The sequence below is a fragment of the Verrucosispora sp. WMMD573 genome, assembly GCF_027497175.1.
In the GTDB taxonomy this organism is placed as follows: Bacteria; Actinomycetota; Actinomycetes; order Mycobacteriales; family Micromonosporaceae; genus Micromonospora.
This window is the reverse complement of record NZ_CP114901.1, coordinates 3,851,769-3,909,439: the sequence shown is the minus strand read 5'-3', so window position 1 is coordinate 3,909,439 and position 57,671 is coordinate 3,851,769. Positions and strand designations below refer to the sequence as shown.

38 protein-coding genes, 2 tRNA genes and 1 pseudogene (1 of these 41 only partly in view) are annotated in these 57,671 nt (G+C 68.2%); 21 read left to right on the top strand and 20 right to left on the bottom strand.

The features are described 5' to 3' along the window. The 3 genes from O7601_RS17850 to O7601_RS17840 all read right to left on the bottom strand — a co-directional run. Positions 1-5,170 carry the 5' portion of an RHS repeat-associated core domain-containing protein gene (locus O7601_RS17850; protein ID WP_281566965.1) on the bottom strand. Its footprint begins 1,376 nt before the window's first position, so the window shows 5,170 of its 6,546 coding nt (coding positions 1-5,170); it begins with the start codon at positions 5,168-5,170; its stop codon lies beyond the left edge, outside the window. Between the two features lie 246 nt (positions 5,171-5,416). Further along, a complete protein-coding gene (locus tag O7601_RS17845; protein ID WP_281562242.1) occupies positions 5,417-9,016 on the bottom strand; it encodes a LamG-like jellyroll fold domain-containing protein in 3,600 nt (1,199 codons plus the stop codon). 727 nt (positions 9,017-9,743) lie between these two features. Then, positions 9,744-9,974, bottom strand: a complete 231-nt coding sequence (locus O7601_RS17840; protein ID WP_281562241.1) for a hypothetical protein — start codon at positions 9,972-9,974, stop codon at positions 9,744-9,746. Positions 9,975-10,391: 417 nt separating this feature from the next. On the opposite strand from O7601_RS17840, the gene O7601_RS17835 reads away from it, so the two are divergent. Beyond that, positions 10,392-12,317 carry a tetratricopeptide repeat protein gene (locus O7601_RS17835; protein WP_281562240.1) on the top strand — a complete coding sequence of 642 codons (1,926 nt, stop codon included), beginning with the start codon at positions 10,392-10,394 and terminating at the stop codon, positions 12,315-12,317. 484 nt (positions 12,318-12,801) lie between these two features. Here O7601_RS17835 and O7601_RS17830 read toward each other — a convergent pair whose 3' ends face one another. Next, positions 12,802-15,567 (bottom strand): hypothetical protein, encoded by a 2,766-nt coding sequence (locus O7601_RS17830; protein WP_281562239.1) that lies wholly within the window; start codon positions 15,565-15,567, stop codon positions 12,802-12,804. Between the two features lie 36 nt (positions 15,568-15,603). Here O7601_RS17830 and O7601_RS17825 point away from each other — a divergent pair, with 36 nt between their 5' ends. Beyond that, on the top strand, positions 15,604-18,102 hold the full coding sequence (locus tag O7601_RS17825; protein WP_281562238.1) for a tetratricopeptide repeat protein: 2,499 nt from the start codon (positions 15,604-15,606) through the stop codon (positions 18,100-18,102). A gap of 73 nt (positions 18,103-18,175) precedes the next feature. Here O7601_RS17825 and O7601_RS17820 read toward each other — a convergent pair whose 3' ends face one another. Continuing rightward, a complete protein-coding gene (locus O7601_RS17820; protein WP_281562237.1) occupies positions 18,176-19,864 on the bottom strand; it encodes a hypothetical protein in 1,689 nt (562 codons plus the stop codon). A 373-nt stretch (positions 19,865-20,237) separates the two neighbouring features. Here O7601_RS17820 and O7601_RS17815 point away from each other — a divergent pair, with 373 nt between their 5' ends. Both O7601_RS17815 and O7601_RS17810 read left to right on the top strand, forming a co-directional pair. Further along, positions 20,238-21,617: a tetratricopeptide repeat protein gene (locus O7601_RS17815; protein ID WP_281562236.1), complete on the top strand. Its 1,380-nt coding sequence runs from the start codon at positions 20,238-20,240 to the stop codon at positions 21,615-21,617. Between the two features lie 144 nt (positions 21,618-21,761). After that, a complete protein-coding gene (locus O7601_RS17810) occupies positions 21,762-22,532 on the top strand; it encodes a hypothetical protein (RefSeq protein WP_281562235.1) in 771 nt (256 codons plus the stop codon). 94 nt (positions 22,533-22,626) lie between these two features. Here the strand turns inward: O7601_RS17810 and O7601_RS17805 are convergent, their stop codons facing one another. Beyond that, positions 22,627-23,034, bottom strand: coding sequence for a hypothetical protein (locus O7601_RS17805; protein ID WP_281562234.1), 408 nt, complete (start codon positions 23,032-23,034; stop codon positions 22,627-22,629). Between the two features lie 101 nt (positions 23,035-23,135). On the opposite strand from O7601_RS17805, the gene O7601_RS17800 reads away from it, so the two are divergent. Then, positions 23,136-27,587 carry a hypothetical protein gene (locus tag O7601_RS17800; protein WP_281562233.1) on the top strand — a complete coding sequence of 1,484 codons (4,452 nt, stop codon included), beginning with the start codon at positions 23,136-23,138 and terminating at the stop codon, positions 27,585-27,587. Here O7601_RS17800 and O7601_RS17795 read toward each other — a convergent pair. From O7601_RS17795 to O7601_RS17765, 7 genes are all read right to left on the bottom strand, one after another. After that, entirely contained in the window at positions 27,568-28,842 is a 1,275-nt protein-coding gene (locus tag O7601_RS17795; RefSeq protein WP_281562232.1) for a CHAT domain-containing protein, read from the bottom strand. The two genes, O7601_RS17800 and O7601_RS17795, sit on opposite strands and share 20 nt — an antisense overlap. A gap of 331 nt (positions 28,843-29,173) precedes the next feature. Then, positions 29,174-29,335 (bottom strand): hypothetical protein, encoded by a 162-nt coding sequence (locus O7601_RS17790; protein ID WP_281562231.1) that lies wholly within the window; start codon positions 29,333-29,335, stop codon positions 29,174-29,176. Between the two features lie 597 nt (positions 29,336-29,932). Continuing rightward, a complete protein-coding gene (locus O7601_RS17785) occupies positions 29,933-30,883 on the bottom strand; it encodes a tyrosine-type recombinase/integrase (RefSeq protein ID WP_281562230.1) in 951 nt (316 codons plus the stop codon). Positions 30,884-31,136: 253 nt separating this feature from the next. Beyond that, positions 31,137-31,628 (bottom strand): XF1762 family protein, encoded by a 492-nt coding sequence (locus tag O7601_RS17780; protein ID WP_348650265.1) that lies wholly within the window; start codon positions 31,626-31,628, stop codon positions 31,137-31,139. A gap of 44 nt (positions 31,629-31,672) precedes the next feature. Beyond that, entirely contained in the window at positions 31,673-32,512 is an 840-nt protein-coding gene (locus tag O7601_RS17775; RefSeq protein ID WP_281562228.1) for a DNA methyltransferase, read from the bottom strand. Next, on the bottom strand, positions 32,505-33,221 hold the full coding sequence (locus tag O7601_RS17770; protein ID WP_281562227.1) for a hypothetical protein: 717 nt from the start codon (positions 33,219-33,221) through the stop codon (positions 32,505-32,507). Before O7601_RS17770 ends, O7601_RS17775 begins: the two co-directional genes overlap by 8 nt. Positions 33,222-33,499: 278 nt before the next feature. Beyond that, positions 33,500-33,679, bottom strand: coding sequence for a hypothetical protein (locus O7601_RS17765; protein ID WP_281562226.1), 180 nt, complete (start codon positions 33,677-33,679; stop codon positions 33,500-33,502). Positions 33,680-33,841: 162 nt separating this feature from the next. Between O7601_RS17765 and O7601_RS17760 the strand changes: the two genes are divergently transcribed. From O7601_RS17760 to O7601_RS17735, 6 genes and pseudogenes are all read left to right on the top strand, one after another. Continuing rightward, complete coding sequence (locus tag O7601_RS17760; RefSeq protein ID WP_281562225.1) at positions 33,842-34,690, top strand: hypothetical protein; 849 nt, start codon at positions 33,842-33,844, stop codon at positions 34,688-34,690. Positions 34,691-34,792: 102 nt separating this feature from the next. Next, a pseudogene (locus O7601_RS17755) lies at positions 34,793-34,921 on the top strand (GNAT family N-acetyltransferase); the annotation flags it as partial. A gap of 465 nt (positions 34,922-35,386) precedes the next feature. Beyond that, positions 35,387-35,653, top strand: a complete 267-nt coding sequence (locus O7601_RS17750; protein WP_281562224.1) for a hypothetical protein — start codon at positions 35,387-35,389, stop codon at positions 35,651-35,653. Between the two features lie 159 nt (positions 35,654-35,812). After that, a tRNA-Ala gene (locus tag O7601_RS17745) sits at positions 35,813-35,885 on the top strand. Between the two features lie 11 nt (positions 35,886-35,896). Beyond that, positions 35,897-35,971, top strand: a tRNA-Glu gene (locus O7601_RS17740). A gap of 21 nt (positions 35,972-35,992) precedes the next feature. Next, positions 35,993-37,360, top strand: a complete 1,368-nt coding sequence (locus O7601_RS17735; RefSeq protein ID WP_281562223.1) for an SDR family NAD(P)-dependent oxidoreductase — start codon at positions 35,993-35,995, stop codon at positions 37,358-37,360. A 147-nt stretch (positions 37,361-37,507) separates the two neighbouring features. Here O7601_RS17735 and O7601_RS17730 read toward each other — a convergent pair whose 3' ends face one another. After that, positions 37,508-38,518: a DUF5954 family protein gene (locus tag O7601_RS17730; protein WP_281562222.1), complete on the bottom strand. Its 1,011-nt coding sequence runs from the start codon at positions 38,516-38,518 to the stop codon at positions 37,508-37,510. A 486-nt stretch (positions 38,519-39,004) separates the two neighbouring features. Between O7601_RS17730 and O7601_RS17725 the strand changes: the two genes are divergently transcribed. The 4 genes from O7601_RS17725 to O7601_RS17710 are packed head-to-tail and all read left to right on the top strand — an operon-like array spanning position 39,005 to position 43,632. Then, positions 39,005-39,346 carry a pilin gene (locus O7601_RS17725; RefSeq protein WP_281562221.1) on the top strand — a complete coding sequence of 114 codons (342 nt, stop codon included), beginning with the start codon at positions 39,005-39,007 and terminating at the stop codon, positions 39,344-39,346. After that, positions 39,346-40,818, top strand: coding sequence for a hypothetical protein (locus O7601_RS17720; RefSeq protein ID WP_281562220.1), 1,473 nt, complete (start codon positions 39,346-39,348; stop codon positions 40,816-40,818). The genes O7601_RS17725 and O7601_RS17720 overlap by 1 nt, the downstream gene beginning before the upstream one ends. Before the next feature lie 31 nt (positions 40,819-40,849). Then, a complete protein-coding gene (locus tag O7601_RS17715) occupies positions 40,850-41,773 on the top strand; it encodes a PrgI family protein (RefSeq protein WP_281562219.1) in 924 nt (307 codons plus the stop codon). Beyond that, positions 41,770-43,632 carry a conjugal transfer protein TraC gene (locus tag O7601_RS17710; protein ID WP_281562218.1) on the top strand — a complete coding sequence of 621 codons (1,863 nt, stop codon included), beginning with the start codon at positions 41,770-41,772 and terminating at the stop codon, positions 43,630-43,632. The genes O7601_RS17715 and O7601_RS17710 overlap by 4 nt, the downstream gene beginning before the upstream one ends. A gap of 94 nt (positions 43,633-43,726) precedes the next feature. Here the strand turns inward: O7601_RS17710 and O7601_RS17705 are convergent, their stop codons facing one another. From O7601_RS17705 to O7601_RS17690, 4 genes are all read right to left on the bottom strand, one after another. Next, positions 43,727-44,464, bottom strand: a complete 738-nt coding sequence (locus tag O7601_RS17705) for a hypothetical protein (RefSeq protein WP_281562217.1) — start codon at positions 44,462-44,464, stop codon at positions 43,727-43,729. A 92-nt stretch (positions 44,465-44,556) separates the two neighbouring features. Next, on the bottom strand, positions 44,557-46,035 hold the full coding sequence (locus tag O7601_RS17700; protein WP_281562216.1) for a hypothetical protein: 1,479 nt from the start codon (positions 46,033-46,035) through the stop codon (positions 44,557-44,559). A gap of 269 nt (positions 46,036-46,304) precedes the next feature. After that, complete coding sequence (locus O7601_RS17695) at positions 46,305-46,616, bottom strand: helix-turn-helix transcriptional regulator (RefSeq protein WP_281562215.1); 312 nt, start codon at positions 46,614-46,616, stop codon at positions 46,305-46,307. 4 nt (positions 46,617-46,620) lie between these two features. Then, entirely contained in the window at positions 46,621-47,706 is a 1,086-nt protein-coding gene (locus O7601_RS17690; RefSeq protein WP_281562214.1) for a tyrosine-type recombinase/integrase, read from the bottom strand. Between the two features lie 194 nt (positions 47,707-47,900). Here O7601_RS17690 and O7601_RS17685 point away from each other — a divergent pair, with 194 nt between their 5' ends. From O7601_RS17685 to O7601_RS17670, 4 genes are all read left to right on the top strand, one after another. Further along, the gene (locus O7601_RS17685; protein ID WP_281562213.1) at positions 47,901-50,390 is read left to right on the top strand and encodes a DUF87 domain-containing protein; all 2,490 of its coding nucleotides are present in this window, start codon (positions 47,901-47,903) and stop codon (positions 50,388-50,390) included. Positions 50,391-50,522: 132 nt separating this feature from the next. Continuing rightward, the gene (locus O7601_RS17680) at positions 50,523-51,521 is read left to right on the top strand and encodes a replication-relaxation family protein (RefSeq protein WP_281562212.1); all 999 of its coding nucleotides are present in this window, start codon (positions 50,523-50,525) and stop codon (positions 51,519-51,521) included. Between the two features lie 646 nt (positions 51,522-52,167). Continuing rightward, positions 52,168-52,596 carry a hypothetical protein gene (locus tag O7601_RS17675; protein ID WP_281562211.1) on the top strand — a complete coding sequence of 143 codons (429 nt, stop codon included), beginning with the start codon at positions 52,168-52,170 and terminating at the stop codon, positions 52,594-52,596. Continuing rightward, entirely contained in the window at positions 52,586-54,403 is a 1,818-nt protein-coding gene (locus O7601_RS17670; protein ID WP_281562210.1) for a DUF6575 domain-containing protein, read from the top strand. The genes O7601_RS17675 and O7601_RS17670 overlap by 11 nt, the downstream gene beginning before the upstream one ends. Positions 54,404-54,641: 238 nt before the next feature. Here O7601_RS17670 and O7601_RS17665 read toward each other — a convergent pair whose 3' ends face one another. Together O7601_RS17665 and O7601_RS17660 are read right to left on the bottom strand one after the other, a co-directional pair. Beyond that, the gene (locus tag O7601_RS17665; RefSeq protein WP_281562209.1) at positions 54,642-54,809 is read right to left on the bottom strand and encodes a hypothetical protein; all 168 of its coding nucleotides are present in this window, start codon (positions 54,807-54,809) and stop codon (positions 54,642-54,644) included. A 131-nt stretch (positions 54,810-54,940) separates the two neighbouring features. Then, positions 54,941-55,801 carry a phosphotransferase gene (locus O7601_RS17660; RefSeq protein WP_281562208.1) on the bottom strand — a complete coding sequence of 287 codons (861 nt, stop codon included), beginning with the start codon at positions 55,799-55,801 and terminating at the stop codon, positions 54,941-54,943. A gap of 649 nt (positions 55,802-56,450) precedes the next feature. Here O7601_RS17660 and O7601_RS17655 point away from each other — a divergent pair. Together O7601_RS17655 and O7601_RS17650 are read left to right on the top strand one after the other, a co-directional pair. Continuing rightward, positions 56,451-57,119 (top strand): hypothetical protein, encoded by a 669-nt coding sequence (locus O7601_RS17655; RefSeq protein ID WP_281562207.1) that lies wholly within the window; start codon positions 56,451-56,453, stop codon positions 57,117-57,119. 126 nt (positions 57,120-57,245) lie between these two features. Then, positions 57,246-57,644 carry a hypothetical protein gene (locus tag O7601_RS17650; RefSeq protein WP_281562206.1) on the top strand — a complete coding sequence of 133 codons (399 nt, stop codon included), beginning with the start codon at positions 57,246-57,248 and terminating at the stop codon, positions 57,642-57,644. Positions 57,645-57,671 lie beyond the last annotated feature (27 nt).

The following is a 57,671-nucleotide window of genomic DNA, read 5'->3' as shown; positions in this document are numbered from 1 at the left end:
GGCGGATGATCCTGACGCCGTCGGGGTTGTAGACGTTGGTCTCGACCGTCTGACCGCCGGCGGAGACGGTGGCGAGTTTGCCCTCGGCGTCCCAGCCCAGGGTCTGGCTGCTGGTGCCGGTGCCGCAGTTGTTCGCGGCAGCACCGTCCGGCCGGCAGGTGGTGTTGCCGGCGGCGTCGTAGGCGTAGGTGCTGGTGACGCTGCTCTGACCGGGTGCCTGGGTGGTCATCGCGGTGACGGCGTGGGGGCGTACCACGTCCTGACCGCCGGTGGGCATTGTGTAGGTGCGGGTGGTGTCGCCGCTGGCGGTGTGGCTGGTCTCGGTCAGCCGGGAGCCGGTGGTGTTGAAGGTCCAGTCGTGCCAGTACGGTGCCGGGCCGCCCAGGTTCGCCACGGTCGGGTCGGTCTGGCAGTCGACCCCAACCTTCGGCGTCCAGGCGGTGGTGAGCCGGCCCAGCGGATCCTGCCGGAAGCACTGGGTGTCGGCCTGACCGATCTGGGGTTTCTCCTCGATGGAGGTGATGTTGCCGATGTCGTTGTAGCGGTAGGTGCGGTCGGAGACGGTGCCGACGGTGGTCTCCCGTTCGACGGTGGTGCGGCCGATGCGGCGGGTGGATTCGTCGCGGTGGACGGTGTCCTGAGTCCACACGCCACCGGGCATCTTGTAGATCGAGCCGCTGCGTTCGCCGTAGGCGGTGTAGCTGGCGGTGGCCATCGTGCCGTCGAAGCCGGTGAGGCTGGTGTCCAGCCGGACCGGCACCCCGGTGGTCGCGTCGTAGTCGGTGGTGATCTGCTCGGTGACCAGGCCACCGCCAGACGGATAGGAGATTGACGTGGGAGCGCCGGTCGCCGCCGAGTAGCCGTAGCCGTAGACGTAGGTGCCGCTCAGCCCGGTCTCGTTGGCCGGGATGACATAGTTGACGCCCTTGGGCTGGTAGCGGCCGTCGAAGCTACGCACCTGCCACCGGTAGGCGTTGCTGCTACCCGCCGGCTCGTACCGGACCGCCTGGGTGAGCTGGCCCTTGAATCCGCTCTGCCCGGAGTAGAGAGTGTCGTACTTCCATTCGGCGCGCAGCGCTCCGGTGGCGGAGTCGTCCCGCAGTTCCTTCTTCCGGCCCAACGCGTCATAGACGTGCCAGAGCACCTCACCGCGGGCGTCGGTGGTCTTGACCAGTTCGTTGCCGTCGTTGAAGGTGCTGGTCGACACGCCCTTGTCGGGGTCTGTCGTGCGCCACAGACGGCCCTTGGCATCGTACTCGTTGACCCACCGGTTCCCGGCCGGATCGACCGTCCTGACCAGCTGGCCCTTACGGTTGTAGACGTACTGGGTCTCCTGGTACGCGCCGCTGACGCCGGCCGTGGTGGTGTGCTGACGCAGCTTGACGACGCGGCCCTCGATGTCGGTCACGGTCGTGGTCGGGGTCCCGCCCTGCGGTGGCGTCACCTTGGTCAGGTCGCCCTCATGGGCGGTGACCGTTCGCCATTTCTCGACCAGGTTCGAAACGCCGTCACCGGCCAGGAAGATCGCGTTCGTGGGGCGCGACGCCCGGTCGAACACGGTCTTGGAGACGGCGGGGACAGACCATTCCGGCTCCCACCACAGCGTGCCCGACGGTGCCCCGGGTTCGGCGTGTGCCCCGTAGGAGGTCGCGGCGCGGCCGAGGCTGTCGTAAATCGTGTCGGTGACGACCCGGTTCCCGGTGCCGTCCACCGCCAGGCTCTGGGTCTGTCGGGAGCGCAGCAGCCCGTCGAGGATCTCGTACGAGGTGACGTAGTTGCCGTCTGCGTTCAACGCCTGTGTCCTGACGAACGGGTAGGCGTTGCGGCCGGCGGCGAACGTGTACGTGTACTGCGCGGACGGGGTGGTCGGATTGGCTGCCTTGGTCCAGCCCAGGGCCCACACCTTGCTGACGCGGCCGAGCGCGTCGTACTCGACGTCCGAGATCACCCTGTTGTTCGGGTCGGTGGCCCTGACCGTGGAGCCCCAGTAGGGATTCATCTCCACCGACGAGGTCCAGTAGAACGGCTCCGGACCCGTCGTGGTCACCTTGGAGACCGGGCCACCGACCGCAGGGGTGTACGCGGTCGTGGTGACGTTGCCCTTGATGTCGGTCGCGCTCACCGGCCGGCCCGCGGAGTCGTAGCCGCCCTGCGACACGACCTGCCACACGGTGCCGGTGCCGGTCGACCAGTCCTTGAGCTGCTCGGTCTTCGTCACCGATCCGTACTTCGGGGCGGTGTCGACGCTGCTGGCTTCGTCGTAGTAGGTCCGCGCGTCGGAGATCACGTCATCGACGGTGGACGGGGTCGTGCCGCAGGCCAGCGCGGTGGTGGTCGTCTGCTTGACCGTGGTGGTGAGGTTCTTGCCGGTGTTGCGGTTGTAGCGATAGGTGATGCACTTCTCGTCGCCGGTGACGGCGATGTCGCCGTCGTCCTGGGACCAGTTGACCGTGCCGTATGTGTGATCCAGGTTCTTGGTGCCCCGCGAGGTGCGCCAGCCCTGGCTCCCGTCGACGCCCAGGGCGGTGGCCGTGTAGGTGGTCTGTGTGTCGACGAACCGGGCCTCGACGGTGTCGCCGTTGATCGTCCGGCTCGCGGTCGGGTTGGACCGCCACGGCACGTTCACCGTCTTCGACACCGGCTTGGTCTCGACGCCGTTGTAGACGACCTGCTCGCGCACCTGGCCGGCGAACTGGTCCTCGTCGTAGACGGTTTCGCTGCCCAGTGAGGCCGGAACTGTCACGTTGCGGGTGCCGCCGCTCGGGCTGGCCTTGTCGCCGTGCATACCCCGCATGAAGGTTGTCACGGCGAGTGTCTGGGTCGCCGAGTCGTCACCGACGCGGGTCTTGACCTGCGCGTAGCCACGCCACTGCGACCATGTCTTACGTTCCGGTCTGGTCAGACCGTCGTCGTCGGCGTAGTGCCAGCCGGGCGATCCCACGTACTGATACCAGGTGTGCTTTGAGGGCGCCTGGTGCCCGTCGGCGAGTTGGATGTCGTCTTCGGCGACGTGCTCGACCCGGTGTTTGTGCCACCATTCGGTGATGAGCCGCTCACCGGTGGGGTCGGCCGGGTCCGGCACCCGCACCGGGTAGCACCGTTTGGTGTTCGTGTGCGGGTTCAACGTCTCGACGATCGCCTCGGTGCACTCCGGCTGCGCGTAGTCGACCTTGATCCGGGATCCAGTCTCGGTCACGATGCTGGAGATCCGTAGCCAGTTGTCGGTCGTGCCGTGCTCGGTCAGTACCCGGTTCGGCAACGACTCCGGCTCGAAGGTCACCGGCGGCAGGTTGACGGTGCCGCCTACGTGCCCCGCGTGGTCGATGCGGTTCAGCCACAGTCCGGTGTGTGTGGAGTCCGCCGTCGCGGCGAAGGTGTGCGACAGGGTCCATGACTCGACGTCCTGCCACGCCGGGGTGGTTTTCGTGGTGTCCCACACCCTCGTGGTGATTTTCTTCAGCCGCTTCGTCGTCCAGAACGTCGGTGAGTACTGCTGCGCGCACGACGTCGCCGACGCCTTGCACTCTTGATCCCAGGGGGTGTCTTTCCACGACGCCTTGACTGGGCTCGACTCGGTGCCGCAGTTGTCGAAACACCGCATGTCGGTGTCGAACACCACCCGCGCGTACGGACTGGTGATGCGTTCCGTTACCCCGTGGATGTCCGAGGTGCGGTCGTAGGTGCCGTAGTCGATGCGCTCCAGATACCCTGCCCGGTCGTAGGACACGTCGTCGGAGTCGGTGTCGTTGCGGGCGTACTTGTTGGTCTCCTTGCCGTACCACAACGACATCGTGTTGCCGCGCACATCGACGACGTAGTCCACATTCCACCGCCAGGCCTGCTGGCAGTCGGAGTTGGCGAAGGCCGTGGCGTGGCACGGCTCACCCGTGTGGTTGCCGAACACCGGCACGGCCAAAGCCGAGTTGGTCTTCGCCGTGTGGCCCGGCAGCGCGTGCAGACCGAAGAAATACTGGGTGCCGTCGGTGGTGGTCACCTTCCAGTGCTCGCCGTTGTTGTCGCCGTTGCCCGACGCGCCGGTCAACTTCTCGATCTTCGATCCGTCTTCCGAGCGGGTATGCCAACCCTTGCCGGTTTCGAACACGAGCTCGGTGCTGCGGCCGTTCAGGTTCATCGTCGCGTTGTCCGACCGCCAGCACAGGTCACCGGTGTCGGCGGTGTTGTTCGCGCCGCCTGTCTTCCGGTCCTCCGCGCAGGGCACGTACCGCCGCTCGATGAACCCGGGCGAATAGTCGAAACCCTCACCGATCCACGACGGCTGGTTGTTCGTCACCTCGGAGCGGCCGTCCACCGATGCCGACGAGTAGGCCAGGGCGACCGACGGCTCGGGGCCGGTTGCCGGCGGCGTACGCAGCGGATAGTTCCACGAGAAGTCACCGGACGAGCCGCCCGCCGACCAGGTCGACGACGGCGCGAGACCGGTGGCGGTGAAGTCGCCGTCCGCGCCCGACCCGGCCGCCGCCAGGACGACGAACGAGCCACTCGCCGGGGTCGTCTCCCCCGACAGCCGGGCCAGCTCCCTCGGCATCGTCGAGGTGGGGGCGGTCACCTCCGCGGTCGCCACTCCCGTACCGAGGTCGTTCCTCGTGGGCAGCGGCACGGATCGGCAACCTGGCGCGTCCGGTGTGGACAGGGCACAGGCCGGGACCTGCCACAGCCGCAGCCGCGACGCCCAGGACCCGCCCACCGCGTGCCGGAACGAGTTGTAGTCCACCGACACCTTTGCCTGGCCGGTCGCAGCTCCGGCCGGCGCCGTCACCTTGAGCACCAGGCCGTCACGCCAGCTGCCCGGCAGTGACTCCCGATCCACCACCTGCACGTCGACGCTGGTGACCCGCGCACCTGCCGGACCGCTGCCGCGAGCGACCCACACCGGAAGGGCACCCGCCCTGACGCCCCGACCTGACGTGCTCGGCGAATCGAGCGTGATCCGGGCGGTGCTGGCTGTCGGCCACACCGGCTTCGGAAGCGGCGTGTCCTGCATCAGCTTCTGCGTCCACGCCCGCCCCGACACCGAGGCACCGTGCGTGTCGAGTTTCTCTGCCGGTGGCCGCGTCGGCTCGACCTTCGGGGCGACCGCCTCGGCCGGCACACCGACCAGCAGCGACGCCGCCACGGGAACGACCGTCAGGCCGGCGATCCACCGGCGCAGACGGCCCGCTGCACGCAAGCTCCGTCGTGGCTGCCGCGAATCGTGGGCAGGTGGTGCAGAGAACATGCTTTCTCCCCGGTCAGGACAGCCGCATGGAGCAAGGGTGCAGATGGGTCAAATCGGCAGTTGCGAGGTCTGGACGTCGGACGTGCTCGGTCCGGCCCGCGGGTCAGCAGGTGAGCGGCCTACGTTGGTTCGGCGGCGCCCCCGAACACCGAAGCGTGCTGCTACCCGGCCTGGCCGGGGCTACGAGTCGTACAGCATGTACACCGCCGTGTCCGTCAGCGCGCCCTGGAACACGGCGACGTTGTCGATGCCGCCGATCCACGGGTCCTTCAACTGGCCCTGCCACTGGACCCGGCCCACCAACAGCGGTCCGGTCGACACCATGGGCGTGAAGGAGATGTTCTGCGTGACCCCTTCGAGCTCACCGTTGACGTAGAGGCGGATCTGCTTCCGCCCGGCGTCGTACACGCCGACAAGGTGCGTCCACACGCCCTCCTCGGCCGTTGACGTCGACGTGATGCTGGCCGTCGGTGTGGTGGTGGTGTCCTCGTCGCTGATGGCGAACTGCCACTTGCCGAGAGTGGAGTTGAACTTGAGCCAGCCGCCGCTGGCATGCTGCCCACGTTGGGACACCGCCGTCCGCATGCCGTCGAGCCGGTCGAGCATCACCCAGGCCGACATCGTGAACGACTGATCGGTACGCAGGACCGGCTTGTCCTGCCACTGGGTGAACTCCAGACCGTCGGCGTCCGGTGGCGTGGTCCCCGCCTTCACCGCGCTTCGCCCGTACTCCGCGGTGCTCTCGGTAAACCCCTCCTCCGGGAAGTACTCGTCGTCGAGCCACAGCCCCGAGCCGTCGGTGGAGTAGCCGGCGCCAACGGCGGAGCCGCGTGTCAGTGCCAGCCACCGATCCCAGGTCGTCACCGCACTGGGTGCCTCGCAGGTGTCCCGCAGATCGGCCAGGTAGCTGGGCACGGCGAACTCGAAGTTCCAGTCGCCCACCCGCACCGGTGTCAGCATCCCCGGCTCGTGGAACCCGCCGGAGGCCGGATCCTGTGCCAGCTGGCCGACGAAATCCTGCGGCACGAGCACCCGGTCGTACGCCTGGACGTCGGCGACGGTGCCGTGGAACCAGTTGCTCGCTACGCCGGAGCTCCACCCCCGACCCACCGCGAACGTGCCGGTGGCGTTCCACGGCGTGCCGCTGCGGTCGACCTCGGCGACCAGTTCGCCGTCGACGTAGAGCCGGACCTTGCCAGCGGCCTTGTCATACACGCCCGCGATGTGCGTCCACCGCCCGACATCAGCAGATGTCAAGGCCGTGGCGCTGTACGCCACACGGGTGGTACTTGACTGATCGTCGCTGTCCTTCATCAGGAACGACCACCGTGGCGTCAACGGCGACCCGACCAACCGGGTACCCAGATGAAAACCGGCGGCGCTCGCCCCCGCCTGGGACGCGATGACGACATCGCCGGTCGTCGGCAGCGAGGTGAGCCGGACCCATGTGGCGATGCTGAAGGAGTTGGCCGTGTTGACGACACTGCCCGACGTAGTCAACACCGACGAGCTGCCGTTGAGGCCAGCGGTCTTGCCACCGTTCAGGCGAACATCGTCGACCCAGCTGACGTTGGACGCGCTCAAGTCGGTCTGACCACCCAGCGTGGGCTGCTGATCGGCGAGCGCGACCGTCTGGTCGACGCCGGGGTACTGCTCCAGACCCCACTGGGCGACGGCCGGTGAGGGTCGGGGCGCGGTGAAGGTGGCGGAGCCGATGTTGCCGAGATTGCCGGTGGCGTCGATGCCGCGAACCCAGAGGGTGTTCTGCCCGAAGCTGGGCACGGTGACGGTGACCGTGGCTGTTTTCGGGTTGGCGCCACTGGCGGCGACCTCGGTCGTGGGCGGGTTGGACCAGCCGAAGCGGAACTTGGTCACGTCCGTGGTAGTGGTGCTGATCGAAAAGGTCATCGTCTTGCCCGGGCCACCGGCGGTGCCCGGGGTGATCGTGGGCACCGGCGGCACCGTAGTGTCGGGGGTGAACTGGCACCACGACGACCACGAGCCGGTGATCGAGTACGGGGCCTTGTCGGTGCCCCTGGCGCGGAACGCGTAGGTCGGTCCCTTGGCGACCGTCACCGCGGAACTCGTCGCCCGACTATTCGGGGTGATTCCCGTCCTCGCCGGCGGCGGACTCTTACGGGCCGGGAAGGTGGACGTCACGGTGCCTATGCCGCCCGCCGGCACCTCGATCCACTCGAAGGTGCCGGTCAGTGAGTCGCTGCTGTCTGCGTCGGGGAAGACCGCCGAGAACGTCGGGGCCAATGTGCCGATCGTCAGCACACCGGAGCCGCAGGTCACGCCAGCGGCCTGGAGGGTGTGCGGGGCACCGGGCTTGGTGTCGTAGTCGACGATCAGCTTCGCATCGTTGGGAAAGAACTTCTTCCAACGATCCTCCGTCGACTCCCCCGACCCATCCGCCGCGCGGGCGGTGAACGCCACGGTGATCGAACTCCAGTTCCCGGTCGCCGCGGCCTGCACCTGACTGGTGGTGTTCGAGCCCTTAAAGTTCATGATCATGTCGGGTTGGATCGACGAACAACCGCCGGCCTCGTTCGCGTTCCCCGTCGCCGAGTTCAGGAACGCTCTCATCTTCATCGACGACCACGTCGCCTTCGGCGTCGCGTTGATCGCCGAGGTCAGATACATCGCCGACACCGTCGGCCCGCACGACCACGAGTGGTCCAGCTTCATCTGCACGTACGCCGACTCGATGTGCTTGCCCTTGAGCGACACCCCGTTGGCCGTCGTCGAGAACGCGAAGTACGACCGGTACAGGGCGCCAGTGTCCGGGTTCAGCCCCACTCGCGCGCGACTCGTGTCCGAGTTCGACGACCCGTTGTTCGTCCCGTACGCCCACTTGCTCTTGAACACCGACCACGCCGGGTCCACGAACAGCGGGAACACCGCATCCGGATGGTCCAGCAACGTCTCATCCGGACGCAGCACCAGGTGGTCGCCAGACACCTCGACATCGACCTTGCCAGTCCGTGCCGCGTCCCCCGCCACCGTCGCCGTCGACGGCGAGCTCTCGGTCAACGACCCCCGCGCCGAGACGCCGTCCACCGCCCCCACCCGGGAATCCCACATCACCGCCGGCTCTGCCGAAGCGACCACAGCACCACCTGCCATCGCCCGCAGGCCGCCATCCGGGCCCGCCACGACCTCGACGTCCCCACCGATGCGGAAGCGCGGCTCACGGACGTCAGGATGCGTCGCCGCCGCCCGCGTCTTGACCACCAGCACGTGCGTGAAGCCCGTCCGCGTCGCCCGCACCACCAGATCCACATCGGCAAGCACGTCCGCGTAGGTCAACGCATCCCCCGACACCGTCGGCGCCGGCAACGTCCCCGGCCACGACAGGGTGACCGTCCGCCCGCCACGCGTCAGCGTCACCATCGCCCCGTCCCCACCACCCGAGAACGCCACGTCCGCGACCGACACCCCGGGGCGCCACAACCCGTCCCCACCCCGGGCCAGATTGAGATCGATATCCCGCCAACTGCCGGCCTTACGGGTGCGCTGCGGCACCACCGCCGACGCGAACTGCAGCCGCCCATCCGGCAACGCGGTCACCTCGGCGAACTCCGTCCGCGACCCGTCCACCACCACCGGCTGCCCGCAGGAGGCAGCCAGCACCCTTGCCTCAACCTCGGAGCCGGCCACGTCCACGCACTGCCGTCCCGCCGCAACGACCCGCTCCGGCGCCGGAACACCGATCACCCCGACAGCCACCACCGCCGCCACCGCCGCGGACAACCCACGCCGCCACCGAACGCCCAACACACACCCCCGCTGAGAGCAAGCAGTGGCAGCGACAGTAGGGCCTCGACCTCCCCCCGACCGCCCCGCTTCGCCACGAAAAAACCGTCACCCACCACGCAATATCGATCATGAACAATGCATTGATGGGCGTGACATCGCTTGATCACTTAGGGCGACGGGAAACCGTTCGATGGAAATCAATATGTGATCAGGGGCACACCTTGTGCGCCGCCCTGCTGACCACTAACCTGCCCTGCCGCCGAGGCACTGGCGCACTGCGGCGGAGATCGCGACCCGCCGCCACCAGCACGCTCGGTGCCGATCGTGGCCGCCTCCACCCCACCGCCCACCGACGTGAAAACGCAGCCGGATGATGCAGGGCCCTCCAGTGCCGGCGTAGATCGACGAGGGCACCTCAGGCGAGGTGTAGCTGGACGAAGGCGGCCCACACCAACCACGTCCACCAGTCGACGTCGGATAGGTCAACCGCGCCCGTTTTACCCAAAAATCGTCCACTGTCAAGCGGTCTAACAACACTCTCGGAGACGCCGGCTCGACACGCCTACCAGGCGATTCACAGGCGCGATAGCCAAGATCGGCTCGCAGAACCACCCGAGTCAAGGGTTCCAGCAACGGCTTACCCGCCGCCACATCGAGCTTGGATAACGAAGTGAGGGTCCCCGCAAGTCTGTGACTGGTCGCCGGCTCCGGTAGGTAGGCCCGGTACAAATGCTTGACGAGCGAGTTAAAGGCGTAGCCCCACAACCTGGCGGCGCTGCTCAGCTTTGCTGAGCGAGTTGCCGTCGGTGACGTGCAACGCCCAGGGGGTCGGGCACGGTCCTTCGTGGTTGGGGTCCGGGCAGAGCGTCTCGACCAGGCGATCGGTCAGGGCGTCGACCTCACTGGCCGAGGCGATCACCGGGATGGTGATCCGCCACAGTTGGGTCGGGTCGGCGTCGCTCTCGGAAGTGGTCATACGTGGTGTCTCCACTTGTCGATGTCGGGGACCGCGACCGCGAGCACACTCGCCAGGGGATACCGAACCCCCCGCGGGTCACGCGGGTCAGGCACCCGCGCCAGAGCCGTCAACAGGCCATACGCCTTACCGCCAGCGGGCCGGGAGTCGGCCGCCGGGGCAGGGGCGTGCTGACGGATCACGTCGATCAGCGATGATGACATGCGCGGGTGTGGTCCTTCTCGGTGTCATGTTGTCTCAGCAACTCCATGATCACCGACGGGCCACACCCGTCTCCCTTCACCCTCCATACAGGCCACACGACCGTACGGCCAGGTCAGACGCACCTCAACCGATTACGCAAAGCCGCTGGGTCAGCCCATCGAGCGTTTCGTAGATTAGTGGTCGTTATTGTCTCCGGCAGAGAGGTTCCGGCGCGTGAACGACGAGCGGATCGGTAGGCTCATCACTCGAATTCGCGCGTTTGAGCAAGGCGACGCGCGCCCCGTTCAGGATCCGGAGGCGGCCGTCGAGGCGCGTGACCTACTGAGTCAGGCCGCAGGTGCCGAGGGTGGTCTATCGTTTGAGGTAGCACGCTTGGTGGCGTGGCTGCATTGGTGTCGCCATCGCGCCCTGCCGGAAGGTCAGGACGAGGGTGACTTGCGTACGGCGATGGGGCTGTTCACTTTGATATTCCAAGAAGATCAAAGTGCAGTACCTAGAGCAGTACGCGAATATCTGACTACCGATGGCTATAAAATCGATGCGGGTCGGCTGGCTGCGTTCGCTACGGGTCTACTCAAGCGGGTTGCAAGCCGGGATGACCCTGCTGCGTTGACACACGCCATTGCCGCCCTCACGGCCGCCTTATCTGCCACATCTGACGAGCACTGCGATCGGACCGGCCTGTTGTCGGACCTCGGAGTCGCACTGAGCTTCCGGTTCGAGCGCACAAGCGCGATCACCGACCTGGACGAAGCAGTGGCTGTTACCCGGGACGCCGTTGCCGCCACCCCAGATGGGCACCCCGAGCGCGCCAAGTATCTATCCAACCTCGGCAACCATCTGCGCATGCAATTCGAGGAGGGCGGAGCGATTACCGACCTCGATGAAGCAATCAGCGTTGGTCAGCAGGCGGTAACTGCCACCCCCGACGGCCATCTTGACCGGGCCGCGTATCTTTCCAGCCTCAGTCTCGCACTGCGTGCACGGTTTGACAGAACAGGGAAAATCGGAGAGTTGAACGAGGCGGTCCGCTTGGGTCGGATGGCAGTGGCCGAACTCTCGGACGGTCACCCAGACCATGGCGGCTGCTTGTCGAACCTAAGCGTCGCGCTTCTTTCCCGATTCGATCGGCTCGGGGCCGCTGCTGATCTGGACGAGGCCGTCAGCCTTGCCCGGCAGGCCGTTGCCGCAACCCCTGAAGGTCACCGCAAGTACGCGATCCGCTGGTCTTATCTCGCCATAGCACTGCACGGTCGATTCGGTCGGACAAATGAGATTGAGGACCTGGAGGCGGCAATTGCCGCGGGTCGGCAGGCGGTAAAGGCCACCGCCATCAATCATCCTCACCGCGCCGGGCGATTAACCAACCTCGCCTACATGCTGGCGGCTTGGTTCGAGCGGACTGACGTCGGGAGCTTGGATGAGGCAGTTCACCTTGGTAGGGAGGCGGCGGCAATCACCCCTGCTCATCACTCCGATCGCGCCGCGGTGCTGGCGAACCTAGGCAACACGCTAAGCACCTTGGCCGACCGTACCGGGGCTGTTGAGGACCTGAATGAAGCGACGATGGTAAGTCGAGAAGCCCTTGCGTCTGTCCCCGACGGACACCCTGACCGCGCCTCAATGCTTTGCAACCTTAGCGCCGCGCTGGCTACTCGGTTCGAAACCCTGAGAGTTGCTGGGGATTTAGACGAGGCGATACATGGGTGGGTGGAAGCAAGCCAGTCATCAGTCGCCCCAGCGATGGTTCGCCTATCCGCAGCCAAATCGTGGGCACACGCAGTCGTACAGCGTAGCGGTCCTGCCGCCGCAGCCGAACCCTACACAGAGGCGGTGAAACTGCTTCCGTTGCTGACTTGGAGGGGAATCAGCCATCGCGACCAGCAGTACCTTCTGCAGACCCAGTCCGTTTCACTCGCTCGCGATGGTGCCGCGTGTGCAATCGCCGCCGGCAGCCCCGATCTTGCTGCCACGCTGCTATATGCAGGCTGCGGAGTCTACTGGTCCCAAGTGTTAAGCACGCGCATCGACCTGACTGACTTGCACCACGTCGCGCCTGATTTGGCCGAGCAGTTGTCTAACTGCCGCGCCGCCCTCGATCGGTCCACCCTAGACGCCATTCAAAAGTGGCGATTGTAAACCTCAGCCGCTGCGTTGATCTCCGGCGCAGCCAGCCCACCAGTCCGTATCGAGGGGTTGCCGCTCATGTTGCCGACCACCTGAACATCGGGCAGGTCGCTTTACGGCGTCGCCGCTGGCCGACCCGGCGTACGTGTTGAACAGCTTCCGCCGCCGAGCGGGCAGCGGCGGGGGAAATGCGAGTCCGGTTTGAGCGCAGCCATCGAGGTACTTCCCGTCGCTGCCTGGCAACGCCAACACCGCCGCTTCGAGGAAAGGCCCTCCAGGCGAACAGCCCTCTCGCTCGCCACCGACGCCGCAGCCTGCGTCCTCAGCGCCGGCCACCGTACCAACGCCCTTGAGCTACCCGAACGCGGTCGCGCGGGTCTCTGGCCCCCAAGCGCTCGATAGCCAGGTGAACCACGACGCGCCACAGAGTCAAACATCCCTCTGTTCCACCGGTCGCCTCAGGTCGACGCCGAAGTGGAAACGGTCAGTCCTGGCATCAGTGCAGTAGGTGACGGCGGGCACCGACCTCGACCAGGCGCCGGACCAACTCTGGGTGCTCGTGTTTCAGCAATGACAGGTCGGGCCGCTGATCAAGCAGGCTGGTCCACAGCACCGACCGGCCCAGTTCCAGCAGCTCAATCGCAGCCGGTATGTCCGCCGCCGTCAGCTGCCAGGCCGCAGCGTCGGCACCGATTGCGGTGGTGCGACTCAGGTGCCGTTCCCGGGAGCGGCGGTCCAGTCCGGTCCAGGCGGCCTCGGGCAGCAGTCGAGCTGCCGCCGAGTATCCGGCGCGGGCCTGCTCGCAGTTGCCGGCCACGGCTGCGATACGGCCCCGTTCGACCGCTGCGGTCAGTCGGTCCTCGGCCGGTGTTTCAGCCGCCGCTTCCGCTTGTGCCAGTAGGTTCAGTGCTTCACTGGTGGCCGCGGTGTCATCGGTCCGCTCGGCGTACAGGTGCAGCGCGCGGGCGAGGTTGACCAGGTAGGTGGCCCGATCCGGTACTGGACGGCTGCCCGCCGATTCCAGCGCCTCGCGTCCCACGCTGATCGCAGCGGTCAGGTCGGCAGCCGAGCCGGTGAGCATGTACCGGCGGCTCAGCGCATGCGCGAGATTGGACTGCAGCGCGGCCCGCAGGACCGGTGCACCGGTGACCGCCGCGACCGCTTCCTGGTATTGCTCGATGGCCTCATCCAGGTCGTCGGGGCGGTCGCGGACCATCAGCACGCTGGCGAGGTTGGCGCGACGGCCAGGCCGCTCCGGTGCCTCTTTGGGAGAACCCGCGACAGAGGCGCGGGCGGCGTCCACTGCCTCGTCCAGGTCTGCGCAGTCCTGAACGACGGTGAACCGGTGGTAAAGGGCCGCTGCCAGTCCCGACCGGGAGGTCGCCAGGACGGCGGGACCGGTGGAGACCGCGACCGCCTGCCGGGCGGCGGTGATCGCGTCGTCCAGGTCGGTCAGGGCACCGAACTGAGTGAACCGGGCTAGCCGGGCGGCACTGAGGTTGCCGTACCGGGCTGCCAGGGCGCGGTCGCCAGGACTTGTCGCGACGACCGCGCGCTGCGCAGCGTCCACTGCCGCTTCTACGTCGGCCGGTGCGCCTGTCGCCTCCTGCCGCAGTCCATGGGCGGCGGACAGGTTCGACTGAGTCACAGCGGCGTGCGCGGTCCCACCGGCCAGTCGTGCCGCTTCCGCGGCCGCGTTCACCGCTTCGTCGAGCAGGGCTGGTTCGCCGTCCCGGGCGAACAGCTGCTGCAGGGCGGCGTACAGGTTGCCCAGGCAGCTGATCCGGTCGTTGACACCGGTTTCAGCGGCAGCAGCGGCCCGGGCCAGAAGAACCGCTTCGTCCAGGTCGGCCGGTGCGCCGTCGGTTTCGTACCGGGCGAGTAGCGCCAGACCCAGAGTGGTCTCGGCCAAGGGCCGAGCCCGGTGCGCCGGCCCGGCCGCGTCCACCGCCGATCGGGCGGCGGCCAGCGCTGCCTCCAGGTCGTCGTCGTGACCGGTGATTTCGTGCCGGGTCAGGTGGGCGGCGCCAAGGTTGGCCAGGTAGGTGACCTGGCCCGGATCGTCGGGTCCGGCGACCGCCACTGCCTTCGCGGCCACGTCGACCGCCTCGTCGAGGACGTTGCTGGGTGCGCCAGCGGCGAAGCGGAGTTGCAGAGTGTCGGCGAGGTTGGACAGGTTGATGGCCTGTCCGGCGGCGGTGCTGTCGGCCGCCGCCTGCCGGCCGAGATCGACAGCGGTGTCAAGATCAGCGACAAAGCCAGTCATCAGGTACCGGTTCACCAGCGCAACGGCGAGATTGGTCAGTGCCTCGGGGCCGCCGCCCAGACGTACCGCCTGTTCGCCGGCGGTGATCGCCTCGGCCAGGATGTTTGGGTCACCGGACACGTCGTAGCCGCGGGTCAGCACGAGGCAGAGCACCGCCGTCGCATCGGCGAGACTCTGGTCGTCGTGGCCGGGGCCGGTGACCGCCGCGCGGGCTGCGGCCTGCGCCGCGGTCAAGTCTCCCGAGTCCGCACTGATGGTGTGCCGAGTGATCAGGGCTGCCGCGAGGTTGGACAGGTAGACGCCGCCCGGGGCAGCGGCGGTCGCCGCCCGCAGCGCGGCCACTGCGGTGTCCAGGTCGGCCGGGTCACCGGAGTGGCCGAAACGGGCCAGCAGGGCGCTGCCCTGGTTCGACAGCCACGCGCCCCGGTTGGGGTCGGTGGACTCCGCGCGGCGTACCGCTTCCGCAGCCGACACGACTGCTTCGTCGATGTCGGACCTGTCCCCGGTGAGCAGGAACCGTTGCCGCAGCGTGCTGGACAGGTTGGACAGCCGTCGGGGCCCTCCGCCACCTTCGGTGCAGGCGGTTCGTAGCAGTCCCACCGCTTCGTCGAGCGCCTGAGGATCGCCGGTCTGCTCCCACGACCGGTAGGCCCGAATGCCGGTGGCCTCGTCCAGTTGCGCATGCAGCGAGGGCGGCAGCAAGCCTGGATCCAGCGTGTACAGGTCGGCGAACAACGGCACGGCGATGGCGACCTCGGCCTCTTTTGCCTCGGCGTCGACGTGGTCGGCCCGTACCCAATGCAGGTAGGCCACCGCGAGCATTACCTCTGCGTCCAGATGCTCTGCTCGGTCGACGATGGCCAGCAGGGCGGCTGCCTCTGCAGCCGCTTGCGGGCCGAGGACGTGAGCGCTGTCGAGGGTATCGGCGTACCGTGCCACTCTCGCCTCGACCCGAGCCAGCAGTACCTCCCGAGCGTCCGGCTCATCGCGTGCCACGATCGGAACGCTACCGGCTGGTGGCAGCCCGTGGTAATGCTAGAAGCGGATGACCACCAGATCGATCGGGGTGCCACCATCGCTGAGGATCTGCCCGACGCCGAACGGCGGCTCGCCGCCTTCGCCGTCGGCGACTACACCGGGGTGACCGCAGCGGGCACTGCATCGCTTGCCGAGCGCCTCGTCCGTGACTCCGCCGGAGCCGCGGGGACGCAGCTAAGGCACCGGATGTTGATCGTGTCGGCCTGCCTGCATCACTGCCGGGCCTTAGCTGTGGCCACATCGGAGGGCCGACGTGCTGCGAAGCGGCATGCCGGCGCTGTGGCCCTGGCCGTCGCCTTGGAGGAACCGCAGGTGGTGCCAATTTTGCTGCGACCGGTGGCCGCTATCGCCGCAGTCGACGCGTGTGCCGAGTTCCAGCGACGGGGATTGCTTGACTTGGCGATTGCAGCCGGACGCGTCGCGCTGCGCTGGGGCGCAGAGGCGACCGTGCGGGCAGGGCGGATCAACGTGGGTGCCGCGCTGGGTGAGCGGTTCGAGGCGACCGGCGATGTGGCCGACCTAGACGAGGCAATTGAGCTGTACCGAACCGCGGCCGTCGAGCCCGGACCACTGCGGGCCGACCTGCTCAACAATCTCGGCACCGCCTTGCTCGCCCGGTTCGGGCATACCCGGATGCCCGCCGACATCGACGACGCGGTCCGCTCCCTGTCTCAGGCCGCGTCCGGGTCCGGCTCGGCCGGGCACGCCGCGAACCTCGCTCAGGCCCTAACCGTCCGCTACGAGGCCACCGGAGACCTCGCCGACCTCACCGAGGCGGTACGCCAGGCGCGCCTGGCCGTCGACCACAGTGACCTCGACGACCCGGATCTCGGGGCACGGTTGTCGGGTCTGGGCTCGGCGTTGCGGACCAGGTTCGAGGCAACCGGCGACAGCGGTGACCTAGACGAATCGCTGACGGCGCACCGGCGGGCTGTTGCCGTGGTACCAGCCAGGCATCCGCGGGTTTTCGGTATCAAGGTCAATTTGGGCAACACCCTGCGTGCCCGATACGACCTCGCCGGTGCCTGGGCCGACCTCGACGAGGCGATCACGGTGACCGGTGACGCCCTCGCTACCGCACCCGCCGGGCATCCCGGCGTCGCCCGTTATAGCAGCAACCTTGGGGCGATGCTGCGGCTGCGTTTCCAGTCGACCGGCGCACGACACGACCTTGACGCGGCCGTCAAGGTTCAGCAGCAGGCGGTCTCCAACGCCGCTGCCGATGACCATTACCAGGGCCGTTATCTGTCCAACCTGGCCGGGAGCCTGCTTACCCGTTTCGAACGGTTCGGCGCCGGCGACGACCTGAACCAGGCGGTGCTATACGGCCGCCAGGCGGCCACCTTCGCCGGCCAGTCCCCCACCGACTGGGCCCGGTGCCTGTCGACGCTGGCCGGCGTGCTGCAGGCACGTTTCGACAGGCACGGCGCCGTCGAGGACATCGACGAGGCCGTCACCGTCGGCCGGCAGGCCACCGAACTGGTGCCTATTGGTCACATCGATCGACCCCGCTACCTTACGAACCTGAGCCTCTTCCTTCAGGCCCGGTTCACCCGCACCGAACAAGATGCCGACCTCGACGAGGCGATCAGCACCATGCGGGAGGCGGTCGCAGCCACCCCGCCGAGCAGCCCCGCCCTACCCGCTCGACTGTCCAACATATGTGTTATCCGGCAGACCCGATACCTGCGTAACGGTGACCTCACCGAACTCGATGCGGCGATCGTCGATGGGCTCCGCGCGGTCGATCAGACCGACGGCAGCGCCCCGGAGCGGCACAGCCGGCTATCCAACGTGGGTCTCGCGCTGCTGCGCCGGTTCGAGCGCACCCGTCAGCCACAGGACCTGGACGACGCCGTCCGGCTGGGCACCGAGTCGGTCGCGGCGGCCGAGCCAGGGTCGCCGGGCTGGTCCCGGTCGCTGGTCAATCTCGGCAGCGCGTACGAGCAGCGGGCGACCGCCACCGACCTACGCGAAGCCCGGGACTGCTGGTGGTGTGCCGCCTCAGCACCCGCCGCGCCGGTAGCCGTCCGGACTGTCGCGGGCACGGCGTGGGGCCGGACCGCGGCCCGGCTCGGTGCCCGAGCCGATGGCGCCGACGGCTATGCCACCGCGGTGCGCCTGCTGGCCGCGTTGTCCTGGCCGGGTGTCCGACGCGTCGATCGGGAGTATGCGATCGCCGGCTGGTCCGGCCTGGCCCGGGACGCGGCCGCTACGGCCACCGATGCCGGCCGGCACACGACAGCTGTCACGCTGCTCGAAGCAGGCCGCGCAATCCTGTGGGCGCAGATTCTCGACCGGCGTGCCGACCTGGCCGTGTTGCGCAGCCAGGCGCCCGAGCTTGCCGCCTCACTCGAGCGAGTACGTTCCGAGCTGGACGGCTCGGAGGAACTGGATCAGCTCTCCGGCGCCATCGGAGGACACCGATCCGATGGGTTCAGTGGCCCGAAGGACGCACACCTCGCCGGGAAGGACGTACCTTTTCGTCGCTGACCCGCGAAACCCGACCCGACGGGTATGCGTCCACCGGGGCTCAGAGCGTCCATCACGTGGCTCTTGCCAGCCCTCACTGGCTGTCTTGATCGAGTTCCGCCCGGATCCGGCGCAGCCGGGCAGCCACGGGTGAACCGGCCGCAGACAGGGCGGCGAGGGTACGACGGTCGTCGAGCATTCTTCCCCAGAGCACCGCCCGACCGTGCTCGAGTAGTTCCACCGCCTCGACGCGACAGTGAGCGTCGATCGCGCAAGCTGCGGCGTCGGTGGCCAACAGGTAGGCATGCGACCGAAGGATCCGCCGCTGATCGGCCGGATACACTCCGGGCCAGGCCAGCAACGGCAACAGATCCCGCACCGCGGTGCCGTAGTGATCCGCAGCGGCCGCTGGACCTCGTCGCTCTGCAACAAGGCGCGCCCGCTCACGGGCCGCAGCCAGCCGGACCGCGGCCGGGCCGGTGGTGTCGTCGGCCGCCTCCGCCCAGGCTGCCGCGGCCGCGGTCGGGTCGGCAGCCGACTCCTCGATCAACCGGGCCAGGTTCGCGAGGTACGCGGCCCGGTCAGGGCTGCCAGGAGGTAAGAGGGCCACCGCCGCCCGAGTGTGCCCGGCTGCCTCGGCAAGTCTCGGGCTGTCCCGCCGCAAGACTTGTCCGAGTTGAACCAGTGCGGCCGCCCTCCGGGCCGCATTCCGCGCGGTGCGAACAGCCTCCCGCGCGGCCGACTCGGCCAGCACTGCATCGACGCCCGCCGGATCGTAGTCGAGCAGACGGACGACGGTACCTAGAACGTTGACGAGATGATCTGCCCGCTCCGGGTGGTCGGGCGGTAGGAGATCGACTGTCCGCTCCCCCACCGCGAGGGCCCGCCGCAGCCAAGTGACATCGCCGCTCAGGTCGAACCGGGTACGCAGGATCGTGCCCGCCTGCGCGAGGTAACGGGCACGCTCTGCACCGTACGCCCCGGCCGCCGCACGGCCGATGGCCCGCTCCGCCGCATCCAGATCGGCGACGGCCCCATACAGCTTGAACCGGTCGTACAGGACGCTGCCGAGGTTGCCTCGGTATCCAGCGTTTCCGGGATCGCTTGTCACGGCGGCCTGGAAGGCTACGACGGCATCGTCGAGCTGGCCGTAGGCACGCAGCCCGCTGCCCAACTGTGACAGGATCGCCGGACGGATGGGGTCGTCCTCCCTCGTCCCCGCGAGTGCTCGCGCGGCCGCCTCCACGGCGGCGGCCACCTCACCGGCTTCGAGCAGGGCCATCGACCAGTTGAGCAGGGTGATCGCGTGCCGGGCCGAGTCGTCAGCGGCTGCCTCTACGGCCCGCCGATGCAGGTCCAAGGCGGCATCGAGCCCGGTGCCGAAACGACGATGCACCTCGGTCAGCAGCAGTGCCTGGTTGGACAGCGCGGTGGCCCAGTCGGGGTCGCCCGAAGGCATGTTGACCAGTACCTGGTGACCGGCCACGACCGCCGCGTCGGCGTCCACGCGCGTTTCGGTACGGCGGAAGCGCAGGGCCAGCGCGGCTGCGAGGTTCATCCACGCACTCATATCACCGCCTGCAGCCACAGCTGCCCGGCCAGCCTCGATGGCGTCGTACAGGTCAGTATCCTCGCTGGTGCGCAGGTACCGCTCCTGGAGCGCCCCGGCGAGTCCCGCCAGCGCCGTCGCCTGGTGCCGGTCACCGATCGTGGCAACAGCTCGTCGGCTGAGCTCGACGGCCTCGTCAAAGTCGGCCAGCCGACGGCTGCGGGAAGCTCTCACACGGGCGTCGCTCGCCGCGTTGAATAGCTGCTCGGGGGTCATCTGGCCAGTGCCCCGCCGAGACGGTACATGGCGGCGGGGATATTGGAGCGCACCGGGGACAGAGCGGCTAGCTTCCCCCGGCTCGGCAGCGTTTTCCGTAGCGGCAGTGCCCGCCCGCATTCGAGGAGCCGCACTGCATCCTGCAGGCTGGTATGAAGAATCGCCGCCGCTGGATCCTTGCGGTCGAGTCCGGTCAACAGGTCAGGATCGTGCCAAATCGAGTCTCGACGAGGGCTACACATGCTCGGCATCACCCCGATTGGCTGGCACTCAGCCTACCTGGGCAGCGGCGGATTGTGCTTCGATGCTCCGAGCGGCATATTGAAGTGTGATGACCTGGGGTGACGCGGCGGCCACGGAAAGGGTAGTGGCCACGCTTCCGGCCGGTTCTCGTGCTCAGGCCCGCGAGCTCAGCGAGTTGTCCAACCGCTACGCCGAGGAGGGTCGCTGGCAGGAGGGGCTGGCTGCCGCGGAGCGGGCTGAGATCATTCTTCGAGGGCTCCCGGCCCTCTGTCGTGAGCACCGCGAGGATCTGGCCGCCCTGCTCACTAATCTGTCGAATCGCTTGGGTGACCTCGCGCGTCCAGTTGACGCCCTCGGGCCGGCTCGCGAGGCGGTTCTCATCTTCCGGGAGCTCGCCGATGGTGAACCGACTCCGGACGTCGCGCTATCGCTCAACAATCTCAGCATCTGGCTGTCGGAGGCAGGTCGGCGAGCAGAGGCGCTCATCGCGGCGCACGAAGCGACAGAAATTTATCGATTCTGTGTGACCCGGCATCGGCGTCATCGGCCGCAGCTCGCAGCCGCCCTGAACAACCTGTCCAACCGGCTGGCGGAGTCCGCGTTGCCGGTGGGAGCGGAACAGGTGATCGCGGAGGCTGTCGGGGTTCGCCGAGACTTGGTGCGGATGTCGCCTCGGCAGCACGCTGCGGACCTTGCCAGCAGTCTGAACAACTGGGCGTATCGGCTGGTCGATCTCGGCCGCGGCACGCAGGCGCTCCCCGTCGTCGATGAGGCGGTGCGGCTCTACCGGAAGCTCGCGAGGACGCAGCCGAGCCCGTACCGAGGCGACCTTGCCATCGCCCTCGACACTGCCGCGTCGTGCTTCAGCCTTGTCGCCCGCCATGACGAAGCAGCGGCCGTGTCAGCGGAGTCGGTGGCCATCTACCGGTCTCTGGCCACCGCGTTCCCCGGCGTCTACGACACCCGGTTGGCGTTGGCGCTACTGACCCGCGGTCGTCTCCGGATGGCTGCAGGAGATTACGCCGAGGCGCTCGTCGCCTTTCGCGCCGCCGGGGAGGTCGTGACCGGTGATCCGATGGTTGAAGTAGAGGTGGCCCGTGGTGTCGGCGCGGCCCAGTACGGCCGCGGTCGCTTCGCCGACGCGCTGACGGCATACCGACTGGCCGTCACCATGCTTCCCGCGACGGCGGCGCGGTCGCGGTTGCGTCGGGACAGCGAGCTGGGTCTCGGAGAGCTGAAGGACCTCGCTACGGACGCCACCGCAGCCGCGATCCGTCAAGGTGAGCTGTCCCAAGCGGTGGAATTCCTCGAGCAGGCCCGAGGGGTGCTCGCTGCCGCCCAGCTCAATTTACAGGGGAGTCTCGCCCGGCTACGAGCGGCGCATCCGACAGCCGCCGCGGCGCTGGACGAGCTTCTGCGCCGCACCGACGTACTGGACCGGGCGGCGCTCCAAGCGCCGAGGCGGTAGACGGGCGTGGGTGTCACTGGCGCTGATTGGTTCAGCTGCTGGGGTGGACTATTAGACCTTCACGTGTGTTGACGGACCTTGACGCTGCCCTAGAACATCGAAGTTGTTGTCCGTGGCTCCGGTCGCCGATCCCGGAGGTGTCGTGTGCTTGCCAACATCGTCGCCGGCTTGATCACCACTGTTCTTATCGCCCTCGGTGGCTTGCTTTGGCGGCATCGGGGGCATTTCGGTCTGCTGAGGGCCACTGTGTTCCCGTCCGGGCGGCTACGTGTGTCGGTTGCCGCCCTGCTCCGGGTCAAGGACGACGACAGCTACGTCCTCTTCCATAACCCGATCCGGCCGCATGCGTACGGCCCGCCGGGAGGAGTTGTCAAGTACCGCAGCGGGGCCCGAAAGGCGCTAGACGCCGTCGGTTTTGTCGACCAGAGGCGCTCGACCGGGCGGGTGGCGGCGATGCGGCATGATCTGCGCGGTTTCGTTCCGTCTCGGAGCGGCATCGACTTTCTCCGTTGGTATAGCCGAGGCGACGACCGAGAGTCCGGGCCCGAGTGCCTGCGCCGCGAACTACGCGAGGAACTCGCCGAGGTCGGGCATCCAGAGTTGGTGCCGCTGACCGAGAACCTGCGGTTCGCGCTCGTCCGCACTGTCTTGGAGAGACCCCGGCCGACACCGGGCAAGCAGTACTCGACCCTTCGTTCATTCGAGGTGTACGACGCGGTGACCGATACACCTGAGGCCGCAGAGCTAGTGGGCCGCCTCGTCGCGCTCGGCCACAATCCGGCAGAGACGCAGATTGTCCTGGTTGATGCCAGCGACATTGAGGATGGCCGGAGTGGTGCGCACCTCATCAGCCCACAGTCGGCATTCCTGCTTGGAAATCGGCGGATTCACCAGGACCTCCCCGGGCTGAGCTGACAGACGCCGGCGAGCGCGCGAACGGTGCCTGGGCCATGCCGGCAGGTCCACAGGTCGCACGGGCTGTGGACCGCTCGACCCAGTTCGTCTGGGCTCAGGAGTTGGGGTTCATCGGGCTATCGGACAGGTCGCACCACGGTCGCTCGCCTGGAGCGTCGGCGTGAGCACGCCGAGCGCACCTGCGGGTCGGGCATGTGTAGACCGCCTGCCCGATCGGCCCGGTTTCGGAGCCGTTTATCATGCGTTCGTAGGCGTCTGACCAAGACTCCTTGACGACGTCCCGCTCGTCGCGTTCGCGTTGCAGCATTTCTTCGCGGAATGCCTGCCAGTCCAGGAGTACTTCGTCCACGCAGTCCTGTTTTCTCAGCTCGTGGAACCGATCTGCCTGCTCGGTCCGGTACGCCCAACGCCGCAGGTCGGGGAACTCGTCGCAGATGATCGCCCAGCTCTCGCTCGGCACCGGATGCGGCTCACCGGATCTGTCCTCGTTCGACACTCGCACTCTCGCTTCTTGGGCACCCGCATGACGTCATGACTACTGTATGACGTGGCGCGCGGCTCGCCTCTCCACGGACAGGCAGCATTGACGGAGGGTAGGGCGAGATGGCCAGGTACGTCACTTTCGCCCCTGGGGTGATAACGGCCGACGACGAGGACGAAATCGACGAGGTCTTGCAGCGTCTGCCTCCGGACGTCTGGGGCACGGGGGACGTCGCGATCCTGGTCAGCAAGCGGTTCACCGGCGCCGGTGGAGCTCTGGTGCTGCAGATCGAGGTTCGGTCCAGAGCGTCGACGTTCATCGAGGTGGTCAAGGTGGGACCGGCCGCCGAAATTGAGGCTGAGCTAAAGGCCTGGGAGACGGTCATCCGTCCGGTCGCCACCAGGATGTGCACGCCGATCCGACACAGCACCCTCGATCCAGGCTGCCCTCCATCCAGCAACGGCCGAGAGGCAGTCGTCTACGGTCATGTCGGGCAGTTCGCCGGCCGACCGGACGCCACCGTGACGACGCTCGAGGCCGTGTTCACTGATGCCTCGCTGGGTAATCAGACGGCCGCGTACCGGGCCAGCGAGGCGATCGGGGAGCTGTTCACCCAGGCCGAGACCTCGCTATATGCCGGGGCCGTTGCCGTTGATCCGGAGACGTCACTGCAGGACATGATCTCGACCCTCGGGCCGGACCTCACTCTCGAGGTCACGCACCTCGCCGATGCATCAGGCGACGTCTGGAGTAGCGGCACCGCAGACCGGGCATCCCGCCGACTTACCGAACGCACGATCTGGAAGGCGGGTTCCGGTTCCCCAGCCGCCGACAACCTGGTCGGCCAACCGGTACGGGTTGACGGCGTCGAACTGAGCCAGCGGAACAGCCGCTTCATCGGCCGGATCAGGTTCGCTACCGTTGAGCTTCGCGGGATGCCCCTGGACATGCCGTTCCCTCCAGGCACTGTCGAGGTGCACGGCAAGGTCGCCAGCGTCCGCCGGGGTGTGGTCATGTCCCGGGTGCTGGACGCCCTACCCGGCCTCATCGAGAATGGCGAGACGATCCGGGCACCGAAGATGCAGGCCCCGCACCCGTTCTCGGCGCTGCGGGAAGCCCTGGAAGTGTCCTGTCGCCCGGTGCGGGGCACCCGGGTGCACGGGGACCTGAATGCTGGCAACGTGCTGCTGGTCAACGCTGATCCGTACCTTATCGATTACGCCCGCAGCGTCGGCGTACAGAAAGAAAAGCAGCTGCTCGCCGACTTCGCGTGGCTGGAGATCAACCTGATGCGGGCCATCGGAGGTGATCCTTCGCTCGCCGACCTGGTCACCGTGCAACGACTGGTCACCACGGCTGCCGCCCTGCTACCGGCGTCCGGTGCCGACGCCCCGTCCGGCCTTGGTTCGATCCCCGGGCTCACTCTCTCGCAGCCTGGTCTGGCCCCGATTTGTGCCGTGCTGCTTCGGCTCCGTCGCCACGCGTACCGCTGCTACCCCGAGGGCAGCCGCGACCGCTGGCTCGTCGACTACAGTCGCCACCTCGTGCTGGCCGCCCATCGCACCTTCAAGTGGTCGGACGGGCAGCAGTCCGCCACCCGTTGGGCGGCCTCCGTTGCCACCGCCGTGGTGGCGGGTGAGTGGGTGGAGCCGGTGGCCCCGTTCCGGTTCTGGACCGCCTCGATGCTCAACGCCGCTATCGAGATGGTGGCGTCAGCCGCGTACCAGACGCCTCGTTGCGCGACGAGGCTGCTCGGCAGCCTGACTCGAGAAATCGACGGACGGGGGCTCGCTGGGTTCGAAGGCACCCTCGCCGCCGCGGCCAACAGCCTGTCGGGCGCCGTTTACCAGGCAAGAAATCCCGCTGTGTTGGCACCGTTCATGGAGCTTTCCGTGATCAGGGACAACGAGCCACCTACGGCAGCGGTCGAGGTTCTGACCGGCACGAGTTGCGCGGCGCTCATCGGCGCTGCGGGCACCGGCAAGAGCACCGTGGCCCAGGAGATGGCGAACCGGTTGATGGCCGTCGCCACCAACCGCGAAACCGTGCGGGATCCGGGCCGGCATCGGCTCCCGGTGCTCGTCTCCGCCGCCGACCTGCTCGAACCCGGTGTCACGGTGGCCGAGGCCCTTGCCCGGCATGCTCCGGTTCAGGACGCCGTTTCGATCGAAGACCTGATGGACGCGGGATGCCTGCATCTCATCGTCGATGGCGGCACGCCGACGGGCCTGCTCGATCGCGTCGTCGCGCTGCGACGCAACCACCCCCGTCTGCCGCTACTGGTCACCAGCCGGTCCGCCGAGGGCTTCGGTGCGGACTTTTCGGTGTACCGACTGCAACATCCGACTCCGGAACAGGCGGTGCCGTTCCTCGCCGAATCGGCCATTCGCCGCGGGATCCCCATGACAGCTCTACGGGACGTCCTCGCCGGGCGCGGAACACCACGGATTGACGAGGTCTTCAGAACTGCGGAAGGCGTCACGCTACTGGCCCGGCAGTTACGCCCGAAGGTCCGACCGAGCCTGGCCGACCTGCTCGACGCTGCTTTCGCTCGCCTCGACGACCAGCAGACCGTCCGGGTCGCGGAGATTCTGGCCGCAGACCTGGTAGACCGCGATGTCGAGCAGAGCACCGAGGCTGCCGCCGAGGTGCTGTTCGCAGCCGATCCGGCCGGGTGGCGTGCGGCTCGCGACCGTCTGCTCCATGAGCAAGTGCTGGAGTCGCAAGCGGGAATGCTGTCCTTCGCCCGGCTGGCTCACCGGGACTGGTTCGCGGCCCGCGCCGCTGGCCGAGAACCTGCGGCGCTGCCCGACCGTGCGCTGCGTCTGTCCTGGCAGGAGCCACTGCGGCTGGCTGCGGCCCGGCGCGGCGCGGCGGACCTGGCCGCTACCTTGACGCAGATCGCCCGTCACACCGATCCGCGGTTCGCCGCTCGACTTCTGGCGATGATCGCTCCGGAGGACCCCGGCTTCATCGCGGAGCAGGTCGCCGCACTGCGAAATGTACGAGCCGCTCGGTTCGCACAGCAGGTCGCTGCGGAGGCCCTGTACGCCCTCGGCGAAGCGGGGATCAGGGCCCTCTGCGGCGTCGTTCGCGACAACCGCCTCTCCCCGGCAGCGCGGTCGGCTGCCATACGACCGCTGGTGAGCGACGAGCCAGCGTCGAGCGACGAGCCGGTGCGACTCGCCGCCCATCTGCTTGGCGACGAGCCGCAGCCGGCGCGACTGCGCACAGCCGCAGTGGATCTCGCTGTCCGATACAACGCGGTCCACCTGGTCGCCGTCATCGCCGAGCACTGCAGCGTCCAGTCACCCTGGCACTATCACCAAGCCGCACACGATGCTCTTCGCCGTCTCGGCGCAGCATTACCTCGACGCGTGCACCGGGAGTACACCGCCGCAGCCCGACGCCGGATGGACCGGCTCTCACAGGTGCTGCCGCGACTGACGACAAACGCCACCTACGACGCCGCTCAGCGGGAACGCGAGTTCCTGCTGATTTCACCGCTGCGCCAGGACCGCGACGTGCTGCTCGCTCACCGCTGGGACTTCGAGATCGGCCCGTACGCCGCTGACATGCTCGCACAGTTTCCGACCGGTCCCACGGGCCGACCGGAGTCGGAGACCCCGCTACCGCAGGACCTAGCCGGTCTGGTGACCGCCGTCGGGTCGCTGACCGCCCTCAGCGCACGCAGCCCTCGGCAGAACGAGACCCTGGCCCGGCTCCTGACCGCGGCCAGGCAAATGAATCCAGTCGCTGGCGCGCACCTCGCCGAGCAGGTGCACGTCACGCTGACGGCCGCTGACAGCCCCGACCGGCTCCGCTGGCCGATCCGGGTCGCGCTGGCCCGTTGCAGCCCGGACGCTGCCACCGTGGAGACCCTGTTGCGCTCCGACGACGCCAACGATCGGGTGCTGGCCGTCGCCACCCTCGCATCGGCCTCCTTCCTGTTGGACGCCGCCCCACCACGGGTTTGGCCATTGAGCGAGGTGGCCCGTGATTCGCTGCGGGCGCTTCGGCCTCACACCGCTCCCACATGGGACGTGGTGGCGTACCTGCGGGCGGCGGCGGCCACCGGCCTCGCGGAGGGCCTGAGCCTGGCGGCCGACCTGCTGACGCTCCCGACGCTGGCGGAACTGACGCGGATGGTCTCCCACCCGGTCCACGGGGTGCTCACCCTCACCGCTCGCTCCGAGGTCCTGTCCGCCGCAGGCTATTTGGCCCGACGGCACCCGGGCAGCACGGCGGCGGCGGCGACCGAACAGATCAGGGGGATGGACCTGACCGGTGCCCATCCCAGTGACGTCACCGGCAGGCTGATCGGGCTCGCCTTTCTGGGTGACGCCGAGGTGGTACTGCGCGGGCTCGACGGCGCCGAGCCACGACTGCACGCCGCCGCTCGACACGCCGTCGTCCACTGGGCGACCGTCTGGTCCGACCGGAACCTGGCGCGGGACGTGGTCGCCGCCCTGCTGCACCACGGCGACCACGACCGCCGGGCCCATTCCACACTGTTAGAGTTGCTCCGGGAACTGTCCGTGGAGACCGGCCGGCTCACGGCCCGAGGTGGATGAACGGCGTCCACACGCTCAACCGCTCCGTCTCCCTCAACCGACGTAGCACGGTATGCAGGCGAAGAACCGAGCCAGCTGGGTCGAACGGTTCGTCCTGGGGGTTGTAGACGGCGGTAGCTACCTCAGCCGCGACTGAGGAGTTGACCGTCCACAGCGTGCCGATGACGTGCCGGTAGCCGGTGTAGTGCAGTGCCGCAGCCAGTGTGATTGCCTCGTCGGCGAGGCCAAGGCCGCCGGTCGCGGTCTTGCAGGCGGATAGGAAAGCAAAGTCGCCCTGGTGTTGCTCGGCGCTGAGCCGTGCGACGGTCAGAACGTCGTCGGCGAGTCGCAGGCCGCCCTGTGACGGGTCGTCGAGCAACTGGTTGCCGTGGCAGCTCAGGTGGGCCCATCGGTACGTGGGCAGCAGCCGCGCCACCTCGTCGACCGTCGCCTCCGGCCCGTCGAGGACGCGGTGCCGGCCGGGGAACCGGCGTTGCAGCATGGCGCGCTCGGCGGCGGCTTCCGGTAGGGGCGGCTCGTCACCGACCTGCGGCACGGTCACGATCAGCAGTTCGGGCGTCCTATCCTCGGGCAGCGGCTCCCGGGCCTGCATCAACGCACGCAGCGTCGGCGTGTACGACGACACCACCCGGTCGAGAACGGTGGGCCGGTGCGTCCCGTCAGTGAGGTGATCGCCGGCGGCGTGCAGCGGGAGCATGGTGAGCAGGCCGGTGGGGCACCACCACAGGCGTGGCCAGGTTGACTCGTCACCATCAGGTGTCGCTGTGAAGCCCAGTTCGTCGAGGACGGGTTCGGCAACCGTCCGCCACAGCCATCGTAGGATGGCCCGGAGCATTTTCTCCGCACGATCCTCTGCTGCCGAGAGTTCCTGCTCGGCCTGCCCCAGGTCACCGACGCCCTGTTTCGCCTGCCACCAGGCCCTCCAGCGTTGGCTGACCATGTCCAGAACGGTAAGGTATGCCCTGGTCTTTTCCTCCACCTCAATCGCGCGGAGGTCGGGCAGCTCACGGACCCGCACGCCACCGTCCAATACCAGCAGCGCGTCACACCGCCACCGACTGACGTTGATCATGGCGACCGGGCCGTGTTCTGCGGCAGGCAGCAGCTTCTCCAGGGGCGGCGGCTTAAGGAAGTCCTCGAAACCCGGCAGTTTCCGCACCTGTTCAACCAGCGCGTCCCACTCCCGGGTGAGCGCCATCCGACGGTCGACCATCCGGGAGATGTCCGACTCTTCGGCGAAATCGCTACTGGCCACTGCCTCACCCTTCATACCACCCGACTGTCCGCTGTCGAACCCATTGCATAACGGAAGCGCTGACCGTAGGTCGTGCCACGGCGATCATCCGCACGCCAGGCCTTCTGATGGATCTTGCGCCCGTCCAACCATTCGGCCACTGCATCGACCTGGTAACACAGCTGGCGACCGTCCCTGATCGGCTGGGGAAAGGACTGAGGGCGTCGGCTGGCCCACAGGCTGACTGCCTGCTCCTTCACCCCAGCCGCCTGCGCCACCTCCGAGCGAGTCATCCACCGCCGCTTCGCGACTGGTTTCCTGACCTCCCCACCGTCGAGGCTAGGTCGCCCGGTCATCGGCGACCGGTCCGCCATGCGGGGATCAACTGGACCAGATGCCTTGTGCGCCGCTCACTCATGATCACCCAACCGACGAACACCACCAGCACGCCGATGGCCATGAACAGGTAGGACTGTGGCCAGTCCTCGATCACCCATGCCAGCCAGTCCACCATCGCCGACCTCCTCTCCCTGCGATCCATTGGGGTCGACACTAGGAACGCCTACGAACACGTTGCGCGCGCGGATACGAAACTGGCCACTTTTGTTTCGTAAGCTTAGGCAAACGCAGCAGGCCAGTTTGGAAGCGTGGTTGTCGGATCGACATCGCCTCTCGGCCGCGCCGCGGCCCCGGTCACGCGGTAGCGGTTCAGCCTCTACACCATCCGGCGGTACACGATCCGGCCGTGCGACCACTCGTGGATTTTCGCCGGCCGGCTCTGCGGTAATGCAATCAGCTCGTCCGAGCACTCCCGTGACCTCGGCGCTTCCTCGCTGCTGCTGATTGCTCAGCCAGCTGCAGCATGTACGCCTTCCGCGCGTGCTGCGCCATGGTGTTACGGACCTCAACGGGAAGAGTGCCGTCGGGATCGACCTGGCGTTCGAACCGGTCAAGGAAGGCTCTGGTGCCGGCTGCGGTTCTGGCGGCGCGGTCGGCGGTGTTGGCCCAGGAGACGTGCGCGGCGATGCGTGCTCGACGGCGACGTTGCTCTGGCGTCAGGCCAGCCGGCCGCCGCCCTTCCCCGGCTCCGGACTGCCGGACGTCATCGCGGTCAGACACGTTCACCGATCCCCATCCGTGCCTGCACGTGCTGAGCTCTCTCGGCGGCTGCGCTGGCTCCGTAGTGGCGGGGCATGTCGTCGGAGGTCCAGCCGAGTAGCAGCATCAGGTCGCCGGTGTCTCCCCCGGCCAACTTCCACTCGTGTGCGTAGGTGTGCCGCCACCGGTGAGCGTGTACACCCTTGACTCCGGCACGTTGGCCGCGGCGTTTGAGCATGAGTTTGATGCCGTTGGCGGCCAGCGGCCGTGTGCCGCGTACGGCGATCCACAGGTCGGGCAGGCCGACGGCGCGGTGGCTGCTGCGGGCGCGTAGGTAGCGGCTGATCGCTCGGGCGGTCTTGGGCCCTAGTCTGACTCGTCGGTCTTTGGCGCCCTTGCCGTGGTAGTGCACGGTGTCGAGCGACAGGTCGACGTCGCTGAGCTGGAGATTCGCTACCTCGGACAGGCGAGCTCCGGTGTTGGCCAGCGTCCGGATGATCGCCTCGTCGCGGACCTGCACGAAGTCCTTGCCTTTGCAGTGGTCGAGTAGCTTCTTGGTGTCCTCATCGCGGATGATTGGGACCAGCTTGACCGGCGTCTTCGGTTGCCGCACACGCAGCATCGGAGACTGGTCGATCTCCTCCTCATCCAGTGCCAGCCACTTGAAGAACTGCTGTAGAGCCTTGTGCTTGTTCAGGGCGGTCGACGCCGACCGGGTCTGCAGCATCCACGCCTGAAACTCCTCAAGGTGGCGTCGGTTCACTGCTGTTGGCGTGTGGGCCGCCTTGCTGCCGTCGGGTTGGGAGGTGTGGGCGGTTAGATATCGGCCCAGTTGGGCTGCGGCCAGCAGGTAGTTGTAGCGAGTTGTCGCCGGGTAGTTCCCGGACCTCAGCGATCGGTCCCAGTCCGTGAGGAACGCTGACCATGCCGGCGAGAGACCCACCACCAGCTTTGGAAGATCCATCTTCATGATGCCGGCGCCCCTCGACCCCAGGGGCCGGGAAGACCCAGCGGGACGTGGCAGCGCCGAGCGCAGGTCAGAGTGGACGACAATCTGCGCGGTGCACCGCGCCTCCCCCTCTGATTGAGGCCGCCATCGTGAGCGATCCTGCGGTCCAGCGACGCGTTGTTCGGTCCGCTTGCGGCCACCATCTTCGATGGCTCTCGGGTCGGACGGATGCTACGGGGTCCGGTCGAACGGGTCGGTGTGGGGCTGGTCATCCGGTTTCCCTCCGCCTTCGTGGCCGGCGCGCTCTTCGGGGTTTGTGGGTCCAGTCGGGGGTGGTCACCTGCCAGCGGGTGCGGGCGATGTGGTCGGCGCCGTGTGACGTTCGGGGTGGGCTTGGCCGGTCCCGGCCGGGGGTGGCGGGCAGGTCTGCGACGGTGGTCCAGCCGGCGGCGCGGAGGCTGGTGCCGGGTTCGCCGGCGCGGGTGTAGGTGATCATCCGCTGGTAGCCCATGTGTCGGGCGACGCGCCAGGCGGCGGCCAGCAGGATGGAGCAGGCGTTGCGGGATCCGTCGGTGGCCAGGCGGGTGATCTCGGCGGTGAGTCCGTCGTCGAGGTGACGGGCGAGGGGTCGGCCGACCACCGCGACTCCGAGCAGGTCGCCGGCGTGGTTGGTCAGGCCGAGGGAGAACGTGTGGCCCTGCGGTGCGGTGAGGTGCTGGTGGTGGGTGGTGATGAAGTCTCTGGCCTGTCGGTAGCTGATCGGGCGTACGCGGGGGCGGGTCGGACGGCGGTGCGGGCTGGCGATTATGGGCGCACTCCGTGTTGGTCGGGTGCCACCAGGTCTGTGGTCGGCTGGTGCCGGAAGACGTAGATGTCCTCGTAGGCGCTCGTGTGAAGGGAAGAGCCGTCGCGCCGCGGGGCGGTCGTTGCGGGCGGGCTGGAGGGCGACGTGGGGACGAGTTGGCCGTCGTGGGCGTCGGCGAGCACGCCGATGTTGTGCTCGATGAGCGTCAGACCAGCTCCGGCGCCGGCGGCGGGGATCGCGTCCGGCGGGTCGACCGGCGGGTGGTTGGGGTGGCGGCGGAGGGTGACCACGACGGTGGCGTCCGGTCGCAGCAGCGGCAGACAGCCGGTGAGTACGGCGGTCAGGCCGGCGGCGAGGTCGACACGGCGGGTGCGGTTCGCGACACGGCCCTGCAGGGGGCGTCCGTGCGGTGGTGAGGTCACCACCAGCGCGACACGTCCCCGCAGCGCGGACGGCAGCACGTCTGACAGGGCGGTCGCGTCGCCGGCCAGGGCCGTGCCCTGACCGGTGCCGCCGGCCTGGTTCGCGCGGTGCAGGTTCGCTTGGGCCAGCCGTACCCAGTTCGGCTCGTACTCGATCCCGATCGTGTCGCGAGCCGCCGCCACCGCTTCGATAAGCGTGGTGCCGACACCTGCCATGGGGTCGAGGATCAGGTTTCCAGGCTGGCTGTATCGGATGATCGCGGCGGTGGCCAGGTCGGGCCACATCCGTTGCGGATGCGCGGCCGAGCCGGGGACGTACTTCCCGCGCCGTTGGGCGTCGACCGGGCGTTGCCCGAGCAGCCACACCGACCGCTGCGGTACCGACATCAACGACGCGATGGGCTGCCCGTCAGCCACGGCGGCCACCCGCCACCACGAACACGAGGACATCGACGCGCACAGGGCGTCCGGTCGCCGTATCCCCGGAGGTGGTGTCGTCGGCGGGCGCGGTGTCGCCGCTGGTGACAGCAGTGGGGACGGTGATCACGATGATGCGTTGCAGGTAGCGCATGCCGCCCGAGCGGGCTTCGGGGATCAACCGGCGGCTCTGTTCGGGGTTGCTGCCGCCGTCCTGGGTCGGGTCGACGATGAGCACGGCGAAGCCGTCCGGGGTGACCACCAGGCGGAATGCACGAAACAGGTCCGCCACAGCCTCGACCACCGAGTGTGGTCGAGGCCACCGCAGCACGACCAGGTCCACCTGGACGGCGTCGATGTCGGCGAGGTCGGCGGGCTGAGTCACCGGCAGGTACAGGCGGCTGGTCGCTGCAGCTGCTTCCCGCAGGCCGGGGTCGCCGTCGAAGTCGACCACAGTCCCGTCGCGGCGGCTGTAGGTCACAACGACCCGCCGCGCCAACTGCTGGTGGATCGTTTCCTCGTTGTCGCGTTCCGTGCCGACAGCACGCCAGATCGAGATCGGCACCGGCGGGCCGTCGGTGAGGTCCACCCGAAGGAAGTCGCGGTACGCGACCCCATCGGGCAGGGGCGTGTCGCGACTCGCTTGTTCGCCGCGTCGCGGCTGAGGCGACTCGCCGGGGTGTGCGGGTGTTGCGAAGGGTTCGGTCATCGGCGGGTGGCTTCCACCGGCTGGCCCGTGCTCACGACTCCCAATAGGGCAACCAGGCCCCGATGTGCGGGGGGCCGCCCGGCTCTCCCGGCCAACAGCACCCAACAGCGACGCGGGCCGGCAGGACGTTGGCCAACGGGCCGCCCCGCTGGGTCAAGGCCGCTCAACCCAACGTCTTGCCCAGAGTCCGGGCTGGTTCAGCCCAACAGCGGCCTGGCACCACCCAACGGCGTGAGACAAGCCGCCCAACAGGCGATGCCCCGCCCCGCGTTCGGCATTTAGCCGATCGGCAGGGTCGACTCTGCCGGCGAGACCGTCAGGTGGCAGGCCGAGCTCTTGGCGCTGGGCTTTGTCTGGTCGGCCGTCTGCACTCGGCGAGACAGCACGAAGCCCGGCTGCTGCTGCTGTTGGCTAGGAACTTGGCCAACAGCAGCCAACAGGGCGTTGAACTGCACCAACAGCCGACGCTGTGCACGCGCGTGAACTCCGGCTCGTCGTGAGCTGCGCCGGACCGTCGGGCGGTCAAGGCCCCGACCTGTACCCAACACGCCCGTACCCGATACACCCACCGCTCACCGTCCATCGGCGAACTCCGATTGCTGTTGGGTGGGTGTGAGTGGATGAGCCTGGCCGTGCCAGTCGGTACGGCGCTTCGGAGCCCTCGGGAGAGGTTCATGCCTTCTACCTCCATCCGCGTGTCGCCGCTCGACGCCCACCAACGCGCCTTCGATCTCCTCGTCCGCCGGCCCGTGCTGATCGCCTTCGACGGCCGCGGCATCCCCGGTTGCCCTCAGCGGCTCATGGCCCTCGACGAACTGAAGGCCTTTCTGCTGAACCGCGACACCGCACCGCAGGTCCGCGACACGGTGTGGCGGGAGTTGGTCGTACGGGCCCGCCGTGACGGCGCCGGCTGGGGCATCGGCGCGATCGGCATCGCCATGCCTGGCCTACGCAGGCGGGCCGGTAACATCGCCCGCGGCTTCGTCGGCGACGTCGAGGACATCGACGCGGAGATGCTCAAGACCTTCTGGGAGCAACTACTGGAGCGCGTCGACGCCGACCAGCGCCGCGTTCTCGGGCGGATGCTCGACGCCGCCGAACGCGCCGGACTCAAGATTCGCTACGCCGACGTCACCACCGACCCGCTCGACAGCGAACCCGCCGGTCCCCGCACACCGCTACAGCCGTGGGACCACCCCGACTTCGTCCTGGCACGGGCCGTTGCCATCGGCGTGATCGACGCCGACGACGCGAACATCATCGCCGAGACCAGACTTGAAGGCGTCACCGTCCAGGTCGCCGCTGCCCGCCGCGGCATCCAGGGCCAACTCGCCTCGCACTGGCGCGACCAGGCCGAAAAGCGCCTGATCAACGCCATCCGCAAGGGCGAACTCGCCCACGTGCGGCTACGGCCACATCCCGCCAAACCCATCCATCGGACCACGCTGAGGGCATGGCCCGGGGAATAGGCCCACCCGGGAATGCGGCACAGGCCCTCTCGGTGATGATGTCGTCCAGAGCAGCAACGGCCGAGCCATGTGCCGGCCGCCGGCCGTCGAAGGGCGAGCCCTATGGCGGCGCTGGCGCAGCCTGAGATCCACGCGAACGATCTGCTGCTTCGCTCCTGGCAGCCGTCGGATCGCCGCGCTGCCGTGGCTGCCTACGCCGACCCGACCATTCAGCGCTGGCGCTGCTCGGCTACCGCGGCTGGCTGCGCGAGTAGAGCGAAGTACGGCAGCACTCCGCCAGCGACATCGCCGCCGACCTCGCACTCACCCCCGAAACCGTCCGCCGGAACCTGATCCGATTCGGCATCCCCCGGCGGGCCGCAAGGCTCCGCCACCACTGCCGCATCGTGCGGCAGGTCCACGGCAACAAGCTGGTCACGGATACGACGGGCCTACAGCCGGTATCCCGCGTCCAGCAGCGGCTTCAACAAGCTCCGATCCAACCACCTCTCGCCGATCGATGCTGTCCCGGCCGGAAGACGCGGTAAGCGACGCAACCTTCAGAAGAACCCAGCGACGTGACCGCGAAACCGATCACGCCGTCCCTGATCAGGGCAACCGCCAGCGACAACGCTGGCGCGAACCTACACCAGTAGAGCGCCTATCCCTCGGAAACCTGGTGCAGAGATGCGGATCGAAGCTGCGACACTTGCTTTCATGAAGCCACCGCTGTGCCTCGTCTGTGGATCAACCGACAGCGCTACCCAATTCACCGTGGTGAACTTCGCCGTCAACGACCACGAGAGAGCAGGACTCGAAGCACGAGCAGCCGTCGGCTGGGTCGGCCACCCGGAAAACGCCTACTGGTTCTGCGCCGAACACCTCCACTTCGGCACCGAACGCCAGTCGATGCACTGGCGCGACGCCGTCGCCGAGATCCTCGCCGTCACCGACGGGCACCCCCGTCGCCTACCGGGATCCTAATCACCCTCGCCGTCCTCGAACTCTCGGACACCGCCGGGCGGGCCTCGGTCACGCAATGGCGGCACGTCGAAGCACGGGCCGCGCCGGTCGAGGTCAACACCATGCAGGCGTAAACGGTTGGCGGCACGGTGATCGGCGTCGCTACGATGCGTCGTGGTGGGGCCCGTAGCGCAGAGGTAGTCGCGCCGCCATAGCGTGGCGGAGGATGCCGGTTCGAGTCCGGTCGGGCCCCACCCCCGTCGCGTGGTCGGTAGCGCAGAGGTCGACGCGCCGCCCTCTCAAGGCGGAGGACACCGGTTCGAATCCGGTCCGTCCACGTCGACCGGTTGGTGAGGAACGATGAACAGCGCCGAGGTCGAGCAAACCCTTCGGGTGCTCGGCGAGATCCGCGCCATGCCCGTCGACGACCCGATCCGGCAACGAGTCCAACGCGCCGTCGACGGGCTACTCAAGGACGCGCAGCGCCAACGCCGCGCTGATCGACGGCGCAAGACCGCCGCCGCTGACCGGGCCGTGGTCGCCGACGCCGCCACCGCCGCCGTAGACCGCGCCGAAGGCGTACCGGTCGCTGAACCCACCGAGCTGCCCGACCCGGACGGTGTCGGACGTACCCGGCGGGACCGTCGCTGCTACGCCTGCCGCGACCGGTTCCGCAGCGTCGACGCCTTCTACCACGCGCTCTGCCCCGCCTGCGCGGACCTGCACCGGCGACACCGGCACGCCCGCACCGACCTGACCGGCCGCCGCGCCGTGGTCACCGGAGGCCGGGTCAAAATCGGCTACCAGACCGCGCTGAAACTACTCCGCGACGGCGCCACCGTCACCATCGTGACCCGATTCCCCGCCGACGCCGCCCGCCGCTACGCCCACCAACCCGACGCCACCGACTGGCTCGCCTCGCTGCGCGTCATCGGCGCAGACCTACGCGACCCCCGCCAGGTCCTCGACGTCGCCCAACGACTGGCCGACGACGCACCCCGACTCGACATCCTCATCAACAACGCCGCCCAGACCGTACGCCGGCCGGACTGGGCCTACCAGCCGCTCATCGCCGCAGAGCTGCACGCCGCACCCACCGCAGTCGCCATCGAATCCGCGACCGGATTCCGACCCGGCGCCGCACCACCCGACTGGAGCATGCGGCTCGCCGCGCTCCCGGAAACACCCCGCCACGAGCTGACCTCCATCATCGACGCCACCGGCGCGCTCGTCGTCCCCGGCACCACGAACTCCTGGACCGCCACCATCGGCCAGATCGACCCCGTCGAACTACTCGAAGTACAACTCGTCAACGTCGTCGCACCGTTCCTCCTGCTCGACCGGCTCCGCCCCGCCCTGACCGCACCCGGATCCGAGAACCGGTACGTGATCAACGTGACCGGCCGCGAAGGCTGGTTCTCCGAAGACAGCACCGGCCCCACCCGACACCCCCACACCAGCATCAGCAAAGCCGCCCTCAACATGCTCACCCGCGTCGGCGCACCCGACCTCGCCCGCCGCCACGTCCATATGTGCGCCGTCGACACCGGCTGGATCACCGACGAGAACCCCACCACCATCAAAGCCCACCGCGCCGCCACCGGCTGGCAACCACCACTGGACGTCACCGACGCCGCAGCCCGCATCTACCACCCCATCATCAACGGCGAAACCGGCACCCCACTACACGGCGTCCTACTCAAGAACTACACCGTCGTCCCCTGGTAGCAGCAAGGTCAACGACAGGGCCGACCTCGACGTCGGGTTGGAGACGTCAACCGTCACGGCAGACGGGCCGCAGGGCGTGACGGGCGCCGCCCGCGGTGCACGGCGGACGTACGGTGTACCTGCCGTCGAATTGCTGCCGTGTTCGGGTCAGTCTGGTTCGGGCATCAGGCCCTGCGCGCGGAGTTGTTCGACCTGACTGGCCGGCGGTGGCAGCGGGTCGTGGTCTGAGGGGCGGGGTCCTTCCGGACCGTCCGGGCCGTACCGGATGAAGGTTTCGACCCGGGTCACCCGGCACCGCACACCACCCACCTCGAAGTCGTCGGTGCGTGGCGGACGGTGTGCCGCGCGGGCGTGCGCGTAAGCCGCCATGAACTCTTCGATCGGGGTGTTGGCGTCGCGTGGAATGTCGGCGATGGCGAAGGACTTCGCGTCACGGGCGGCCTGCGGCGTCGGGTACGTGGTGAACGACCGGGGTCGCCACTTGCCGTCGACGTGTTCCCCGACGGTGAAGCCGACCGGGAGCAGCACCACGTTCGGGTGCGTCACCAGCGCCCGGCAAGAGTCGGCGTACACGTCGGCGGGGAAGGACGTCGCCGGGTAGGACGCCGAGACCAGTTCCATCCGCACGAGGGCGTCGGTGAGCCCGGTGCCAGCGGCCGGGTCGATGACGAATCCGCCCATCGGCGACGTGGTCCGCTCCGCCTCGCCCGGCGGGTACGGGTCGGCGTCGGTGGGCCGGGGCGGCTCCGGTCCGTCCGGTCCCATCCGGATGAACGGCTGCGCCCGGATGATCCGGTAACGACGGCCACTGACGGTCAGCTCGTTGACCGGCTCCCAGTCGAGGATCTCGTACGCCGTCTCGTACGCGGCCCGCGCGGCCGCGTTCTCGGCGGTCGGCGGCGTCTCGCTGAACAGTTTTCGGAAGTGCGACGCGAGGCTGTCGCGGGCATGCTGCGGCTCGTCGGCGTCAAGTCGCACGATCCGCCACCGGCCGTCGACCTCCTCGGCACAGCCGAAGACCGGCGCGCTCCACATCAGTGTGGGATAGGCGACCGAGCGGCGTCGGGCATCGTCCTCGGACACCGCCGACACGGGATCGTCCTGCTGCTCGACGGTGATCAGCAGGTGCTCAGGCACCCACTTGTCGTGATGGGCCATGTACACAGTGTGTGTCCCCGGATCGCCGAAACGCAGCACCGCCACCACCACAGATCCTCCACCACCATCAGCAACCTCTGCACAGGACCGCTGCAGTCGGAGAAGGTCGCTGCGCGAAGGCGAAGGCAGGCGCACGTGCGCAAGTCCACCGAGTCCAAGGCATGTCCCGGTCCCGAGGAGACGCACCAACAGTTGGGTAGCCGTTGGCCGCTGTTGGGTGCCAGGTCCCCGCAGTTCGCGGCCAACAGCGGCTTTTGGCGGTCACAAGACCGATCCACCCCGGCACCCCAGCCGGGTTTGCGGACGGTCTTAGGCGCCGCCCGGTGTGGGTGGTGACTCGGCCCGGCGTCGGCCCGTGCTCACCACAATTTCCGAACCAGGTTGTGGAAGGAGAGTGCTTCCACGGTCTCCGCCCGTGCGGGCGGCGCCTCCCTATCGGCTTTCGCGCATGCCCCGCCGCCTGGCGGGGTGGGAGGTGAAGACCAGATGCGCCGTGTCCTGTCCCGTCTGTTCCTGTCCACCGTGATCGTCGCCGCCGTTGTCGCCGGCACGGCCGGTGCGGCTCAGGCTGGGCCGCCAGAACTGCTGGCGGTCAACAGCCTGGACACCGTCATCAACAACCTCATCGCCTGGATCGTCGGCATCCTCGTCGGCGTCGCCACGCTGTTCCTCACCTACGGCGGTGCCCTGTATCTGATGGCCGGCGGTGACCCCGGTCAGGTGGAGAAGGCCAAGGGCGCGCTGAAGGGCGCCGCAACCGGCTACGGCCTGGCGGTGCTCGCGCCGGTGCTGATGAGCATCCTGCGCGGCATCCTCGGGACGAACTGATGTACAACCCGTTCACCATCGCGGCGGTGCTGGACAGGATCCTGGAATGGATCGCGGCACGGGTCGCGGACGCCATCGACGCCCTGTGGAGGTTGCTGTCCTGGGCGTTCCTCGTCGTGCCGGACGTGACCGCCCTGCCGCAGGTCCAGACGATCAGCACCCGCGCACTGGTCATCGCCAACACCTGCTACATGGTGGCGATCGTCGCCTGCGGTGTGGTGGTCATGGCCCGCGACAGCGTCCAGGCCCGCTACGGCGTCGCGGAACTCGCGCCGCGCCTGCTGATCGGCATCATCGGCGCGAACTTCGCGATGCCGATGTGCCGGGAACTCATCGCGCTGGGTAACGCGCTGATCCAGGCGCTCATCGGTGAGTCGGTCACCACCGATGGCTCGCTGGACCAGTTGCGTCGCACGATCGTCGACGCGTTGACCAATCCGGCCAACGCCCTGCTCACCCTCGTGATCGGCGTGGTCATCGCCGTGCTCGCCGCCATGATCATGGTCGGTTGGGTGCTGCGGCTGGGCATGCTGGTGATCCTCGTTGGTCTCGCACCTGCGGCGCTGTCCTGCCATGCCACGCCGTGGACCGAGCCGGTAGCGACGTTGTGGTGGCGGGCGTTCCTCGGCGTGTTCGCCACGGTCGGCGGTCAGGGCATCGCGCTGCACGCCGGGTTGACGGTGTTCGTCAGCCCGACGGCGAATCTGCCGGCCCTGGGTCTGCCGAACGATCCGACGGGCACGCTCAACCTGTTCATCGTCTGCTGCCTGCTGCTCGCGGTGACGCGAATCCCGGGTCTGGTGCGCCGGTACGTCACGGGTGGGCAGTCCCGCAGCGTGGTCGGCGCGTTCGTGCGGGTCGCCATCGTTCAGCAACTCGGCCGCGCGCTCACCGGGGGCTTGTGGGGTGGCGCGGGGCGTGCTGCGGCGGGAGCCGCCGTCGGCCGGGCACGCCGTGCCGGGAATCTGGCTGCCCGTTCCGGCGGAGTGCCGCTGCCGCAGCCGGCTGGGGTTCGCAGTGGTGCGGGGCCCGGTCCGGTGGCGCGTCGTCCGCCGCGAACTGCTGCGGCGTCGACGCCTGTCCGGCCGTCCCAGGCCCAGCCCGGGGCCGGGGCCGGGGTGCGGAGGGTGCCGGCGGGGCGGACTCCGGCGACGGCGATGCCGCAGCGGATGCCGCGGTGGCGTCGCTGGTGGGCCTACACCGAATCCGGTACCGGCTGGCCGAGCGGCGCGTCTCGGAACTGGCCGGCCGAGTCGGTGCCAGGCCCGCGCGTGCCGCCGGTGCTCTCTGCTGTCCCGGAGTCCGCGCGAACGGCCAGCGGCACGGGGTGGCCGTCGGTGCCCACCTACGGACCCCGGACCACCCGCACCTCAGCGGCAGCACGTGCCGCAGCCACTACCCGGTCACGACCGCGGCCTTCACCTCGGCCGGCGGCCGGCCGCGACAGCAGCGAAGCCGGCTGGCCGGGCTGACCTCCTTCGATGCCAAAGATTGGTGTTTCCCATGCCTGATGTTGATCTTCGTGCTCGTATTCCGGCGGACATTGAGGCCCCGGATCGTCTGCTCTACCAGCTGAGCCCGCGGCAGGTGGCCATCCTGGCCACCGCTGCCGCGGTGGCGTACCTGCTGTGGCGGGCGCTGCTGGGCCATGTGCCGATGCCGATCCTCCTTGCCGCCTTGATCCCGCTGCTCGGCGCCGCCACGGTCCTGGCGTTGGGTCGCCGTGACGGGCTGGGCCTAGACGCGTGGCTCCTCGCGGCGATCCGAGGCGCCCGCACCCCGCGCCGGCAGGTCCCCTCCCCCGGCGGGAAGGCGCCGCGGTGGGCGCCGAGCCCGGTCGGGGTCGAGGGAGACCTGACGCCGCCGGCGATGTTGCGGCTGCCGGCGCGGGCGATCGCCGCCAACGGGGTGGTGGACCTGGGCGGGACCAGCGCCGCCCTGGTCGCGGTGACCACGGTGAACCTGGGTTTGCGGACGCCGGCGGAGCAGGCGGCGCTGGTCGGCGCTTACGCCCGCTGGTTGAACAGTCTGACCGCGCCGGTGCAGATCGTGGTGTCCACCCAGCCGGTGGACCTGGCCGGGCATGCGCAGCGCATCGCCGACGCCGCCGATCTGCTGCCTCATCCGGCGTTGGCGGACGCCGCCGCCGACTACGCCGAGTTTCTCCTCGACGTGGAGCAGGAGCGGCAGCCGCTGTGGCGAACGGTGACCATCGTGCACACCGCCACCGGGGCGCGCCGCGACACCGATGTGCTGCGGGCCGCCGAGCACACGGCCACCGCGTTGCAGGGTGTGGGCGCGGCCACCCGGGTCTTGGACGGGCCGGCGGTCGCCGCCGTGCTCGCCGCCGCGGTCGACCCCTACACCCTCCCGTTGTCCGGGGAGCGGGCGTTGCCGGACGAGCCGGTCACGGGAGGGCAACGATGAGGCTCCGCACCGTGTTGCGCGCTCTGCTTCCCACCCGCACACCCCAGCCGACGGCGCCGTCGGCAGGGTCGCAGGTCGACGTGCTGGCCGCGTTGATCGGCCCGGCCAGCGTCGAGGTGACCCCCCGCTACCTGAAGGTCGGCGACGGCTACACCTCGACGCTGCTGGTCAACGGCTATCCGGCGGAGGTCGGCGCGGGCTGGCTGTCCCCGCTGACCGGCTGGCCGGGCCGCGCCGACGTCGTTATCCACATCGAACCGCTCGATCCGCAGGTGGCCGCGTCCCGGCTGCGCCGCCAGCGTGCCCGCCTCGAATCCTCCCGACGCTCGGATGCCGAGCACGGCCGTCTCGACGACCCGAGCACCGAGGCCGCCGCCGCGGACGCCGCGGAGCTGGCCGACCGGGTGGCCCGGGGTGCGAGCCGTCTGTTCCGGGTCGCGCACTACGTCGCCGTGCACGCGACGAGTTTGGCGGAGTTGACCGAGTCGGTGGCGCATGTGCGGGCCACCGCCGCCTCAGTCATGCTCGACACGGTTGCGGCGACCTGGCGGCAGCTTCCGGCGTGGACGTCCACCCTGCCGCTCGGGGTGGACAGCATCGGGATGCGGCGGGTCTTCGACACCGACAGCCTCGCCGCCGGTATGCCGCTGGCCTCCGCTGACCTTCCCGCGCCGCTGCCCGGGGATCCGCCCACCGCCTCCGGTGTCCTGTACGGGTTGAACACCGCGACCAACGGGATCGTGTGGCACGACCGGTGGGCCGCCGACAACCACAACAGTGTGGTGCTGGCCCGCTCCGGCGCGGGCAAAAGCTACATGATCAAACTGGAGACGTTGCGGAGCCTGTATGACGGGGTGCAGGTCCACGTCATCGACCCGGAGGACGAGTACCGGCGGCTCGCCGAGGCGGTCGGCGGCGCCGTGATCAACCTCGGCGCCCCCGACGTGCGGCTCAACCCGTTCGACATCGCCGCCGACGATCGGCGCCCGGACGCGCGTACCCGGCGGGCTCTGTTCGCCCACACCCTGGCCCACGTGCTCCTCGGCGCCGGGCAGGACGGTGGCATGCATCCGGCCGAACGTGCCGCCTTCGACCGGGCCGTCAACACCGCCTACCTGGAGGCGGGGGTCACCAACGACCCGGCCACGTGGGGGCGGCCGGCTCCGTTGCTGCGTGATGTGGCCGCCGCCCTGGCCGCCGACGGCTCGCCGCCGGCGGTCACTCTCGCTGCCCGGCTGTCGCCGTGGACGACCGGCAGTTTCAGTCACCTGTTCGCCGGAGCCACCACCACCCACCCTGTCGGGCATCTGGTGGTGTGGTCGACCCGCCACCTCGCCGACGAGCTGCGCCCCGCCGGGATGCTCCTGGCGTTGGACGCGATCTGGCGGATCGTGGACGCCCCACCCGCCGCCGGCCCGACCGGGGACCCGCGGCGGCTGGTCATCGTCGACGAAGCCTGGACGTTGTTGCGCGACGGTGAGGGCGTGCGGTTCCTGAACCGGCTGGCGAAAGCGGCCCGCAAACGCCGCGCCGGCCTCTCCGTGATCACCCAGGACGCCGCCGACCTGCTCGGCTCCGACCTCGGCCAGGCCGTCATCGCCAACAGCGCCACCCAGGTGCTGATGCGCCAAGCCCCGCAGGCCATCGCCGCCGTCGCCGACAGCTTCCACCTCACCGGCGGGGAAGCACGGATGCTGCTGTCCGCCCAACGCGGCGAAGGACTCCTGCTCTCCGGTGCCAACCGGGTGGCCAGCCACGCCGTGTCCTCCTACCGAGAACACGAGCTGTGCATCACTGACCCGGAGTTCGTCGCAACTTTGCCGGATTTTGGCGGGAACTCCGAGGTCGACGACCTGTGACGAGCTTAGCGAAGCGATGATGTTGGGGAACTGCGGGCTGACGCTAGGTGGGAATCAGGATGCTGGATGCACCCGATCACCCGCGCAGCCGCATTCAGATGCTGCCCGCTGCGGCGTAGACCACGTACCACAGGGCCGCACTCAGAGCACCGCATGAGACGGCCGCGGTTAGCAGCATCGGCCATGCGCGCCAAAGACGGTGCGCCGTGGCGAGCCAGGCCAGGACGACAATCGGAAGCACGATCTTGACGACCTGGCCAGCCAGAACGCCTCGAAAGAATTGCGCTTGGTCCGGGTCGGTCACGGCCAGCAGCCGCCAGGGTGGTGCCAGCACCAGGGCCTGCCAACCGTCGCCGGAGAGCAGCCCGCAGAGCCCTCCCGCAGCCAACGCCGAAGTTGAGAGTTTGCCGACCTTCACGACGTAACCGAGCATCCCGAGCATCGGGCCCGCGACGATGGCCGCGGCCAGCCACGCAGCCGTCATGATGGCAACCGAACGCAGCCCCAGTAGGTCGGCCGACGTGCCGTCCTCGAGGTGGCCCCCGCTCCACCGTCGACTGACCATCAATACGAGCAGGTAGTAGAGCAGCGTGGCCAGCACCAACAGCATGGTGGCGTCAACTGCCGCTCGTCTCGCCGTAGCGGCTGAACGGCCGACGAGGACAGCAGCCAGCCCCCAAGCGAAGCCGCTGCTGGTTAGAGCGATCAGGAGCTGCCCAACAATGCCTGCAACGGAGTCGGCCGCGAACGCGAGCAGGCCGAGCGAAACCGCGGCAGTTGCGACCACCGCCGTGCGGCTAGGACGAGCTGCCGCGGCAACAGAGTTGGCCACGCCCGCCTCCTATAGAAGGGGCGCTGACCATACCAAGGTGACGTTCTGCGGCGGATCCTTGCGGCGCCGAGGACGGGTCGCGGAGCCCTCTGTCATCGGTGGCGCACCGTGTTGACGGTGACGGCGTAGCGGTGCGCGGTGTGCACGGACAGGCCGAACAGGTCCATGAGCTGTCGGATGTCGCCGCTGGTGGCGTGGGCCTCGTCGAGGATGCGGTCAAGCCGGATCTGTTGTCCGGCGATGCCGAGTTGATGGCGGATCCACCAGGACGTGACGGGGCGGGTGGTGATGGCGCTGCGGGCGTGGATGAACAGGTGCGGGTTGACGCTGCGCGGCCATGCCTGTTGTCGATGATCGAGGTAGGCGCTCAGGCGTTGCCGGACGGCTGCGGCCAGCGGGATGACCTGGCCGTCGATGTGCAGGTGCCCGTCACGCAGGTCGGTCAGCTGCAGGTGGCAGAGCTGGGCGACGCGGATGGCGTGGAAGGCGAGCAGCGCGGCCAGCGCGGCGGTGGCCGGCTGTTCGGAGTTGAGGTCGGCGCGCAGCGTGTCGAGGTCGACACGTGCCGGTGCCGGGGGCGTTGGTTGCGGGGCGCGGACACGAGCGGTGGGGTTGACGAAGACGAGCTTGCGGGCCTTGAGGATCCGGAAGATCGACCGTAGGCCCTGCAGGGTGGTGTAGCGGGCGAGCGGGTCCGCGGGTAGGGCGGTGGTGACGTCGTCGACGCCGATCTCGCGTAGCGAGTCGTGGGTGGTGGCCCACTGCTGCAGGGTGGGCAGTGCCCAGCGCAGGTGTGTGCTGATGGTGCTGTCGGCGCGGGGTTTGCGTCGGGGCGGGCTGGTCGAGCCGTCGCGCATCACTTGAAGCCACTCGGTCAGCTCGTCACGCATGAGAGCGGGCAGGCCGGCGGTGCTGATCGCGAACCAGGCGAGGATGGCAGGTTGCCGATCGTCGTCGAGCAGGCCCGCGTCGTCGAGGACGTCCGCGACCACGGCGGCGGAGTGCTTGATGCTGGACAGCAGGGCCACGTCGCTGCGGCGGATAGGTGCGCCGGGAGTGTCCTGGATACCGAGCATGATCCGTATTGCGCGGCGGATCCTTTCGACCTTGCTCGGCCGCCAGCCGTGACGGGCGGCGTGGTCGGCGACGAACGCCATCAGCGCCGCTTCCCGACCGGGGTGCGGTGGTGGCGGGAAGCCGCGCCGTTGACCGGCTGACAGGTCGCGTGGCACCTCGAGCAGGGTGAGCTGACGGTAGGTCACGGGCGTCAGCAGCCGCATGTCCGCTGGCGTCGTCTTCTTCTGATAGGGGCGTTTGCCGGTGCCGGGCTGGTGCCACATCCCGGCGAAGAACAGCTGTTGGCCGTACCGGTTCGCCTCAGCCAGGCTGACATCGCCGGTGCGGCGTGCCGTGTTGTGGGCGACGAGGCTGCGCTGGCGGTGACACAACCGGCAGGAGCCGTCGTCGTAGAGCGCGACGTGCTGACCGCAGGTGCCGCAGGCGGCGACATGGCGGTGGGTCTCGCGGAAGGACCGGCAGGCCACGCACATCCAGCCGTAGGTGCGGGTCACGCCCCAGGCGTGGCAGTCCGGGCACGAATCGATGAGCACGCGGCGTTGCGCGAGAGGGCCAGGCAGCTTCCACGCCGGGGACAGTTGGCCGGGCGCGTGCGGGTGGCACCGGGCGCACAAACCCGAGGTGAAGTAGTCGACCTCCGATCCACACTTGTAGCAAGGCGGGGCGGTGACCGGGCCGCCGGGCCAGCAGCCGAAGCAGTACGGGATCTCGCGCATCGCCGGCGGACGCACCCCGCAGACAGTGCAGGGCCGGGGTTTGCCCCTCACGCGGGCGGCACCGACGTGTGACGCCCAAGCCGAGGACTCGGCTGCGGCCCTGCGCCGGTCGAGGCTTGGGCCGGGCGGCGGGCGGCGACCTTGTCCGGCTCGCAGATCAGCAGGTCCGTCGGGGTGCAGCCGAGCACCACGCAGATCACGTCCAGGTCGTCCAGGCGGATCGTGGTCGGTGCGCCCGTCCACAACGCTGACATCTTGCCGGCGCTGATCTCCAGGCCGTGCTCAGCCAACCGGCGGCGCATCTCGGTGGACTTCCAGATCCCGGCCTGCGCCGCGCGCATCCGCAGGTTCCACTGCATCCCATCACCCTCCGAGCTGTCCCAGACGCGCCGCCGTGCGCTGGTTACTGATCTTCCATGCCTGTGTCACGTGCTCAGTCGGGACGTGGATGTAACGGGTCGTCGTGGACAACCACGAATGCCCCAGCAGCTCCTGGATTGCCTTGACGTCCAAGCCTTGGGCGTAGAGCGACGACGCGCAGAAGTGCCGCAGCATGTGCGGGGTCAGCCGGCCTTGCCAGTCCGCGAGCCCACGGTTCACCGCGGCTGCCAGCCCGTCGCGTAGCGTCTGCACACCCGCGCGTGGACAGCACCCGGTCAGTGGGTCCGGCTTGCGCTCGGCGGGTAGCAACGGAGCGTCCGGGTTGGTGTAGTCGCCGCCGAACTGATGGCGCACCTCGACCATCCACCAGTCCAGCAGTTCCCCCACCGAGTTAATCGCCGGGACCAGCCGCGTCTTGGCGCCACGACCCCGGCTGCCCTTGCCGAACCGCACGTCGAGGCAGCCGTACTCACCCAGATCACGACGCCAGTCGCGGATGTCGAGCATGCACGTCTCGGTGATTCGCAGCCCGACCCGCCGCCACAACGAGGCGGCCAGATAGTCCCGCGCCGCCGGCAAGAACTTGCGGGCCTGCGGCAGCCACTGCCGCCACATGGCGAACAGCCGCTCCACCTCATCACTGCTCGGCGGCACCCGGATCGATCCGTAGTCCGCCCGGGCCGGCCGATTGAACTCGTCGATCACCTGCTCGACCACGACACCGGTCAACCGATGGATGTCGCCCTCGTACCGCACGAGAAGGAACTCGAAGAAATGAGCCAACGCCCACGCCTTGTGCTGCACCGTCAACCGCGCGAGCCCCGACCGGCGCTGCTCGGCCAGGAACCGGTCCGCGTCACTCGGCCGCGCGGTCCAGACCGGGCGACCCAAGAACCTGATGAACTCGAACAACACCGACCGGTCCGCCGCCACCGTGCTGTCTGCGGACCCCGAGCCCACCGCAGCCAACAGGTACTGATCCACCAGCTCCTGCTCGAAGTCCTCGACGTCAGTGTGAGTCGACAGGCGCCGCGGAGCGTCCAGCGATCGCACCACCGCCAAGCCCATGGCTGCTCCAGATCGCCGAAGTCGACAACCAGTCGTGATTACTGCGAACTGTTCAGTAATCCCGACCGACGGTCAACCACCGACACGCGTTCCAGTCGGCCCACCTGGCCACTTGCAACACCATCTGGCCAGAGGACGAGCGACAAGGAACTCCGTGCAGATCCGGTAACCGGCACCGACCCGCAGGACGAGTCGTGACCTGGCTCGCCCCACCCGTCCCAGCGCCCACCCCTTCGCTGCTGTCGTCGGTCACGCCGACCAACCCGGTCGCCGAGACGATCGGCGCCGCGGTCGGGTGGGTGGTGGCCCGGCCGTGGCTCGCCGCCGTCGCCGCCGCGGCAGCTGTGGTCACGGTCGTCGCCCACGGCCAGCTGCAAGCCTGGCGGCAGCGACGCTGGCAGCGCCACGCCCAGCAGGTCACCATCACCCCACCGCCGCAGGTGGAGCCGGACAGCGCGGCGAGGTGGTGGGCGACCTGCGCCGAGATCCTGCGGCCGGCCGGCTGGCGACGGTGGCTCTACGGCACCCCGCACGTCGGCTACGAGTACCGGTGGGCGGGCCGGCAGCTGACCATCACCATCTGGCTGCCCGGCACCGTCGCCACTGGCCCGGTCCTCGCCGCGATCGCTGGCGCCTGGCCCGGCGCCACCACCACGACCGTCGACGCCACAGAACCCATCCCTACCGGCATCCTCTGCGAGGGCCGCGCCCTAGCACCAACCCTGCCGGCGTGGTACCCGATCGTCACCGACCACGACACCGACCCGCTACGCCCTCTGATCTCCGCGCTGTCGGGGCTGCGCGACCACGAGTACGCCTGCGTGCAGATCCTCGCCCGCCCCGCCGCACCCCGACAGATCCGCCGGCTGCGCGCCGGCACCGCGGCACTACGCACCGGTCAGCGCACCCCCGGTGTCCTCGACCCGTCGGCCTGGTTGGAAGAGCTGTTCGGTTTCCTCACGCCCGGCCCGACCCGCCCCACGACGGGCAGCCGGACCACCGCCTACCGGCCGCCGGCCGGCGACCCGGAACGAGACCGCGACGCCCGCGCCGCCGTGGACAAGCTGGCCTGCGGCCAGCTGTGGGAAACGTCCATCCGCTACGGCATCGCCCACACCAACCCCCGCCACGCCCCGCAGGAGAACCTGCGGGTCCGGTTGGCGACCCTCGCCGACGGCGTCGCCTCGGCCTACGGCCTCTACACCGCCCGGCAGCGGCTGCGTCGCGTCCGCCTCACCCGCCCCGCCACGGTGCTGGCGAACCGGCCACTGCGTACCGGCTACCTGCTCGGCGCCGCTGAACTCGCCGCCGTGGCCGCCCTGCCCTGCGACGTGGCGGTGCCCGGTCTGCTGCGGGCCCGCGCCAAGCCGATGCCGATGCCGGTCGACGTGCCCACCACCGGCGGCCGAGGCGTCAAACAGCTCGGCCGGGCGCAGATCGGCGGCCACGCCGTCGGGCTGCCCGTGGTCGACGCCCGCCAACACCTCCACGTCCTTGGCTCCACCGGCGTCGGGAAGAGCACCCTGTTGGTCAACATGATCCTCGACGACGTCGCCGCTCACCGCGGTGTCGTCGTCATCGACCCCAAAGGCGACCTGGTCACCGACGTCCTCGACCGGCTCGACCCGAACGTCGCCGACCGGGTCGTGCTCATCGACCCAGACCAGGCCCAGGGCGGCTACTTCAACCCGCTGTCCGGCGACGACCACGATCTCGCCGTGGACAACGTCGTCTCCATCTTCTCCAAAATCTTCCAACGGCACTGGGGGCCCCGCATCGACGACACCCTGCGCGTGGCCTGCCTGACCCTGATGCGCAAGGCCAACGCCACCCTCGCCCTGGTCCCGCCGCTGCTCAACGACAAACAGTTCCGCCTCGCGTTCACCGAAGGCCTCGACGACCCGGAAGGACTCCTCGGCTACTGGACCTGGTACGAGTCCATGCCCCCACCCGTGCGGGCGCAGGTCATCGGCCCCGTCATGGCCCGCCTACGCGCGTTCCTGCTGCGGGACTTCCCCCGCCGCACCCTCGGCACCCCACGCTCATCATTCGACATGGGACGGCTACTCAACAGCGGCGGGATCCTGCTCGCCCGCCTGCCCAAAGGGCAACTCGGCGAGGACACCTCCCGCCTGATGGGCTCCTTTGTCCTGGCCCGCGCCTGGCAGGCCGCCACCGCCCGCGCGAAACTCCCCGAACACCAACGACGCGACTGCACCGTCGTGATCGACGAATGCCACAACTTCCTGAACCTGCCCGGCTCCGTCGACGACATGCTCGCCGAAGCCCGCGGCTACCGGATGAGCCTCATCCTGGCCCACCAGGACCTCGCCCAACTACCCCGCCCCACCCAACTCGCCCTGTCCGCGAACGCCCGCAACAAAATCACCTTCAACGTGGCACCCGAAGACGCCCACCAGATGGCCCGGCACATGTTCCCCGAACTGTCCGACCACGACCTCAGCCACCTCGACGCCTACCAGGCCGCCGCCCGCCTCGTGATCGGCAACCGGGAAACCGCCGCGTTCACCCTGCACACCCGACCAGCTCGCCCCATCACCGGCGCGGCCGACCAGATCCGCGCCGCCTGCGCCACGGCCAGCGGCGGCGCAGGCGACCCCACCGCGATCGAGCAACTCGCCACACGGCTGGCCACCCGGGCCGACACCCACCGCCGCCGGTGAACCCCGTCCGCTGCCGCCAGGTCGAAATGCCGTCCGGCCTGGCGGCGGGCGGGTGCTGGTCCGCACCTCGGTGCAGACCCGGCCGGCCCCCGCCCACCCTCGGATACCCAACAGTGCAGGTAGGTGCCACGAATGCCCGATGATCAACGGTCCCGACAGTCCCTCCGGGGGGACACTCTCCGACCGGGGGGCGGCCCATCGCCCCCTCTCCCCCGCACACCGGCCCGACGTACGACAACGACCCTCGCCGACATCTCTGCCCGGCTGCAGCCCCGCGACCGGGTCATCGCCTTCCTCCTGTCCGACCACACCGCCCTCACCACCGACCAGATCGCCGCAGTGCTGTTCGACTCACCGATCACCTGCGGCCACCGCCTCTACACGCTGCGCCGCATGGACTTCATCAACCGCGTGCTGCGCGCCCACCCCGGCCAACCCACCCACGTCTACTGGGTACCCGGCCGACTGTCGGCCCGCCTGGTCGCCCTCGCCCGCGGCGAGAACCCACCCACCCCGAAAGCGGTCGCCCTCGCCGCCGACCGCGTCCTGTCCGACCGCACCCGCCGACACACCATCGAAACCAACCAGTTCTTCATCGACCTGCTCACCCGCAGCCGATCGCATCCACAGTCCCGGCTGACCCGCTGGTGGTCCGAACAGCAGACCACCGCCGCGTTCGGCCGCCGCATACGGCCAGACGGCCACGGCGTCTGGACCACCGGCCACCACCACGCCGGCTTCTGGCTCGAACACGACCGCGGCACCGAACACCACCCACGCCTACGCGACAAACTCGAGCCCTACCGCCGACTCCGCATCGACGGCGGACCCGACTGCACCCTGCTGTTCTCCCTACCCACCCGAGAACGCGAACGCCACTTCCACCACAGGCTGATCGACACCGCCGGCCGCGACCACCGCATCGCCGCCGCCCTAGCCACCCTCACCATCGCCACCTGCGCCCGCGACCGCATCAACGGCCACGGCCCCGCCGGCCCCATCTGGCGACTCGTCGGGAACGGAGGCCACCGGCTGCGCCTGGCCGACCTCCCCACCACCGACGAGGAACCCGGGCCGCTCAATCCCGGACCACCCACACCCGATCACGACCCGCTACACGAACTCACCTGACTCCCACCCACAACGCGGCTGCCCGCCATCAGTCAGGCGGATCTGCTCCAGCAGCGTCCACCGCCCGAACACGGCGCACGACGGCAAAGGGCTCCGGCTATGACGGACGAGATGGGTTCCACCGGGACCGCCGTAACTGGCCAACCTGGGCCGGTCTCGCCGAGGAGGCTCGAGTAACGGCGCGTGAGGACCACAAACTGCTGGCGCTGCCGGGAGGCAGTGCGCGGAGCCGATGAGCGTGTGTTTGCATACGCGCCCCGCAGGCCCTCTCAGGTGATCAATACGCGAATCTGCTGTATGGACCTATTTGCTTGGCTTATCTGCTTTCGCAGAAGGTGCTACCGACTCGCACTCTTCGAAGTTCCGGAAGGCATCGCAGGGCTCGGACGGCTGGCGTCCTCCTCGGTGATCGGCCTCGAACGTTGCTTGGTTGTAGCAGTCCACCCAGCGGCGGAGAATCTGCCGTTACGCTGGTCATGTGGACACACGGCTGCAGTCAACAGTCCAGCGGCAGGGAGTCGGAGCCGGCTGCTGGATGACGACTCGCACGCCGAACAGGTGGCAAGTGCAGCCGGTAAAGGCTTGGGCACAAGCGCGCCGGTTACCCCCTGCCGCGAAACTTGTTGCGTGTGCCACTATTCAAGCCGTGACCGAGCAGCGGCAGCGACACTACAAGTGGGCAGATGATCTTCCCGAGCAGTGTCCGCCTGCCGCCGCGGCACCGGCTTCCGGTGACTACTATCGCGTTGTCAAGGCCTTGCCGCTGACAAAGCGTGATTTCCGCCGCCCTCGAGACCTCCCTAGGACCGAGCCTTTTGCGCCGAACAAAATGTGCCAGGCGTCGGCGCTTTCGCTGTATGGAAATCTCACCGACGCACAACGGGCCATAGTGCTTGTGCCGGGTTTCAGAAAAAGGCGCTTGGCGGTGGGCACATTGAGCCCAATTTGCGGCGTAACCCAAGTCACTCCCAGTCGCCCTCCGCATACTCACGAAATCTTGAAATCACACACAAGCTGGTGGTTTCCCACCAATATCGAACCGAGTTCCTTCTTTGAGGCGGTAGATGATGAGTGACGTCCCGCCCGTCGGTACACAACTTGGAGTCCTGTCAATCACCGACATCTTCGTCGAATATGACGGACCCAAACTCTTTGCTTGCGTAAACGGATTGGGGCAACGTTACCTATCAATCCTTGTCGACGAGGACGACGAATCCGAATGGTACGTCTATGCTCCTCAAAGCGTTGGCCGCATGCGCGACTTGATTGCTGGCCGCATCGGCCTTCGCGATGCGATCCTCAAACCGTCCGGTCCGCATGTTTGGGCAGTGAGACGGTCGCTCGAATCAGCCGACTTCGAGATTAAATCAATTACGGCGAGCGAGTTGCCTGATACATGGCTTCCTCCTGCCGACGCCAACCTTGCCGTTCCAGGCACTGAACAGCAGCCTGGTTCTAAAGACTCTAATGCCGTTTGCATAGACATTGAATGGGCCGTCGATCCACCCGAACCCGATGAGCATGCCGCTCCACAGTTCCCGCGCGTCGCAATTCGATTGGCGATCGCTGGGAGCTACGTCTGGGGCGATGAAGCTTCCGGCGTCGTACTTGACGCGAGGGAAGCTCTGCGTTTCCTAGCGCGCTCTTGGGCGTACTTTTCGTGGGAAGAAGGACTCCCACTAGATTTACCTTTCGGCAATCTCCGGGACATACGTGACGACCTCGACCGAAAGCGCAATCGAGCCCCTCACTACCTTCGACGGAGCCTCGAACTGTCGTTCAACGACTTTATGTTCGGACACGATTTAAGCCAGATGAGTTCGGCGGGCGCCCTGCCTTCCGTCGTCTTGGCCAGAGAAGGTGCATATGGATGGATACTGCGGGAGGATGACGCTGGTAGGTATAGCATCGAAAACCTTCTGGGTCCGCTCGAGTCCCTTGCCTTAGGGCTGGTCAAACGGCTCGAGCGCTTCGATGACCGAGCCGCACGTGAAGCGATAAGCGCGTGGTCATCCAGATGGAGCCTGACCAGCCATGAGGCAGCCGAAATTGTCACTGGACTCAGTAGTGAGGAGGTTCGGCTTATTGAAGAAGCATCGGAGGAATTTCGCCGGGAGCTTGCTCAATTTGACGGTCTTTCACTGGCAGACCCAGACCCGTCCAAGAGCGAGCTGCTGGCAGCGGCGCGCATGTCAGCCGGGCTTGCGCCTGAGCACGTCGCCGAAATTGTCTCGCTCATCGGACCTATCCCTGGCTCGGCTACCGATGACCTAGACAGGCTATCCGAGGTAGCGCCCACGCAAATAGCCGGCCATGTTTTCGCTTTTGATCAAGGACTTGAGGCTGCTCGATGGCTTCGCAAATTTTTGGACATACCGTTGGACGCTCCGGTCGATCCCGAGCGAATGTTGACAGAGTATGGCGTATTGGTTAAGCATGTCAAGCTAAAGTCTATCCGCTCGGTTGATGCCATCGCAGCGTGGGGATCTAAACGTGGACCTTGCGTCCTTATCAATACATTTGGAGTTCATGCTCAGGGTAGTGCTGGACGACGAACGACTGCGGCGCACGAACTCTGCCATTTGCTGCTCGACCGCGCCGGTTCACTTCCTATTGCAGAGGTGCTGCGTGGCCAAGAATCCACGGTAGTGGAGGCCCGCGCCCGAGCCTTCGCCGCCGAATTCCTGCTACCGCAGCAAGTCGCCGGTGAGACGTACCAGCAGTCGCCGGATAAGCCTAAGCGTGTTGTTAAGCGCCTATCAGAAAAGTACGGCGTGAGCCCTGAGGTCGTTGCATGGAACATCAAAAACTCAGGAGTTCCCATCACCGATGCAGGTCGGGAATTCCTCAGTCAACTGGTTCAGCGGCCGTGGCGTTTCTAAACTTCTGCGGTCCAAACCCGAGACGTCGACGACCACCCCCCTTTGCCACACGTGCAGCTCCACCACCCTCATGATCGGACAGTGGCAGCATCGCGTGCCAGTGGCGGACTGCGTCAGGCATGGAGGTGCGGAACCGAAGGGCCGCCAACAGTGGCTTCCCACGACCGCGAATGTGCAGTCGCGTTCAGCCTGCAGCTCGCGCAGGCACATCAAGAACTGCGTCGCCAGATCAACAAACTCAAGGCGGAGGTCGTGGCCCTTCGTGCAGCGTGGATTCGGCGTCGGCCATCGCGATCGTGTCCCCCCATTCCAGCACGTCGTCGATGTCGAGTTCGACATCGACGAGCTCACCGGGCTGAGCGGGCTGTCCAACCCATTCGGCCTTCAGCCGAACGCCGGCCAACACGGCGTCGACCATAGTGGGTGTACCGGGGCGCACCGCAGCGACACGTACCTCCAACCGTCCGATGATCGCAGCCGGCATCCGAGGACGGCATAGCTAGGAACGCGATCGTGCCGATGACAGAGCTCGGTAACTTACCGAGCCGTCGCCTTCCGGAGTTCGCTCAGCCACTCGATGCCCAGCCGGTGGCCGTCGGGGAACTGGTCGTCACGATCCCAGCGCCACGTGGTGATCATCGCGAGCATGAGCGTCCGGCAATCTCGGAGCAGGTGATGGTCGACGCCCGGGTAGAGGTCTGCGACCTCGTCGGGTGCGTGGGCCAGGTCGAACTCGATCGGCCCCCGGCAGCACGTCTCGAAGTCGATGAAGAGCAGACCGACCGGGTTCGAGAGCAGGTTGCCCGGGTGAGGTTCGCCGTGCAGGAGCTGTTCGGGCCGGCCGCTATCGCTGACCGCTCGGCGCAGGCGGTACAACGTGCCGGCGAGAAAGGTCCGGTCCGCGTCGGTCAGGTTCGGAGTTCGATCGTGCTCGGCCACGAGCGTTTGGGCCTCGGAAACCCGGTCCGTAAAGTGCGGGGTGGGCACCTCGACCCGCCGCATTCCGGCGTGCAGACGTTCAAGCGCTCTGGCGTAGTCCACAGGTGGGATCGCTTGAGTAGTCACCGGTTCGTAGTAGGTCCACAGAGTGACCACGTAGTCGTCCCAGACGAAGACCTCGGACGCATCCAGCGCGGCCACCGGGCTCCCGACTTCGAACAGTCGCTTAGCGGTGTCCACTTCGAGCTGGGCGCACTGATGCGCCGCCGGCGCCACCTGTGCCAGCACGTCGCAGGGCTGCAGATGCAGGGTGAGCTTGTTCGAGTTGTGCAGGACGGAGGCGTCGTCGGCGGTCAGGCCAAGCGACGAGGCAATCGACATGGCTGCCTGTGTCGCCCGCCGGGCCGCATGCGCCTGCATCGGAGCACCATAACTCGGCGCTTTCGGCGCAGCAGCCACATTGTCGTCAGGGGCGTAACGGCAGTCAGCCCGTGGTGGGGCCAGTTACGGCAGAGCCATCTCGTCCGTCATAGCCGGGTCTCAGATGCTCATTCGCCGGTCCGGCGGCCTGCAGCAATCGCGTGACCCGCCGCACAGCCTGCGCGGGCACACGTACTGCGTAACCCAACGACCCCGCGCCGTCACTGAAGGGAACCCAGCACCACCTCACCGTGACCCGATAGCCAGGGCGTGTTGGCCAACAGTCGATCCGAGTAACCAACACGACTGGCCGAACCAGCCGTCACGGCATCCCTCAACGTGGCCAACAGTCCTGGTCAGATCAGATCTGACCGACATCAGTGCATGATCGTTTTCTGTTGGGTGGGCGGGTTACGGTGAGGGCCTATTTTGAGTTCTCCATCGTGCCCCACCCCTCGGGCCTCGGCCCGTCGCGGCAGGAGCCGCACCCGCCCACCCGCCCCATCGGCCGGTCGGCAGCGATACCTCCTCCCGCGACGTCCCGCCCACCCGCACCACCAAATCTCTCCCACGTTCTCCACGCCGTCGCTTCGTCCAACGCTGTTGCCCACCCATGGATCTATCCAGCCAACAGCCTCGACGGCGGCGCATCTCGCCGACCATTTCTGTCTTCGAGTGGAGTAGACGCATGTCCGCGTCCTTGACCATCGTGGTCACTGTCGACCCCGACATCACCACTGACGCCCTGACCGACTCGGCCGCGGACCGCGTCCACACGCAGGGGCACCTTCGTCCCACTGGCCCTGTCGGCCGTTTCCCGGCACGCCGCCGACTGACCCGCAAACTGGTGCACCGCTCGCGCGGACACGCCGCTGGCGGACCGATTCGCCTGCTCGATCTGCGTCTGATGCGCAGCCGTGCCGCGGAGTACGCCGCCTGGCAGAGGCAGCAATGGCACGCCACCGTTTCCGGCACCCGCGATGCCCAACCCTGGTGGGTGTTTCTCGATCGGCATCGTGCCGACCCGGCCGCATGGCCGATCAGCCGCGCCCAACAGGCGTACCTGGCGCAGCCCCGAGTGCTGGCGATGACCGCCTACAACGCCGCATACCGGCAGCACCCCATCCCGGCGACCGGACTCGAATCGCTACAGGCCGGATTGAGCACTTACTGCACCGCAGCCGCGCTCGCCGCGGTTCCCGGCGATGCCACCGCCACTGCCACCGGCATGTGGCTCACCACTCGCAGTGGTCGGTTGTCCGACCGACTGGCCAATCTCCACGCCGCCAACGACTACATCGACCAGCTGCCCTCGCGCACTCCACTGGTCGCCATCGCCGCCCACCCGACCGGATAAACCCCGCACACGCCCGCGTGTTCCTCGACGCCAATATGACCGCAGGGCGGTGGGACCAGTTGCGGTGGAGCCGGCACAGCGACGCCGAGGGCTACGCCCACCAGTACCTAGAAGTTCGCGATCGACATGATCCTCGACCATCGCGGCAACTCGGTTAGCCGCTCAGTCGAGACGCTGGCCGAGTTGGCTTGGCTGCTCGGCCGCGACGATCTCGCCTCGGCCATCGACGATGCCGACTACCCGATATACGGGGCGCCCAAGGTCAAGTTCTTCGCCGACGGGTTCGGCTGGCGTTCACCGACACCATCGGCGATCCGCACCTGCGGCAAATGCTCACGCGATGGCCGCGGGCCTCGGGTGCGACCCGAACGGCTGCGTTCGGGGCTGCCGCGACTGACGCCACCCCGCGACCACTTTCGGCGGGTCAGCAGACGGGCGGCTCCGCTGCCCGGCGTCGCCTCACCGGGTCCCGCTGGCCATCTCGCCCAACCCCGGGAGCCGGCCGGTGTCGCCGTAGGCCGATGACCGTGCACGGGCCGATTCGCCGTCGGA

Excerpts from the sequence above, each read along its gene's own strand:
- O7601_RS17840 (WP_281562241.1), bottom strand. The coding sequence starts at position 9,974 with ATGACCACTTCCGAGAGCGACGCCGACCCGACCCAACTGTGGCGGATC.
- O7601_RS17825 (WP_281562238.1), top strand. The coding sequence starts at position 15,604 with ATGCTAGAAGCGGATGACCACCAGATCGATCGGGGTGCCACCATCGCT.
- O7601_RS17815 (WP_281562236.1), top strand. The coding sequence starts at position 20,238 with ATGACCTGGGGTGACGCGGCGGCCACGGAAAGGGTAGTGGCCACGCTT.
- O7601_RS17800 (WP_281562233.1), top strand. The coding sequence starts at position 23,136 with ATGGCCAGGTACGTCACTTTCGCCCCTGGGGTGATAACGGCCGACGAC.
- O7601_RS17790 (WP_281562231.1), bottom strand. The coding sequence starts at position 29,335 with ATGGTGGACTGGCTGGCATGGGTGATCGAGGACTGGCCACAGTCCTAC.
- O7601_RS17785 (WP_281562230.1), bottom strand. The coding sequence starts at position 30,883 with ATGGATCTTCCAAAGCTGGTGGTGGGTCTCTCGCCGGCATGGTCAGCG.
- O7601_RS17770 (WP_281562227.1), bottom strand. The coding sequence starts at position 33,221 with ATGACCGAACCCTTCGCAACACCCGCACACCCCGGCGAGTCGCCTCAG.
- O7601_RS17760 (WP_281562225.1), top strand. The coding sequence starts at position 33,842 with ATGAGCCTGGCCGTGCCAGTCGGTACGGCGCTTCGGAGCCCTCGGGAG.
- O7601_RS17750 (WP_281562224.1), top strand. The coding sequence starts at position 35,387 with ATGAAGCCACCGCTGTGCCTCGTCTGTGGATCAACCGACAGCGCTACC.
- O7601_RS17735 (WP_281562223.1), top strand. The coding sequence starts at position 35,993 with ATGAACAGCGCCGAGGTCGAGCAAACCCTTCGGGTGCTCGGCGAGATC.
- O7601_RS17730 (WP_281562222.1), bottom strand. The coding sequence starts at position 38,518 with ATGGCCCATCACGACAAGTGGGTGCCTGAGCACCTGCTGATCACCGTC.
- O7601_RS17725 (WP_281562221.1), top strand. The coding sequence starts at position 39,005 with ATGCGCCGTGTCCTGTCCCGTCTGTTCCTGTCCACCGTGATCGTCGCC.
- O7601_RS17720 (WP_281562220.1), top strand. The coding sequence starts at position 39,346 with ATGTACAACCCGTTCACCATCGCGGCGGTGCTGGACAGGATCCTGGAA.
- O7601_RS17715 (WP_281562219.1), top strand. The coding sequence starts at position 40,850 with ATGCCTGATGTTGATCTTCGTGCTCGTATTCCGGCGGACATTGAGGCC.
- O7601_RS17710 (WP_281562218.1), top strand. The coding sequence starts at position 41,770 with ATGAGGCTCCGCACCGTGTTGCGCGCTCTGCTTCCCACCCGCACACCC.
- O7601_RS17695 (WP_281562215.1), bottom strand. The coding sequence starts at position 46,616 with ATGCAGTGGAACCTGCGGATGCGCGCGGCGCAGGCCGGGATCTGGAAG.
- O7601_RS17690 (WP_281562214.1), bottom strand. The coding sequence starts at position 47,706 with ATGGGCTTGGCGGTGGTGCGATCGCTGGACGCTCCGCGGCGCCTGTCG.
- O7601_RS17680 (WP_281562212.1), top strand. The coding sequence starts at position 50,523 with ATGCCCGATGATCAACGGTCCCGACAGTCCCTCCGGGGGGACACTCTC.
- O7601_RS17670 (WP_281562210.1), top strand. The coding sequence starts at position 52,586 with ATGATGAGTGACGTCCCGCCCGTCGGTACACAACTTGGAGTCCTGTCA.
- O7601_RS17655 (WP_281562207.1), top strand. The coding sequence starts at position 56,451 with ATGTCCGCGTCCTTGACCATCGTGGTCACTGTCGACCCCGACATCACC.
- O7601_RS17650 (WP_281562206.1), top strand. The coding sequence starts at position 57,246 with ATGATCCTCGACCATCGCGGCAACTCGGTTAGCCGCTCAGTCGAGACG.